52 protein-coding genes and 1 pseudogene (2 of these 53 cut by a window edge) are annotated in these 57671 nt (G+C 70.9%); 25 read left to right on the top strand and 28 right to left on the bottom strand.

Translation table 11 applies throughout. From position 1 onward, the window contains the following. A protein-coding gene (locus SSP08S_RS10830; protein ID WP_026178377.1) for a glutamate synthase subunit beta crosses the window boundary here: on the top strand, positions 1-1099 show its 3' portion. The gene continues 389 nt to the left of window position 1, outside the view; the window shows 1099 of its 1488 coding nt (coding positions 390-1488); the start codon falls outside the window, past its left edge; the stop codon is at positions 1097-1099. A 46-nt stretch (positions 1100-1145) separates the two neighbouring features. Here SSP08S_RS10830 and SSP08S_RS10835 read toward each other — a convergent pair whose 3' ends face one another. Then, entirely contained in the window at positions 1146-1637 is a 492-nt protein-coding gene (locus SSP08S_RS10835; protein WP_019067610.1) for a carboxymuconolactone decarboxylase family protein, read from the bottom strand. 46 nt (positions 1638-1683) lie between these two features. Here SSP08S_RS10835 and pdxR point away from each other — a divergent pair, with 46 nt between their 5' ends. Next, the gene (pdxR, locus tag SSP08S_RS10840) at positions 1684-3162 is read left to right on the top strand and encodes a MocR-like pyridoxine biosynthesis transcription factor PdxR (RefSeq protein WP_019067611.1); all 1479 of its coding nucleotides are present in this window, start codon (positions 1684-1686) and stop codon (positions 3160-3162) included. Positions 3163-3349: 187 nt separating this feature from the next. Here the strand turns inward: pdxR and SSP08S_RS10845 are convergent, their stop codons facing one another. Further along, positions 3350-4129: an NAD(P)H-dependent oxidoreductase gene (locus tag SSP08S_RS10845; RefSeq protein ID WP_019067612.1), complete on the bottom strand. Its 780-nt coding sequence runs from the start codon at positions 4127-4129 to the stop codon at positions 3350-3352. A gap of 146 nt (positions 4130-4275) precedes the next feature. On the opposite strand from SSP08S_RS10845, the gene SSP08S_RS10850 reads away from it, so the two are divergent. Beyond that, entirely contained in the window at positions 4276-5145 is an 870-nt protein-coding gene (locus SSP08S_RS10850) for a helix-turn-helix transcriptional regulator (protein WP_019067613.1), read from the top strand. Between the two features lie 61 nt (positions 5146-5206). Here SSP08S_RS10850 and SSP08S_RS10855 read toward each other — a convergent pair whose 3' ends face one another. Together SSP08S_RS10855 and SSP08S_RS10860 are read right to left on the bottom strand one after the other, a co-directional pair. Beyond that, positions 5207-5461 (bottom strand): DUF397 domain-containing protein, encoded by a 255-nt coding sequence (locus tag SSP08S_RS10855; protein ID WP_019060458.1) that lies wholly within the window; start codon positions 5459-5461, stop codon positions 5207-5209. Continuing rightward, positions 5462-6322 carry a Sco1979 family transcriptional regulator gene (locus SSP08S_RS10860; protein WP_019067614.1) on the bottom strand — a complete coding sequence of 287 codons (861 nt, stop codon included), beginning with the start codon at positions 6320-6322 and terminating at the stop codon, positions 5462-5464. A gap of 366 nt (positions 6323-6688) precedes the next feature. Between SSP08S_RS10860 and SSP08S_RS55150 the strand changes: the two are divergent. The 3 genes and pseudogenes from SSP08S_RS55150 to SSP08S_RS10875 form a co-directional block, all read left to right on the top strand. After that, positions 6689-7174 (top strand): annotated as a pseudogene (locus tag SSP08S_RS55150) (ATP-binding protein); the annotation flags it as partial. 371 nt (positions 7175-7545) lie between these two features. Then, the gene (locus SSP08S_RS10870; protein ID WP_019067617.1) at positions 7546-7989 is read left to right on the top strand and encodes a hypothetical protein; all 444 of its coding nucleotides are present in this window, start codon (positions 7546-7548) and stop codon (positions 7987-7989) included. 214 nt (positions 7990-8203) lie between these two features. Further along, positions 8204-10147 (top strand): ABC transporter ATP-binding protein, encoded by a 1944-nt coding sequence (locus tag SSP08S_RS10875; protein WP_019067618.1) that lies wholly within the window; start codon positions 8204-8206, stop codon positions 10145-10147. A gap of 4 nt (positions 10148-10151) precedes the next feature. Here the strand turns inward: SSP08S_RS10875 and SSP08S_RS10880 are convergent, their stop codons facing one another. From SSP08S_RS10880 to SSP08S_RS10895, 4 genes are all read right to left on the bottom strand, one after another. Continuing rightward, positions 10152-10334 carry a DUF8839 family protein gene (locus SSP08S_RS10880; protein WP_019067619.1) on the bottom strand — a complete coding sequence of 61 codons (183 nt, stop codon included), beginning with the start codon at positions 10332-10334 and terminating at the stop codon, positions 10152-10154. 146 nt (positions 10335-10480) lie between these two features. Continuing rightward, positions 10481-11170, bottom strand: a complete 690-nt coding sequence (locus tag SSP08S_RS10885) for a DUF899 domain-containing protein (protein WP_019067620.1) — start codon at positions 11168-11170, stop codon at positions 10481-10483. A 78-nt stretch (positions 11171-11248) separates the two neighbouring features. Next, positions 11249-12559: a cytochrome P450 family protein gene (locus SSP08S_RS55155; RefSeq protein ID WP_019067621.1), complete on the bottom strand. Its 1311-nt coding sequence runs from the start codon at positions 12557-12559 to the stop codon at positions 11249-11251. A gap of 32 nt (positions 12560-12591) precedes the next feature. Beyond that, positions 12592-13956: an amidohydrolase gene (locus SSP08S_RS10895; protein WP_019067622.1), complete on the bottom strand. Its 1365-nt coding sequence runs from the start codon at positions 13954-13956 to the stop codon at positions 12592-12594. Positions 13957-14082: 126 nt separating this feature from the next. Between SSP08S_RS10895 and SSP08S_RS10900 the strand changes: the two genes are divergently transcribed. Then, complete coding sequence (locus tag SSP08S_RS10900; protein WP_019067623.1) at positions 14083-15033, top strand: endonuclease/exonuclease/phosphatase family protein; 951 nt, start codon at positions 14083-14085, stop codon at positions 15031-15033. A 20-nt stretch (positions 15034-15053) separates the two neighbouring features. Here SSP08S_RS10900 and SSP08S_RS10905 read toward each other — a convergent pair whose 3' ends face one another. From SSP08S_RS10905 to SSP08S_RS10915, 3 genes are all read right to left on the bottom strand, one after another. Then, entirely contained in the window at positions 15054-16913 is a 1860-nt protein-coding gene (locus SSP08S_RS10905) for an FUSC family protein (protein ID WP_019067624.1), read from the bottom strand. A gap of 152 nt (positions 16914-17065) precedes the next feature. Beyond that, complete coding sequence (locus SSP08S_RS10910; protein WP_019067625.1) at positions 17066-17830, bottom strand: nucleotidyltransferase domain-containing protein; 765 nt, start codon at positions 17828-17830, stop codon at positions 17066-17068. 91 nt (positions 17831-17921) lie between these two features. Beyond that, positions 17922-19823 carry a TIR domain-containing protein gene (locus tag SSP08S_RS10915; RefSeq protein WP_019067626.1) on the bottom strand — a complete coding sequence of 634 codons (1902 nt, stop codon included), beginning with the start codon at positions 19821-19823 and terminating at the stop codon, positions 17922-17924. Positions 19824-19861: 38 nt separating this feature from the next. On the opposite strand from SSP08S_RS10915, the gene SSP08S_RS10920 reads away from it, so the two are divergent. The 4 genes from SSP08S_RS10920 to SSP08S_RS10935 all read left to right on the top strand — a co-directional run bounded on the left by SSP08S_RS10920 (position 19862) and on the right by SSP08S_RS10935 (position 22242). After that, complete coding sequence (locus tag SSP08S_RS10920) at positions 19862-20524, top strand: hypothetical protein (protein ID WP_019067627.1); 663 nt, start codon at positions 19862-19864, stop codon at positions 20522-20524. Between the two features lie 79 nt (positions 20525-20603). Continuing rightward, positions 20604-21257, top strand: coding sequence for a hypothetical protein (locus SSP08S_RS10925; protein WP_026178379.1), 654 nt, complete (start codon positions 20604-20606; stop codon positions 21255-21257). Positions 21258-21343: 86 nt separating this feature from the next. After that, on the top strand, positions 21344-21769 hold the full coding sequence (locus tag SSP08S_RS10930) for a RidA family protein (protein ID WP_019067629.1): 426 nt from the start codon (positions 21344-21346) through the stop codon (positions 21767-21769). Then, positions 21766-22242 (top strand): GNAT family N-acetyltransferase, encoded by a 477-nt coding sequence (locus tag SSP08S_RS10935; protein ID WP_019067630.1) that lies wholly within the window; start codon positions 21766-21768, stop codon positions 22240-22242. The genes SSP08S_RS10930 and SSP08S_RS10935 overlap by 4 nt, the downstream gene beginning before the upstream one ends. Position 22243: 1 nt before the next feature. Here the strand turns inward: SSP08S_RS10935 and SSP08S_RS10940 are convergent, their stop codons facing one another. The 3 genes from SSP08S_RS10940 to SSP08S_RS10950 form a co-directional block, all read right to left on the bottom strand. After that, positions 22244-23197: a glycoside hydrolase family 6 protein gene (locus SSP08S_RS10940; RefSeq protein ID WP_019067631.1), complete on the bottom strand. Its 954-nt coding sequence runs from the start codon at positions 23195-23197 to the stop codon at positions 22244-22246. Positions 23198-23311: 114 nt separating this feature from the next. After that, positions 23312-24106, bottom strand: coding sequence for an aspartate/glutamate racemase family protein (locus SSP08S_RS10945; protein ID WP_019067632.1), 795 nt, complete (start codon positions 24104-24106; stop codon positions 23312-23314). Between the two features lie 5 nt (positions 24107-24111). Further along, a complete protein-coding gene (locus SSP08S_RS10950; RefSeq protein ID WP_019067633.1) occupies positions 24112-25572 on the bottom strand; it encodes an NCS1 family nucleobase:cation symporter-1 in 1461 nt (486 codons plus the stop codon). Positions 25573-25757: 185 nt separating this feature from the next. Between SSP08S_RS10950 and SSP08S_RS10955 the strand changes: the two genes are divergently transcribed. Beyond that, positions 25758-26423 (top strand): GntR family transcriptional regulator, encoded by a 666-nt coding sequence (locus tag SSP08S_RS10955; RefSeq protein WP_019067634.1) that lies wholly within the window; start codon positions 25758-25760, stop codon positions 26421-26423. A gap of 30 nt (positions 26424-26453) precedes the next feature. Here SSP08S_RS10955 and pip read toward each other — a convergent pair whose 3' ends face one another. Continuing rightward, a complete protein-coding gene (gene pip, locus SSP08S_RS10960) occupies positions 26454-27416 on the bottom strand; it encodes a prolyl aminopeptidase (protein WP_019067635.1) in 963 nt (320 codons plus the stop codon). Positions 27417-27456: 40 nt separating this feature from the next. Then, positions 27457-28149 carry a uracil-DNA glycosylase gene (locus tag SSP08S_RS10965; RefSeq protein ID WP_019067636.1) on the bottom strand — a complete coding sequence of 231 codons (693 nt, stop codon included), beginning with the start codon at positions 28147-28149 and terminating at the stop codon, positions 27457-27459. Between the two features lie 336 nt (positions 28150-28485). Between SSP08S_RS10965 and SSP08S_RS10970 the strand changes: the two genes are divergently transcribed. Further along, complete coding sequence (locus tag SSP08S_RS10970) at positions 28486-29058, top strand: RNA-binding S4 domain-containing protein (RefSeq protein WP_019067637.1); 573 nt, start codon at positions 28486-28488, stop codon at positions 29056-29058. 22 nt (positions 29059-29080) lie between these two features. On the opposite strand, the gene SSP08S_RS10975 is transcribed toward SSP08S_RS10970, so the two are convergent. Both SSP08S_RS10975 and SSP08S_RS10980 read right to left on the bottom strand, forming a co-directional pair. Further along, a complete protein-coding gene (locus SSP08S_RS10975) occupies positions 29081-29761 on the bottom strand; it encodes a class I SAM-dependent methyltransferase (RefSeq protein ID WP_026178380.1) in 681 nt (226 codons plus the stop codon). Between the two features lie 139 nt (positions 29762-29900). Continuing rightward, positions 29901-30815, bottom strand: a complete 915-nt coding sequence (locus tag SSP08S_RS10980; protein ID WP_019067639.1) for an acyltransferase domain-containing protein — start codon at positions 30813-30815, stop codon at positions 29901-29903. A gap of 102 nt (positions 30816-30917) precedes the next feature. Here SSP08S_RS10980 and SSP08S_RS10985 point away from each other — a divergent pair, with 102 nt between their 5' ends. Then, entirely contained in the window at positions 30918-31184 is a 267-nt protein-coding gene (locus SSP08S_RS10985; protein ID WP_043259387.1) for a DUF6343 family protein, read from the top strand. Between the two features lie 21 nt (positions 31185-31205). Here the strand turns inward: SSP08S_RS10985 and SSP08S_RS10990 are convergent, their stop codons facing one another. From SSP08S_RS10990 to rpsA, 5 genes are all read right to left on the bottom strand, one after another. Then, positions 31206-31586: a tetratricopeptide repeat protein gene (locus tag SSP08S_RS10990; RefSeq protein ID WP_019067641.1), complete on the bottom strand. Its 381-nt coding sequence runs from the start codon at positions 31584-31586 to the stop codon at positions 31206-31208. A gap of 50 nt (positions 31587-31636) precedes the next feature. Then, positions 31637-32257 carry a dephospho-CoA kinase gene (gene coaE / locus SSP08S_RS10995; protein WP_019067642.1) on the bottom strand — a complete coding sequence of 207 codons (621 nt, stop codon included), beginning with the start codon at positions 32255-32257 and terminating at the stop codon, positions 31637-31639. A 63-nt stretch (positions 32258-32320) separates the two neighbouring features. After that, complete coding sequence (locus SSP08S_RS11000; protein WP_026178381.1) at positions 32321-33259, bottom strand: PAC2 family protein; 939 nt, start codon at positions 33257-33259, stop codon at positions 32321-32323. A 135-nt stretch (positions 33260-33394) separates the two neighbouring features. Then, positions 33395-34921 (bottom strand): flavin monoamine oxidase family protein, encoded by a 1527-nt coding sequence (locus SSP08S_RS11005; RefSeq protein ID WP_019067644.1) that lies wholly within the window; start codon positions 34919-34921, stop codon positions 33395-33397. A gap of 236 nt (positions 34922-35157) precedes the next feature. Next, complete coding sequence (gene rpsA, locus SSP08S_RS11015) at positions 35158-36660, bottom strand: 30S ribosomal protein S1 (RefSeq protein WP_019067645.1); 1503 nt, start codon at positions 36658-36660, stop codon at positions 35158-35160. A gap of 393 nt (positions 36661-37053) precedes the next feature. Between rpsA and SSP08S_RS11020 the strand changes: the two genes are divergently transcribed. Both SSP08S_RS11020 and hrpB read left to right on the top strand, forming a co-directional pair. Then, a complete protein-coding gene (locus SSP08S_RS11020) occupies positions 37054-37875 on the top strand; it encodes a class I SAM-dependent methyltransferase (RefSeq protein ID WP_026178382.1) in 822 nt (273 codons plus the stop codon). Between the two features lie 58 nt (positions 37876-37933). Then, positions 37934-40432, top strand: a complete 2499-nt coding sequence (gene hrpB / locus SSP08S_RS11025) for an ATP-dependent helicase HrpB (RefSeq protein ID WP_019067647.1) — start codon at positions 37934-37936, stop codon at positions 40430-40432. On the opposite strand, the gene pgfA is transcribed toward hrpB, so the two are convergent. The 3 genes from pgfA to SSP08S_RS11040 all read right to left on the bottom strand — a co-directional run bounded on the left by pgfA (position 40422) and on the right by SSP08S_RS11040 (position 43498). Beyond that, the gene (gene pgfA / locus SSP08S_RS11030; RefSeq protein ID WP_019067648.1) at positions 40422-41414 is read right to left on the bottom strand and encodes a cell envelope lipid trafficking protein PgfA; all 993 of its coding nucleotides are present in this window, start codon (positions 41412-41414) and stop codon (positions 40422-40424) included. The two genes, hrpB and pgfA, sit on opposite strands and share 11 nt — an antisense overlap. A 41-nt stretch (positions 41415-41455) precedes the next feature. Next, a complete protein-coding gene (locus tag SSP08S_RS55160; RefSeq protein ID WP_106437209.1) occupies positions 41456-41590 on the bottom strand; it encodes an SPW_0924 family protein in 135 nt (44 codons plus the stop codon). Between the two features lie 165 nt (positions 41591-41755). Continuing rightward, a complete protein-coding gene (locus tag SSP08S_RS11040; RefSeq protein ID WP_026178383.1) occupies positions 41756-43498 on the bottom strand; it encodes a lytic transglycosylase domain-containing protein in 1743 nt (580 codons plus the stop codon). A 259-nt stretch (positions 43499-43757) separates the two neighbouring features. On the opposite strand from SSP08S_RS11040, the gene SSP08S_RS11045 reads away from it, so the two are divergent. Beyond that, on the top strand, positions 43758-44612 hold the full coding sequence (locus tag SSP08S_RS11045) for a DUF4184 family protein (RefSeq protein ID WP_019067652.1): 855 nt from the start codon (positions 43758-43760) through the stop codon (positions 44610-44612). Here the strand turns inward: SSP08S_RS11045 and SSP08S_RS11050 are convergent. Both SSP08S_RS11050 and polA read right to left on the bottom strand, forming a co-directional pair. Then, a complete protein-coding gene (locus SSP08S_RS11050) occupies positions 44575-44982 on the bottom strand; it encodes a hypothetical protein (RefSeq protein ID WP_019067653.1) in 408 nt (135 codons plus the stop codon). The two genes, SSP08S_RS11045 and SSP08S_RS11050, sit on opposite strands and share 38 nt — an antisense overlap. Before the next feature lie 228 nt (positions 44983-45210). Continuing rightward, entirely contained in the window at positions 45211-47937 is a 2727-nt protein-coding gene (polA, locus tag SSP08S_RS11055) for a DNA polymerase I (protein WP_019067654.1), read from the bottom strand. 528 nt (positions 47938-48465) lie between these two features. On the opposite strand from polA, the gene SSP08S_RS11060 reads away from it, so the two are divergent. The 8 genes from SSP08S_RS11060 to SSP08S_RS11095 all read left to right on the top strand — a co-directional run. After that, positions 48466-50745, top strand: coding sequence for an FdhF/YdeP family oxidoreductase (locus SSP08S_RS11060; protein WP_019067655.1), 2280 nt, complete (start codon positions 48466-48468; stop codon positions 50743-50745). Between the two features lie 51 nt (positions 50746-50796). After that, positions 50797-51285, top strand: a complete 489-nt coding sequence (locus SSP08S_RS11065; protein ID WP_019067656.1) for a PaaI family thioesterase — start codon at positions 50797-50799, stop codon at positions 51283-51285. A gap of 104 nt (positions 51286-51389) precedes the next feature. Beyond that, the gene (locus SSP08S_RS11070) at positions 51390-52061 is read left to right on the top strand and encodes a hypothetical protein (RefSeq protein ID WP_019067657.1); all 672 of its coding nucleotides are present in this window, start codon (positions 51390-51392) and stop codon (positions 52059-52061) included. A 223-nt stretch (positions 52062-52284) separates the two neighbouring features. Beyond that, positions 52285-53502, top strand: a complete 1218-nt coding sequence (locus SSP08S_RS11075; RefSeq protein WP_026178384.1) for a branched-chain amino acid ABC transporter substrate-binding protein — start codon at positions 52285-52287, stop codon at positions 53500-53502. Positions 53503-53632: 130 nt separating this feature from the next. Continuing rightward, positions 53633-54562 carry a branched-chain amino acid ABC transporter permease gene (locus tag SSP08S_RS11080; protein ID WP_019067659.1) on the top strand — a complete coding sequence of 310 codons (930 nt, stop codon included), beginning with the start codon at positions 53633-53635 and terminating at the stop codon, positions 54560-54562. A 4-nt stretch (positions 54563-54566) separates the two neighbouring features. Next, positions 54567-56366 carry a branched-chain amino acid ABC transporter permease gene (locus tag SSP08S_RS11085; protein WP_019067660.1) on the top strand — a complete coding sequence of 600 codons (1800 nt, stop codon included), beginning with the start codon at positions 54567-54569 and terminating at the stop codon, positions 56364-56366. Between the two features lie 6 nt (positions 56367-56372). Then, a complete protein-coding gene (locus SSP08S_RS11090; RefSeq protein WP_019067661.1) occupies positions 56373-57209 on the top strand; it encodes an ABC transporter ATP-binding protein in 837 nt (278 codons plus the stop codon). Next, a protein-coding gene (locus SSP08S_RS11095) for an ABC transporter ATP-binding protein (RefSeq protein WP_019067662.1) crosses the window boundary here: on the top strand, positions 57206-57671 show its 5' portion. It continues 251 nt past the right edge of the window; 466 of the gene's 717 nt are visible here — the first part of the coding sequence; its start codon is at positions 57206-57208; the stop codon falls past the right edge of the window. The genes SSP08S_RS11090 and SSP08S_RS11095 overlap by 4 nt, the downstream gene beginning before the upstream one ends.

The raw sequence follows: 57671 nt of genomic DNA on the forward strand, positions 1-57671 counted from the left end.
CGACGGTTTCACGCCACCGAGACCGCCGGACCGGTTGTCCGGGCGGACCGTCGCGGTGGTCGGTTCCGGGCCCACCGGCCTCGCCGCGGCACAGCAGTTGACGCGCGCCGGGCACACGGTCGCCGTGTACGAGCGGGACGACCGGCTCGGCGGGCTGATGCGGTACGGCATCCCCGAGTTCAAGATGGAGAAGCGGCATCTGGAGCGGCGGCTGGAGCAGATGCGGGCCGAGGGCACCAAGTTCCGTACGTCGACCATGGTCGGGCGGGATGTCGGAGCGGCCGAACTGCGGGCGCGCTACGACGCGGTGGTGATCGCCACGGGAGCCACCGCGTGGCGTGAACTCGCCGTACCCGGGCGGGAGTTGACCGGCATCCACCAGGCGATGGAGTATCTGCCGCTGGCCAACCGGGTGTGCGAAGGAGACTTGGCGGCCTCCCCTCTGTCCGCCGCCGGGAAGCATGTCGTCATCGTCGGCGGCGGTGACACCGGGGCCGACTGTCTCGGCACGGCGGTGCGTGAAGGGGCCGCGTCCGTCACACAGTTGGACATCTACGCCCAGCCGGACGCCGAGCGCGACGAGGACGCGGAGCCCTGGCCGACGTATCCGAAGATCTACCGGCTGTCGGCCGCGCACGAGGAGGCGCGGGACCTGGAGACGGCACCCGCGGCGGACGCGGACGCCCGGCTGTTCGCGGCCTCGACCCTCCGCTTCGAGGGGGACGCGGACGGGCGGGTGCGGTCGCTGCACCTGGTCGAAGTGGACGCGGAGCGGCGCCCGTTGGACGGTTCCGGGCGCAGTCTGCCCGCCGATCTCGTGCTGCTGGCCCTCGGGTTCTCCGGGCCCGACCGGGCGGACGGGCTCATCGATCAACTGCGGCTGGCGATGGCGCCGCGCGGCACGATCACCCGGGACGCGGACTTCGCGACGAGCGCGCGGGGCGTGTTCGTCGCGGGGGACGCCGCCCGGGGCCAGTCCCTGATCGTGTGGGCGATCGCGGAGGGACGGGCGGTGGCGGCGGCCGTCGACCGCTATCTGACGGGGAGTTCGCAGCTGCCGGCGCCGATCGGGCCGTACGACCGGCCGATGACGGTGTGACGCGGGGAAGCGCGAGGCGTGACGCGTGGCGGTGTGATGTGCCGGCTCAGCGTCGCTGGTCCGTGCCCGCCGTCTTCGCGGTCGACAGGGCCACCCGGTTCCAGGTGTTGATCGTGAGGATCAGGGACAGGACGTGGGCCAGTTCCTCCTCGTCGAACTGGGCCGCGGCCTGCGCATAGACGTCGTCCGGGACACCGCCGTCGGCCACCAGGGTCACCGACTCGGTGAGGGCGAGGGCCGCCTGCTCGCGCTCGGTGAAGAAGTGCCGGGCCTCGCGCCAGACGGCGACCATGTGCAGCCGGTCCTCGCTCTCGCCGGCCTTGCGGGCGTCGTTCGTGTGCATGTGGAGGCAGTACGCGCAGTGGTTGAGGTGCGAGGCGCGGATCTGGATCAGCTCGACCAGGGCCGGGTCCAGGCCCTCGCGGGCGGCGGCGTCGAAGCCGATGAGTGCGCGGAAGACCTTCGGGGCGGTGCGGGCGAGGCCGAGGCGGGGCGTCGTAGTGGTGACCTGGGCGTTTGTGTTCGTGTTCGTCGTCATGTGACAAATCTACGAGCCGGAAAGACCCACTGTAGGGTGCATTTCCATGGCGGAATCATGGGTCAATTCGGCGGAGCGGATCGGGGCCGATCTGCATCTGGAGCTGTCGGGCAGTGGTGGCCGGCGGGCCGCTCTCATCGACGCGCTGCGGGAGGCCGTGCGCGGCGGGCGGCTCGCCCCCGGCACCCGGCTGCCGCCGTACCGCTCGCTCGCCGCGGACCTCGGGGTGGCCCGGAACACGGTGGCGGACGCGTACGCGGAACTCGTCGCGGAGGGCTGGCTGACCGCGCGCCAGGGCTCGGGCACCCGGGTCGCGGACCGAACCCTGCCCCTACGGGCGCAGCCGGCGCGACACGCCGGGAACGGCCCGGTTACGGCACCTCCACGCGCGCGTGCGCCCCGGCACGACCTGCGGCAGGGCACGCCCGACGCGTCCGCGTTCCCGCGTGCCGCCTGGCTGGCGTCCTACCGGCGGGCGCTCCAGCAGGCGCCCGACGAGGTGTTCGGGCCCGGCGACCCGGCCGGCCGCATCGAGCTGCGGGAGACGCTCGCCGAATACCTGGCACGCGCACGTGGCGTACGCACCGCACCCGACCGGATCGTGATCTGCTCCGGCTTCGCGCACGGGCTGCGGCTGCTGTTCGGCCAGGGCGGCGGCGGGGTGCTGCGCGGACCGCTGGCGGTGGAGGCGTACGGACTCGGCTTCCATCGGGAGCTGCTGCGGACGGCCGGCGTACGGACCGTTCCACTGCCGGTCGACGAACACGGCGCGCGCGTCGGGGAGTTGGCGAAGGAGCGGGCCGTACTGCTCACGCCCGCGCACCAGTTCCCCACCGGCGGCCCGCTGCACGCCGAGCGCAGGGCCGCCGTGATCGACTGGGCACGCGCGCGTGGCGGAGTGGTCCTGGAGGACGACTACGACGGCGAGTTCCGCTACGACCGCAAGCCCGTCGGCGCCGTCCAGGGCCTCGACCCGGAGCGGGTGATCCTCCTCGGCTCGGTCAGCAAGAGCCTCTCCCCCGCGCTGCGCCTGGGGTGGATGGTCCTGCCGGAGCGGTACGTCGAGGACGTGCTCGCGGCCAAGGGCGAACGCGAGGCCTGGGCGAGCGTCCTCGACCAGCTGAGCCTCGCCGACTTCATCACGTCGGGGTCCTACGACCGTCATGTGCGGCGGATGCGGCAGCGGTACCGGAGCCGCCGTGACCGCCTGGTGGCGGCGCTCGCCGCGCGGGCCCCGCACATCGAGGTCACCGGGGTCGCCGCGGGCCTGCACGCGGTGCTGCGGCTGCCGCCCGGCACGGAGCGCTCCGCGCTGAAGGCCGCCGCGTGGCAGGGCGTGGCGCTGGACGGGCTGGCCGCGTTTCGACACCCCGAGGCGGCAATCACGGGGCCCGGGGCGGAAGTTCAGGACGGTCTCGTCGTGGGGTACGCGACGCCCTCGGAGGCCAGGTTCGGTGCCGCGCTGGAGGCACTGTGCGAGGTGCTCCCGCCCGGCGGGCCGACGGATTTCCCGGCCACGGGATGAGTCTGCGGGGGCCGCAGGTGCTGCCCATCGCCGTGGACGTACGGCGTGGACATCTCCCGCCCCGGCCGGAGTCGCGTCCCGCCCGCCGCTGCCACTGATCGCGGGCGCCTTCGCCCTGGCCCTGACCGGGCTCGTCCGACGAAGCCGCCCGCCCCCTGCGACCGGTGACGCCCACCCGTGTCCACGGCTAACCGCGCACATGCAGGCCGAACCCCTTGCGGCCGGGCACCTCCAGGCCCTCCTTCAACCGCAGTGACGGGATCTCGTAGTCGCCGAAGTTCTGGCGCCGGAACGCGATCGGCTCGGTCGTCTCCAGTGACAGCAGCCGCTCCCGCCAGGCCTTCGCGGCGTCCTCGAAGTCGCTGCCGGTGATCCTGTCGGTGCCGTAGAGCACGAAGGGCGGCAGCACCTCCACTCCCGGGTAGTACAGGATCCCGTGGTGGATGGGGAACAGCAGGTCCTCGATCGGACCGTTGATCCCGCGATCGGTGTAGTGGGACTCCGGGCCCCCGACGGTCACCGACAGGATCGCCCGGCGCCCCCGCAGCGTCCCCTCACCGAAACGCTCGCCGTAGCGCGTCTCGTCGTGCACGCCGACTCCGTAGGCGAAGTGGAAGGAGAACACCCGGTCCACCCAGCCCTTCAGGATCGCCGGCATGGTGTACCACCACATGGGGAACTGGAAGACGATGGTGTCGGCCCATAGGAGTTTCTGCTGCTCGGCCACCACGTCGGGCGTGAGCGCACCGGCGTCGTACGCCCCGGCCGAACTCGGCACCACCCGCAGCGGGTTCGTGGCGTGCTCGCCGAAGTCCGCCGCGTCCACCACGGCCTTCCAGTTCATCGCGTACAGGTCGCTCACCCGCACCTCGTGCCCGGCGGCTTCGAGAGTGGACACGGCGAGGTCCTTCAGCGCGCCGTTCAGCGAACGCGGCTCGGGGTGGGCGTGGACGACGAGCGTCTTCATGGCTGTTCCCTTCGGCAAGGTGTGTCGCCACAGATGCTCGGCCGCCGGGGCCGCGTCGTGACAGGGGCGCCGCTTCCGTCGGACGGGACTTCCTGGTATCGGCAGGGCCACCTTCAAGTGCCTTGACCGAGGCGATACTTGGGGGCATGGACGATCTTGCGGGCTTTCTGCGGACCCGGCGTGCCCGGGTCGACCCGGCGGCCGTCGGTATCCCCGCCGACAGCCGTCGCCGGGTCGAGGGGCTGCGCCGGGAAGAGGTCGCCCACCTGTCCGGAGTCAGCGTGGACTACTACGTACGCCTGGAGCAGGGCCGTGCGACCCAGCCCTCAGGGCAGATCCTCGACGCGCTCGCCCGCGTGCTCTGCCTCGACGAGACCGAGCGCGGGCACCTCCACCGGCTCGCCCGGCAACGCCGACGGCGCGCGAAGACACCGGGGGGCGGGCGGGTCCGGCCGGAGCTGCTGCGCGTCCTCGACCTGGTCGCCGGCGCACCCGCACTGATCATGGACCACCGCCTGGACGTGCTCGCCGGGAACCGCCTCGCCGGGCTTCTCTTCGGCCGGCCGCTGCCGGGCCTGAACACCGCACGGCACATCTTCCTGGAGGAGGCCGAGCGCGGCCTCTACGCGGAGTGGGAGCAGTGCACCCTGGACGTGGTCGGGCATCTGCGTCTGGCCGCAGGCAAATACCCCGAGGATCCCCGACTGGCCTCGCTCATCGGCGAGTTGGCGATGGGCAGCGAGCGTTTCCGCCGCCTCTGGGCCCGTGCGGACGTGCGCGCCCGCACCCATGGGCGCAAGGCGTACCGGCATCCGATGGTCGGGCTGCTGGAACTGCATCAGGAGAACTTCGCGCTGCCGGGCGAATCAGGCATGGAACTGCTGGTGCTGTCCGCGGCCCCCGGCAGCCCCGCCGAGGACGGGCTGCGCCTGCTCGGGAGCCTGGGCGCGGACAGCGATGGGGCGCATCCCATCACATCGGAATCAACGGATTCGATCAGAACCAATGGTGACTGATAGCAAAATGAGCAGGTTCGTTAAGGAAAAAGCATTCAGCACAGTCGGGTCACAGGCCGGGTCATGAGAGCAGGAAATCCGCCTCGCCCGCTTTCGCCCCCTCGATGAAGGCCGTCATCTCGTCGGTGGTGTAGATCAGTGCCGGCCCGTCCGGGTCGGTGGACTGGCGGACGGCGATCCGGCCGTCGGCGAGCTTCATCGCCTCCAGGCAGTTGCCGCCGTTGCCGCCGCTCCACGGCTTGTGCCAGCCTTCGCTTCCCAAGTCCCGCGCGGGCATACCGTTGTAGACGCTCATACGCGGCTTGATGCGATCCATTCACAGCTCCTTGCGGAGATCCCTGAGGATCTCCTTCGTGCGATGTGCCGTAGCGGCCTGCGCCGCCATGCGGTCCATGACCTCGAGATGGGTCGCCACCTCTTCGCGCGCGTCCAGATAGACGGCGCCGGTCAGGTACTCGCTGTAGACCATGTCCGGCAGTTCCGGCATGGCAAATCGGAACAGCACGAAGGGCCCGTACGTGCCCGGGTGCGGCCCCGAGGAGAACGGGGCGACCTGCAGGGTCACGTTGGGCAGCTTCGTGGCGTCGAGCAGTTTGTCGATCTGGGCACGCATCACCTCCGGGCCGCCGACCGGGCGGCGCAGGGCGGTCTCGTCCATGACGGCCCAGAAACGGGGCGCGTCGGGACGCGTCAGCAGGTCCTGGCGCTGCATGCGCAGCGCGACATGGCGCTCGATCTCGTCGGGCTCGGTCTGGCCGATGGCCCCCGACAGCAGCACACCGCGCGCGTACTCCTCGGTCTGCAGCAGCCCGGGCACGAAGTGCGGCTCGTACGACCGGATGAGCGCTGCGGCGCCCTCCAGGCTGACGTGCATCGAGAACCAGCCCGGCAGGATGTCGTGGAAACGCTGCCACCAGCCCGGCTTGTTGGCCTCCTCGGCCAGCTGGACGAAGGCCACCGCCTCCTCGTCGGAGACGCCGTAGGACTTCAGGAGGAGCTGGAGGTACGGGATCTTGAGGGAGACCTCCGCCATCTCCATACGGCGGACCGTGGCGGGCGCGACGCGCAGGACCCTGGCGGCCTCCTCGCGCTTGAGCCCGGCGCGTTCCCGCAGGTCCAGCAGGCGCCGGCCGAGGACGACCTGGCCGACCGTCGGTGCGGACCGCGGCTCGCTCACGCTCCACCTCCCCCCAATGAGTCCCGTTGAGTCCCGTACGGCGAATGAGCCCGGCGGTTGAATCCTGACAGCCCTGCGGCGCCATTCGAAGACTCATTCGAAGATCGGGAGGGACCTCCGGAGATTCCAACTGGCGCCGCGCGACGTTCTGTTGCGAGCAGTGTGCCACGACCGTGCAGAGCGTCATACGGCACTCTGCATTTTTCATAGTGACACTTGCCAAGTGTTCACGGCGGGGCGATAGTGGCAAGCGTGATTCCGTCCGCGCCCTTAGGAACAGACGCCGCCGCAGGCCGCCTCGGTCTCGGTGCCGCCACGGGAGCCGCCCCAGGTGGGGCCGCTGCCGAGCGCCGGTTCCGGTTCGAGCTGGCCGCCCATCCGGGTTCCCCTGCCCAGGCGAGACGCCTGACGCGGGCCCGGCTGTCCGGCTGGTCCGTGTGCGAGGACACCTGCGACACGGCGGTTCTGGTCGTCTCCGAACTGGTCACCAACGCCATCGTGCACACCGCGAGCAGCCACATAGTCTGCGAGCTGCACGACGGCGACGACCTGGTGCGGATAGCCGTCCGTGACGAGGGCTGCGCTCCGGGTGAGTCGTATCCGTCCCCGCAGCGGCCCGACGAGGAGCACGGGAGGGGATTGCTCCTCATCGACGGGCTGTGCCGGGCCTGGGGCGCTCAGGAACACGGACCCGGCCTGCTCGTCTGGGCCGACCTGCCCCGGCAGGCCGACCCGTCCCACGGCCACCACCCGGCCCCCGGCCACGACGGTTCCGTACCGCGCAACGACCTGGGATGGGGCGCACGACCCAAACCGGTGCCGTCGGGCGGTTCGGGCGACGAGGACGAGGCGACGGCACACTTCGGGGCCTTCGAGAATCTGGGCGTATATCCGGCACGGGGGCATGGGGATGCCCCCCGCGGGCATGGGGGTGCCGGCGAGTTCGGAGGCCTGGATCTCGGCGGCTTCGGGGGCCGGGAACACGGAAACGGGGTGGGTCCCGGCGTCGGGACCGGCTCCGGGCACCGGAGCCGGGAGGTCGCCGGGCACTTCGGGGAGCCGGGCCGGGAGGAAACAGGATCCTCCAGAGGCCGGGGCCACCTGGACGCCGGCGACCTCCCGGACTCCGCGGACACGGCGAACACCGGGGATCCCAGTGGGCTCGTGAATCCGGGTGCGCTGGGCACCTCCAGCGGGTTCGGGGACTTCGGGTCGGGGGTCGAATGGGTCTGAGCGGCGCTTCCGGTCCCGGCCAGGTACTCAGTCTCGACACGCTGGTCCGTCTGGGACGCGCGCTGCACGGACCGGGCACGCCCCGGCGACTGCCCGTCCCCGAGGGCATGACCGCTCCGCTCGGCTGCGACGCGGTGGCGGTGCCCGCGCGTTTCGGACCGCTGGTCCTGCCCCGGCTGCCGCGCGTCGGCTGTGTCTACGCCGACGAGGCGCACTGGTGGTGGATCGTGCCGTCCGACTCCGACTACGCGCTGGACTGGCCTTCGCCGGCGCGGTACACCGCCGGGGCGCTGGTGCCGGACGCGCCTCGCGCGCCCGGGCTCATTCATCGGCCTGACGGGAAGCTGCCGTATACGCCGCCGATTCCGTTGTATCTGGCTGTGTGTCGGGTTACGGGGGCTACGCCTTCCTGGTCACGGCCCATCAGCGCGTAGCGCTCTGCGGGGTGCGTTGTTTTTGTCTGCGGGCCGGTGGGGCTGGTCGCGCCCACGCGGCGGAGCCGCATATCGATACAGCCCCGCGCCCCTGACGGGGCGCACCCATCCCGGCGTACGCCCGCGCGTCCGCACCCCCTTTTCCTCGCGCTCTCCCCCACACCGCCCCGCCCCGCGATAGTGGCCGTTCGTCCGCTATCGGGGGAGGTCGACGGTGGGAAGCAAGGGTGACTCGGGGCAGGCGGGGCCGTCCGCGTCGGAGCAGCTGCTGTTCGGTGGGCCCTTGCGGTACGACATGGGGTGGAACCAGCACACCGACGCGTTCCTGGAGCTGAGCTTCCGGGCCATGGTGACGCGGTTGCCGGCGATGCTGGGGTCGAGTTTCCGGCTGGCCTGGCAGGCCGATCCACGGGCCGCGCGGATCGTGCTGGCCGCCGAGGCCGGCCGGGGTGTCACGCAGGCGGTGAGTCTGCTCGCGGTCAACAGCGTGCTGGGGCGGCTGATCACCGGCGGCGCGATCGCGGACCGACTGCACGGCGCTGTGCCCGCGCTGGTCACGATGGCCGCCGTACTGCTGGTGGGCGCGCTGCTGCGGGCCGCGTCGACGTATGCGACCGGCCGGCTGGAGCCGAAGGTGGAGCGGGTCGCGACCGAGCTGTACCTGGAGCGGGCGGCGGCCGTGGAGCTGGCCGCGATCGAGGACCACGCGTTCCACAAGCTGCTGGACACCGCGCAGTACGGCGCCTCCTCGGCCCGCCGCATGATCTCGCTGGCGACGCGGGTGATGAACGCGGTGATCTCGCTGATCGCTGCGGCGGGTGTGCTGACCGTGCTGCATCCGGCGCTGCTTCCGCTGCTGGTGACGATGACGCTGCCGAGCGCGTGGGGCGCCCTGACGAACGCGCGCCGCCGCTACGAGTCGTTCCACATCTGGGTGCAGCACGCCCGGGCCGGCCATCTCATCAGCGGTCTGCTCACCGAACCGGAGGCGGCGCCGGAGATCCGGGTCCACGGGGTCGGCCCGTTCCTACTGCGCCACTTCCACTCGATGTCGGAGAGCGCGGAGGCGGAGCAGGCCCGGCTGGCCCGGCTCGCGGCCCGTACCGGGCTGATCGCGGCGACCTGGACGGGCCTGGCGACGGCGGCGACGTACGCGACGCTGGGCGGGCTGCTGCTGTCCGGTGCGATGGCGCTGTCGGTGGCGGGTACGGCGGTGATCGCGATCCGCACCGGTTCCGGGAGCCTCGACACGCTGGTGCTCGCGGTGAACCAGCTGCACGAGGAGGCCCTGTTCGTGGGCGATCTGGAGAAGCTGTACAAGGAGGCGGCGGAGCGGGCGATCTCGGTCGGCGGGGCGGCGCTGCCCGAGGAACCGCGGGAGATCCGCTTCGAGAACGTCACGTTCAGTTACCCGGGCGAGTCCACCCACCCCGCGCTCGACGACGTCACGCTCAGGCTGCCGCTCGGCCGGATCATCGCGCTGGTCGGCGAGAACGGCTCCAGCAAGACGACCCTGGTCAAGCTGCTGGCCGGGCTGTACCGGCCGGACCGGGGCCGGATCCTGTGGGACGGCGTCGACGCGGCGACGGCCGACCGGCACCAACTGGCCGACCGGATCGCGATGGTGGCGCAGAACTTCAAGCGCTGGCCGTTCACGGCCCGGGTCAACGTGGCCGTCGGGCGGTCCGCCGCGCCGCTCACCGAGGAGCGATTGGCCGGTGCGCTCGCCGAGGCCGGCGCCGAGGACGTGGTCGCGGATCTGCCGCGCGGCCTGGACACCCTGCTGGCCCGCAACTTCAGCGGCGGGCACGAGCTGTCGGGCGGCCAGTGGCAGCGGCTCGGTATCGCCCGGGCCGCCTACCGCAAGGGCCGCATCCTGATCGTGGACGAGCCGACCGCCGCCCTCGACGCCCGTGCCGAGCTGGAGGTCTTCGAGAAGATCCGCGCGCTGGCCGGCACCGGCCAGACGGTGGTCCTGATCACCCACCGGCTGGCGTCCGTACGCCACGCGGACCTGGTGCACGTCCTGGACCAGGGGCGGCTGGTGGAGTCCGGGACGCCCGACGAACTCCTGCTCAGCGGCGGTGTCTACGCGGAGCTGTACGCGCTCCAGGCGGACCAGTTCACGGCGAAGGTGCCCGCCCCGAAGGCGGGCTGACGGGTCAGGCGGCCACGTCCACGGTGTCGGCACTGCGCACGATCACCAGAAACATGTCGGTCGCGATGTCCATGACGACCTCGGCGGGCAGCCCTTCAAGACGGCGTGCCTGCGCGAACTCCTCCGCCGGCCACGAGCCACGCGGCCCGCCGGCGGGAAAACGCTGAAGCACCGTTCGCCCGTTCACCCTGTACCTCCCTGTCGTGCTGAACTCGGAGAGCTTCGTGAAGCCTCGTAGAGTTAAACGCCGACAGTACGGTGAACGGCTCGCGAAGTGACGGTACTGAGACATAGTCGACACCTGGCCACACATCTTGAACACAGGTTTCCGTATCAGTCCTCGTACTCGTCGTGGTACAGAACACGTGCGCTGCCGGCGGGCGCCCCCAGCACCGACGCGCGCCCCTTCGGCTCCTCCCACTCCTCCTGCCGCCCCAACGCGGTCAGGTCGAGGAACGACGTAGTCGAGCCGAGCCCGTCGAGCCCGCGCTCGTAGGTCGAGTAGGTGTGGAACACCCGGTCGCGGTCCCGCAGGAAGCAGCTGACCCCGGGCCGCTCGACGGGTTCCCCGTCCCCGACGAGCGTCACGTCGAAGTCCCAGTTGAACTCCCCGCCGAAGGACGAGTACCAGGGCACCGTCCACCCCATCCGCGCCTTGAACGGCAGGATCTTCGTGTACGGCGCCCTCGACACGGCGGCGAACGTGGTGCCGCGCGCCTTCAGATGGGCGAGATGCCCGATCTGGTCGAGGAACGCGGAGCAGCTGCGGCAGCCCGCGTCCCACTCGGGCGCGAACATGAAGTGGTAGACGACGAGTTGGCCGCGTCCCTCGAAGAGGTCGAGCAGGCCGGCCTTCCCGTCGCCGCCCTCGAAGAGATATTCCTTGTCGATCTCCACCATGGGCAGCCCGCGCCGCTCGGCGTTGAGCGCGTCCCGCGCGCGCGTGGCCGCCTTCTCCTTGCCGAGCAGTTCCTCGCGCGCCGCGCGCCACTGCGCGCGCGAGACGATCTCCGGAAGCGACATGGGCCCTCCTGTGACAACGGTCCGTTCAGGGGTGGACCGGGGCGCGGACCGGAACTCATCGCTGCCGCGAAAAGAATTTCAGGCCGAGTGCTTCCCGTACGACACCGGGAGCGTGAGCAGCCCCCGCGCGCGCAGCGAGGGCCGCCACCGCACCTCGCCCTCCCCCAACTCCAGCCGGGGGAAGCGCTCCAGCAGGGCGGCGAGGGCGATCTCGGTCTCGGCGCGGGCCAGCGGTGCGCCCAGGCAGTAGTGGATGCCGTGGCCCAGCGAGAGATGCCCGGTGGTGTCGCGGCCGAGGTCGAGCCGGTCCGGGTCGGGGAAGCGGCCGGGGTCGCGGTTGGCGGCGGACGGGGACACCCAGACCGTCTCGCCGGCGGGGATGGTGACCCCGCCGATGGTGACGTCCTCGACGGGGAAGCGCCGGATGGCGAGCAGCGCGGGCCCTTCGTAGCGCAGGAACTCCTCGACGGCTGCGGGGAGTTGGCCTGGGTCCTTGCGCAACGCGGCCAGCTGCTCCGGGTGTTGCAGCAGGGCGAGCACCGCGTTGCCGATGAGCTGGACGGTGTTCTCGTACCCGGCGAAGAGGATGAGGAAGGCCAGCGACATCAGCTCGTCCTCGCTGAGCCGGTCGTCCTCGTCGCGTACGGCGATCAGGTCGGAGAGCAGGTCGTCGCCGGGCTCTTCCCGTTTGTCGGCGAGGAGTCGGGTGAAGAAGCCGAGCATCGCGACGACCGCGTGCTTGCCGGCCTCGGGCGGTGTCCCGGGGGCGGGCGCGACCAGGGTGTCGGTCCACACCCGGAAGTCCCTGCGGTGCCGGTCGGGCACGCCGAGCAGGTCGCAGATGACGGTGATGGGCAGGGGCGCCGCGTAGGAGGCGATGAGATCGGTGTCGCCGTTCTCGCCCAGTGCGTCGAGGAGTTGGTCGGCGGTGCGTCGAATCGGCGTACGGAGCAACTCGGTTCGGCGCACCGCGAGTGAGCCGGAGGGGCGCGCCGGTGTCGAGAGTGCGGGCGCGCGGAGGCCCGAAGGGCTGAGCACGGTCGTGCTCTCGACACCGGCTGGAGCGCCCCGGAGGCGAGCCGCGGAAGAAAGAGGGGTGAAGGCACGGCCGACCAGGCGGCGGATGCGGGTGTGGTCCGGCGGATCCATGTTCAGGAGGTTCGCGTCGAGCGCGGGCGGCAGCGCGAACCCCTTGTAGGTCCCCGCGGTGGCATGCCTCTTGTCCAGCGAGAGCCGAGGGTCGGCCAGCGCCGCCCGGACGTCCTCGTACCGGGTGACGAGCCAGGCGGGGGTGCCGTCGGGGCCGGCGATGCGGTGCACGGGGGCGCTGTCGCGCAGGCGCCGGTACACGTCGTACGGGTGGTCGAGAAGGCCGTCCGCGAGATCCATGGAGGACAGCCTAGAGGCGACCGGGGCGCGGCTCAGGTGTCGTATTCCTGAATGCGCCGCCCGTGGCTCCGGTCGACGAGTGCGGGCAGCCGGTCCTCCAACTCCCGTACGACTGCGGGCACATCGAGGGTCAGCAGCTCGCGGTCGCGCATCAGGACGCGGCCGTCGACGATCGTGGTGTGGACGTCGGCGGAGCGGGCGCTGTGCACGAGGGTGGCGGCGAGGTCGTGGACGGGCTGGGTGTGCGGCCCGGTGAGGTCGACCAGGATGATGTCGGCCCGCCGGCCCGGCGCGATGGACCCGATCGAGTCACCCAGTCCGACCGCCTGCGCACTCTGGAGGGTGGCGTGGTGCAGCGCCTGACGGGATGTCAGCCAGCGGGGGTCGCCCTCGGTCGACTTCTGGACGAGGGACGTGAGGGCCATCGACTCCCATACGTCGAGGGAGTTGTTGGAGGCGGCGCCGTCCGTGGCGAGTCCGACCGGGATGCCGATGGCGCGCAGGGCACGGATCGGAGTGGTGTCGGGCCAGCCGAACTTGAGGTAGCCGCGGGGCGCGGTGGCCACCGCGACACGGCCGCTCGCGCCCTCCAGGACGGGCAGGTCGCGTTCGGTGATGCCGGTGCCGTGGGCGATGAGCAGGTCGGTGGCCAACAGGCCTGCGTGGTCGAGGACTTCGATGGGGGTGACGCCGTGGCGGGCGAGGCTGGTGTCGGTCTGGTCGCGGTTCTCGGCGGCGTGGATGTGGACGGGGAGGCCGTGCTCCAGGGCGAGTTCGGCGGTGGCGGTGAGGTCGGCGTCAGTCACTGTGTAGGGGGCGTGCGGGGCGAGGGCGGTGGTGATGCGACCGCCGGCCGTGCCCCGGTGCCGTAGCGCGAACTCCACTGATTTCTCCCGGCCTTGAGGGCCCTGGGAGGAGAAGTAGGCCTCGCCGAGGTGGGCGCGGATCCCGCACTCGGCGACCACGGCGGCGACCGTGTCCATCGAGAAGTAGTGGTCGGCGAAGCAGGTGACCCCGGCGCGGATCATTTCGGCACAGGCGAGCCGCGCCCCCAACTCGACGTCTTTTTCGGTGAGGTTTGACTCGACGGGCCAGACGACGTCGTTGAACCACTCCTCCGTGGGCAGGTCCTCGGCGAGCCCGCGCAGCGCGACCATCGGCGCGTGGGTGTGGCAGTTGATCAGCCCCGGCAGGGCGACCTGCCCGCGCGCGTCGATGCGTTCGACGGCGGCGAGGCCGACCGCGTCCGCCGCGCTCGTCACCGACGCGACGAGCCCGTCCCGTACGACGATCTCGGCGTCCTCCCGGAACCCGATCCGCTCTTGATCGTCGTGCACGAGGACGGTGCATCGGGTGATGATGAGATCGGCGGCAGCTTCGGTTCGAGAGGGCCTCATCACGCCAACGTACGACGCCGTCCTCGTGCCGCGTGAGCCGAACCGCGCATCCCGGCGTTGTGCTTTCGCGGACCGGTCCGGGCCCACACCCTTGGCTCAGGACAAGGCTTCTGGAAGGAGCCCCGCATGCTCCTCGGCACCTGGAATCTGGAGAACCTGTACCGTCCCGGCGGCCCGTTCGGCCCCAAGGACAAGGCGGCCTACGAGGCGAAGCTCGCCTCCCTCGCCGCGGTGATCACGGAGCTGGACCCGGTGCTGCTGGGCGTCCAGGAGGTCGGGGAGCCCGAGGCGCTCCAGGACCTGGCCGGGATGCTGAGCGGCGAGTGGCACATCGCCCTGTCCGCGCATCCGGACGGCCGCGGCATCCGGGTCGGCTTCCTCAGCCGCACGGCACCACAGGTGATCGCCGACACGAACGCGTTCCCGGCGAAGCTGCGCCCTGTGCAGTCCGACGACTCGGGGGCCGTGGAACCGACCGCGGGCCGGGGCTTCCTGGCTGTGGAGGTCACGACGGACACCGGCACGCTGACGGTGGCGGTCGCCCATCTGAAGTCCAAGCTGCTGACCTACCCGGGTAACCGTTTCTTCCCCCACGACGAGAGCGAACGGGCCCGCTACGGCGCCTACGCGCTCTACCGGCGGGCCGCCGAGGCGGCGACCCTGCGGGCGCTGGCCGACGAACTGCTCGCCGGTGACGGCCGTACCCGGGACGTGGCCGTCCTCGGTGACATGAACGACGAGGTGCAGGCGGCCACCACACAGATCCTGCTCGGCCCGCCCGGCTCCGAGATCGGCACACCCGGCTACGACCGCCCGGACCAGGGCGACGCGGTCCGGCTGTGGGACGTGGCCCCGCTCATCCCCGCCGACCAGCGCTACTCCCGCATCAACTCCGGGCGCCGCGAACTGATCGACCACATTCTGGCCAGCCACCACCTCGTGCACCAGGTGACGGCGGCGGGGACGGGCCTTCCGGGTGCCGGAGCGCCCCGACTGCCGTCCGTGGGGCCGGATCCGGCGGCACGGCGCGAGGCGCCGGGGTCGGACCACGCACCGGTGTGGGTGCGGGTGGAGTAGCCACCGACGTACCGAACCGGCTATACGGCGACGGGGAGTTCGATGGCACGCAGCCCGACCCGCCCGCGCCCCCGCTCGAACTCCTCCAGCAGATCGGTGAGTTGTTCGATGTGCCGGCGGGTGAGCCGTCCCGTGTCGTCGAGGTGGACGGCGCAGGCGGTGGTGGTGTCGACGAGTCGTTCGAGGACGGCGGCGACCTCGTCGGTGCCCTCCGTGTGCCGGGCGAGGGCGGGGAGTTCGGCGGCCGAGACGGCGATGGCGCCGCGGGCCTCGGCGAGCGTGCGGTAGGCCTCGCGGCGCAGGGTCCAGCGCTCGGCGCGGTCGCCGGACTCGCTCAGCACATGCACGAGATAGGCGTGCGCGGCCTCGCCGGCGGCCGCGAGCCGCGCCCGCACTCCCCCGCCGCGCTTCCCCGGCATCGGCAGATGCCCGACGATCAGGACGATCGCGCAGGCCATCAGCGTCTCCCCGATCCGGCCGGCGGAGGCCTGCGGTTCGCCGCCGACCATCACGAGCGAGAGTACGAGGACGGTGACGACGGCGGTCTGCGCGGCGAAGTGCCGGGTGGCGACCGGAATGAGCGCACCGCAGAGCGCCACGAGCGCGACGAGCCCCTCCGGTCGGGGCAGCACGGCGGCGAACCCGGCGAAGAGGAGCGCCCCCAGCACGGTCCCCGCCGCCCGGCTCAGCGCCCGGGAGGCGAGCGGTCCGAGGTCGGGCTTGACGAGGAAGACGGCGGTGGCGGGCAGCCAGTACCAGTGCTCGTGCAGCCCGTACCAGCGGGCCTGGTGCAGGGCCTGCGCGACAGCGACACTGGCCCCGAAGCAGAGGGCGACCCGGAAGCCGTACTCACGCCCTCCGGCACCAAAGGCCGTACGGAACAGATCAGTTGTGGTCCTCCGGCGGGTGTGCAGATCACTCCCCTCCGCCTGGTCGAAGGCGTCGGCGGCGTGCAGCAGGGCGTCGTCGAGGGCGCGCAGCGCGGGCGCGGAACGGTTGGGCGCGGGCAACGGCCCGGTGTGCGCGTTGTCGCGCACGGCGGCGGCGAGCCGACGCGGCCCTTCACCCACGCGGGCCGACACCGCCTCCCCCGCCCAGGCGAGCGCGGTCGCGGCCTCGGCGAGCGGCAGCGCGGCGGCGTACTGCCCGTGCAGCCGCCGCTCGGCCGCGGAACTGGCGTACCGCCGCAGCCGGGGCCCGGCGAGGGCGTCCTGCGCGTGATCGAGAGCGGCGGTGAGCGCGGCGCGCCGGGCCGTCGCGTCCGGACCGCCGGTGGCGTCGAGCAGCGCGGCGATCGCGTCGTAGACGGCGGCCACGGCGTCCCGCTCGCCGTCGAAGCGGTAGTCGCCGGCGATGGCCCCGGGCGTGGGCAGCGCCAGCCGCAGCCCGACCAGCCAGGCGGCCCCGGCGAGAAACGCGAGGGCCCGCTGCCAGCCCGGTTCGGGCAGGGGCATCCCGGCACCGATGGCGGAGGCGACGAGCAGTTGCGTACCGGCACCGGACGCGACCGGCCCGACGGCGCTGAACCCGCCGGCGACCAGCCCGATCCCGGTGAGGAGCAGAGTCAGCACGACGGCTCCGACGTGTTCCCCCGCATACGTCCCGACGAGCAGCCCCGAGGCGCCCGCGAGGGCGGGCCCGCCGAGCCGCTTGACGGAGGCCCGCCGGCTGCCGGGCCGGTCGTTGATCCCGGCGAGCATGGCGCCGAGCGCGGCCAGCACGCCGAGAGACGTCCGGTCGACGAGTACGGCGACGAGGAGGAGCGGCCCGGCGGACAGCGCCCCCCGCGTGACCGCGCTCCAGGGAACCGGCCCGCGCTGGGCGCGCAGGGCGTGGGCGAGCCAGGGCGGAAGGGACAGTGCGACGGTGCGTCGGGACACGGAGCTCCTGTCGTGGCGAGGGCGGGGTGTGCCTTCGGGCGACGGTGGCCGGGGCGGAACTGAGGCTGTGTGTCCACGGTAGTTCGGGGACTTGTGCGGAACGGGCCGGTGGTATTTCGGGGGTGTGAAGGTTGGCCGTAGCGGTGCCTTCTTTATGAACGCAACGCCCGGAAGAGGGCTTCCGCGTCGGAAACCGCGTGCGTGAGCGCCTCCGGTTCCGGGCGCAGCCCCGCCACGATGTCGTCGACGCGCCGCAGCCCGGCCCGCTCCAGCAGCCGCTTCTCGTTCGTCACCCACTCCCCCCGCCCCGCCAGCACCCCGTGCCCGGCCTGTACGGCGGCCACGGCGAGCGCGCCGGCGACCTCGGTGAGGCGGCCCTTCGGGGCGTGGTGGTCCCGCGCGTACGCGAGGGTGGCGCGGGCGGTGCCGTGCCAGCGTTCGGCGGCGGAGCGCCGCAGCTGCTCGGGATAGGTGTCGGGGCGAGGCAGTTCACCCCGCAGCACACGGTTGATCGCGAGTTCGGCGACCACCAGGTAGCTGGGGATTCCGGCGAGATGGAACAGCAACGGCTCCACCCGGAACCGCCCTTCCTCAGCCTCCGCCAACTCCCGCTCCACCACGGCCAGATCGCGATAGTGCACGTCGACCCGCCGCCCGTCGATCGTGAGCCAGGCACCCCCGTTGAAGACTCCGCCACCCCACCCGCCGACCTCGGAGACCTCGCCCTCCCAGCCGAGGGCGCGGAGATCGGCCGGGTCGAAGGAGCCGCGGTAGTAGACCGCCAAGTCCCAGTCGCTGTCGGGGCGGTGGGTGCCCTGGGCGCGGGAGCCGCCGAGGGCGACGGCACGGACGGTGGGGAGGGCGGCGAGACGGTCGGCGGTGGTGTCGAGGAACTGGGCGTCGTCGAGCGTGGGCACGACTGCGGCTCCAACCGGTCGGTCGGGGAAGGGAATCGCCGGAAGCGTACGCACGCGGTGCGCCCGGCGCCACGCGATATCGCCGAGCCCCTCAGCCCGTCGCCGTCACCCCGAAGTCCGCCCCCGAGATGTCCCCGAGCGCCTCCGTGATCCGCAGCAACGGCTCGCGCAGTACGGTCAGTTCGGTGCGCATCGTCTCGGCCTGGGGCCAGGCGGCCTCGTGGTCGAGGGGGGCGGTGTCGGCGGGGCAGCGGGCCTCGTAGGCGGCGAGGCGGGGATGCCAGGTGCTGGTGAAGGGGCGGATGGTGTCGTTGACGAGGGCGTAGGCGAGGCTCTGGACGGTCGGTGCGCCGGAGCCGCGTTCCAGGCCCACGCTGTACGTGTGCAGCGTCCCGCGCGTGAAGTCGATCAGCGACTTCAGGGACGCCAGCGCCTCGCGCAGACTGCCCGTGCCGGGTGCCAGTTCCTGCACCCCGATCCGGGTGACCAGCTCGACCTGGATGTCGAAGGCGGCCATCCGCTCCGACTCGCTGGGTGCCGCCATGGGTGCCTCCCTCCGGCCTCCGGGGAAGGCCAGCGTAGCCGGGCCACGGCGACCGCACAGGCTGCGCAGCGCGGCGTGCCGCAGGGACTCGGTGCGGGCGGGGGCCGGGTCGTGGTGGTGCCAGGCGTGCAGGGTGACGGGGTGGAGCCGCCAGCCGCCGTCGTCCGCCGGTGCGAGCAGGCTGCGTACGCGCAGCTCGGCGACGCCGTTCGCGGCCCGCCGCGCGGCGACGGCCCTGGGCACCCGGTCGGCGGCGGCGAGCACCCGCTCCGCGTCCTCCGCGGTCAACGGCAGTGGATGCAGTACGGCGGCGCAGCGCAGCACGTCGGCGGCGTCCGCCGTGTCGACGTCCCGGACGAGAGCACCGGTCACGTCCCCCTCGGCGAGGGCGTCGAGAAGTGACGTCCCGCGCGCGTGCAGCCTGCCGTACAGCTCGCGCGGCTGATGACCGGCCCGGATCGCGCGGGCCAGCAGGCCGAGGGCGAGCGGATGTCCGTCCAGCGCCTCGGCCAGTGCCTCGTCCCCGCCGACGAGCACGCGCGCGTGCGGGGCGTCGAGCGGCCCGAGGTCCACGGGGGTGCCGATCCCGTCGTAGGCGCGGCTGCGCAGGGTGAAGACGGTGTGGCCGAGCGGGTGGGGCGCGGCCATCGCGGCGATGTCGCGGGCGGTGAGCCGGTCGTCGGGGACGGAGTCGACGATCCACAGGAACGGTTCGGCGGTACCGAAGGAGGTGACGCCGGAGTCGGAGAGCGCGCGCACGGCGTCGTCGTACGCCTGCCCGCTCACCCAGAAGACACCGCCGGGGTAGGCCGCCTCGAAGCGGAGGGCGTACTCCTGGGCGAGGGCGGACTTGCCGATGCCGGCCATTCCGCGGATCTGTACGGCGCGTGCGGCGGCGCGGCCGGTGACCAGGGGCGCGGAGTGGGCGTGCAGGGCGGAGTGCACCTGCCAGAGTTCGGAGAGGCGGCCCAGGAACTCGGGGCGCGGTTCCGGGGAGCCCAACAGCCATCGTCGTACGGCGCGTTCCTGGATCGCCATCGGGCCGTCGAGGCGGGCGACGTGCTCGCGTACGTCGGCCACCAGGGCGCTGAGGTCGTGCGCCGGGGCGTGCCGGGCGTCACGGAGTTCGACGGGGTGGATGTGGTCCGTGGTCGCCTCGGGATTGACGACCATGACGCGACCGCGCGGATCACCTTCCCGCAGGCCGGCCAGGTAGGCCGTCGTCAACTCCCATTGGCAGGCCTCGCGTTCGGGGTAGCCGGCGGAGTAGTAGGCGAGCAGCGCCTTGGAGCGGGCCAGTTCGCGCCGGATGGTGTCGCTGATGCCGGCGAAGGACGCGACCCCGGTCTCGTCCGTGAACACGTCGAGCCCGCCGTCGCGCAGCAGCCGCGCGAGCGGTCGCACCCGCTCCACGTCACCGCGGCTGTAGCTGAGAAAGACGTCCCACACGGCGACTTACCCTACTGTGGGTACCGGGGAGGGCGATCATGAGACACAGGCAGCGCAGGCGGCGGGGTCCGGGCGGTCCGTCGCAGATCACGGCCAGGCTGACGATCCCGTTCGTCGGCGAGATCTCGGGCACCTGGGAACCGGCCGACGCGGAACGCAGCGCGGCCTGGGAGCTGTACCTGGAACTGGTCACCCGCGTCTCGGTCGAGGAACTCTCCCCCGACGAGGGCTTCCTGCGCGAGGCCCTGTCCTCCCTCTACACCTTCTTCGGCACCACCCGGGACATACTCCGCCGCTACGGCCCGGACATCGCCCCGCCCCTGGCCCCCGGCCACGTCAGCTTCGCCGTCCTCGCGGTCACCGTCCTCAACCGCGTCCTGCGCCCCCTGCTCGCGTCCTGGCATCCCCGCCTCGCGGCCTACGAGTCGCAGCGGCCCGAGGGCCGGGACCCGGTGGCGTGGGAGCGGGAGTGGGAACACGAGGACGCGCTGCGCCGGGCGATCTCCGAGGTGCGGAGTTCGCTGATGTCACTGGCCCGGACCTTGCAGGAGGTGGCGGGAGTCAGCGACCTCATCGACCTGCCCGCACCGCGCGGCCCCGAGAACACGCCGACGGCGGCGAATCGGGGCACCCCCCCCCGGAGGCTCAGCGGGGTCCTGACACCTCCGACACGACCGGCTGAAGTCGCTCTCGCGGCCTGAGACCGGGCCCTCGGACCGATTGTCAGTGGTGCGCGCTTCAATGGAGTGGTCACTGAGAGTCACCACGGGGGAGCGGTCGATGACAGCGCACGGGATGTATGAGAGCGGGCCGGGGCAAGCTGCGGGTGGCGGCGACCCGCAGGCCGCACGGACGCATCTCTCGGCGGCCGGGTTGCGCGCGCGGGGATGGACCGCCGGCATGGTGCGTCAACTGCTCGGCGAACCCGATCTGTTGCGGGCCAACCCGCATGTCAGGTCGTCCCCGCCGACCCGCCTGTACCGCGTCGAACGGGTCGAGACCGCCGAGCGCAGCGACGCGTTCCGGGCCGTCGCGGCGACTGCCGCGCGACGGTCCGCCGCGGCCAGGAGCGCCGCTCGCCGCAGGCGGCGGGAGGTCCTGACGCGCATCACGGCCGAGCCGATCGACGTACCGCGCCTGACCCCGCAGCGGCTGACGGCACTGGCGGTCGAGCACCGCAACCGGCAGGACGAGGAGCGCACGTACACAGCCACAGTCGAAGGTGCCGATCCCTCCGAGCTCGACCGGTGGAAGGTCGACTATCTGCGCCATCGCCTGACTCGCTACGACGAACTCCTGAGCGGGCTGCACGGCACCACCGGCCGCGCCGCGGCGGAGGAACTGCTCCGGCGCCGGCTCTACGCGGCCATCACCGAGGCGTACCCGCTCCTTGCACAGGAGTGCGAACGCCGGCTGGCGGCAGTCCGCCGGTAATTCGGATGCGGGTGCCGTCGTCCACGTGATCCGCTGACGTCCCGCAGGGCGAAGCCCGCCGCCGACCCCCACCCCTGGGAGACCCCGTGCTCGAACGCGTCACCGTCCCCGGTCTCTTTCCACCGCCCACGTACTCCCACGCCACCGTCGTCGAGGCCGGGACGAAGCTCGCCCTCCTCGCCGGTGCCGTTCCGCTCGACGCCGACGGCAACGTGGTCGGTGAGGGGGACGCGGTGCGGCAGGCCGAGCAGGTGCTCGTGAATCTGGGTGAGCAACTGCGGGCGGTCGGCAGCGACTTGGAGCATGTCGTGGCGACGGACGTGTACGTCGTGAGCAGTGAGCCCTCGGTGCTGTCCGCCGTGTGGGAGGTGGTCGAGGCATCCGGGCTCGGTGCGGGGCCGCATTCGTCGACGCTCGTCGGCGTGGCCTGCCTCGGGTACCGCGGGCAGCTCGTGGAGATCACTGCGACAGCCGTCGTACCGCCCGCACCGGAAGAGGTGGCGCAGCCGTGAATTCCGACCCCGGGACCGCCGTCACCCTCCGCCGGGCGACCGCCCCCGACGCTCGCCCCGTCGCCGACGTGTGGCTGCGGTCCTTCGCCGCCGCGCTGCCGACCGTTGTCAGCCCGCGGTCCGCCGATGACGTGCGCGAATACTTCCGGGATGTCGTCGTGCCGTTGCGCGAGGTGTGGGTGGCCGATGCGGGAGACGGCGGCGGAGTTGTGGGGCTGATGGTGCTCAACGGCGGTCTGCTGTCGCAGCTCTACCTCGATCCGGACTGGCGCGGGCGCGGTCTCGGGGACCGGTTCGTGGAGCTGGCCAAGGAGCGGAGTCCGGAGGGCCTGGAGCTGTGGACCTTTCAGGTCAACAAGCCCGCGCACCGGTTCTACGAGCGGCACGGCTTCGTCGCCGTCGAGTTCACGGACGGCAGCGGCAACGAGGAGCGCGAGCCCGATGTGCGGTACGTGTGGGAGCCCAAGTCCTAGGTCAGGGGCCTGCGTTGGCTGCGTTGCGGGCCAGTTCCAAGGCGTACGACGGCCACCACTCGCCCGCCGCCGGGCCGCCCCGGCAGGTGCCGTCGGACTCGCCGGGGCGTTTGATCCACAGGTAGGCGTCGAGAAGGGGGTTGTCCGTGCGGGTCGTCGGCGGGGTGCCCAGTGCGCGGCCGGGCGGATTGCACCACGCGTCGGTGCCGGCGTAGGGGCCGTTGCCGTTGCGGCTGGTGTCGATGACGTAGTGCTTGCCGGCGAGGTCCTTGGAGAGCTCGTCGCCGTACGCCGAACTCACCTTGTTCGTCTGGAAGTTGGAGACGTTCAGAGCGACCCCGTCGGCACGGGCGACCCCGGACGCCTTCAGCGCGTCGACCAGTCGCCAGGCCTCGGGGATCCAGCCGGAGTTGCCGGCGTCGAGGTAGACGTGGGTGCGTGGTTGACGTTTGAGGCGGTCGACGGCATACGCGAGCAGGGCGTAGCGGTCGGTCGCCACGACCCGGGTGCAGCCGGCGACCACCTGGGCGACGGCGTCCGGTTCGACGACGACGTAGGCGCCCCGGTCGCCCAGGGCGGTCGCGAACTCGTCGATCCAGGTGCGGTAGGCGGCCGCGGTGGGGGCGCCGCCGAGTGAGTACTGGCCGCAGTCGCGGTTCGGGATGTAGTACGCCACGAGGACCGCGGTCTGTCCGGCGCGGGCGGCGGCGGTGGTGCGGGCGCGGACGACCGGGCCGGGGTCGGGGCCGTTGAGCCACTCGGCCTCGGGTCTGGTGGCGATGCGGTCCATGAGCGTGGCGTCGGCTGTTCGGCCGTCCTCGCGCCAGATGGCCGCCTGTAGCGCGGCTCGGGAGTCGGGGGTGGTCCAGAAGGGTTCCGGTACGTCGCGGGTTGCCCCGGCACAGAGTCCTGCGAGGAGCGTGGCGAGGAGGGCTCGCTGTACCGGCGTGGGCAAGGGAGGCTCCGTTCTTGCCGGTGGGGTCTTGTCCTTCCGGGAGTTTGCGGGGCACACCTCGACGAGTCGCCGTAGCTTCGGTCAGGTCGTTGCGAGATCACCCCTATGGATGCGCTATCGAGAGTGCCGCGATGTGTTGTTTGGCGGCTGCGGCGGCGTCGTGGCTGGTCGCGCAGTTCCCCGCGCCCCTGAAGGGGCGCTGCCCCACGCCCTCCTTTTAGGCACCGGCCGCGCATAGCTCCCCGCCCTGCTCGTCCTCAGTCCCAGTCCCACCAGCGACTCCGCCAGCTTCACCGCCGCGCCGACCCCGTCGACCACCGGCAGCCCCAGCTTCTCCCCCACCGCCCGCTGCAGTCCCGTCATCCCGGCGCAGCCCAGCACCAGTACCTCGGCGCCGGCCGCGCGCGCCCGTTCCGCCGCCGTGAGGAACGCGGCCTCCGTGCGGGCCTCGTCACCGCCCAGGTCCAGGACACTGAGCCCCGTCCCCACCACCGCCGCGCAGTTGCGGCCCACCCCCGCCAGCTCCAGGCTGTCCTCGATCTGGCCGCAGGAGCGTTCCAGCGTGGTGACGACACCGTAGCGGCGGCCCAGCAGGCAGGCCAGGTGGGCGGCCGCCTCGGTGATGTCGACGACCGGTACGTCCACCAACTCCCGGACGCCTTCCCGTCCGTGCTCGCCGAAACCCGCCATGACGACCGCGTCGTAGGACGGGCCGTCGTATGTCCGCAGCAGGTCCATGACGGCCGCCGCCGAGAGGTAGCTGTCGAGCCAGCCCTCCGCCGACTCCGGTCCCCATGCGGGGGTCAGTCCGGTCACGGTGGTGCCCGGGCCTGCGGCGGCCCGGGCACCTCGTACGATCTCCTCGGTCATCTCCTGCGTGGTGTTGCAGTTGGTGACGACGATGCGCACGCTCGTCAGACCTCCAGAGGCTGGGCGGCGGTTCGCTCGGAGCGGCAGATCAGCAGGTACAGGCCGGCGCCGAGTGCCGTGCCGATGAACCAGGAGTACGGGGCGACGTCGCTGAACGTCTTCACCAGTGCGAGTACGGCCGCGACGCCCGCCGAGGGCAGGAACGCCCACAGGGCCTTGGGGTTGACGCCCTTGCGGTAGTAGTAGCGGGAGCCGGGGGTCGCGTCGAAGAGTTCGTCCACGTCGATACGGCCGCGCTTCACCCAGTAGTAGTCGACCATGATCACGCCGAACAGCGGGCCCAGGAAGGCGCCGAGGCCGCCGAGGAAGTAGTTGACGACCGTGGGGTTCGAGAAGAGGTTCCACGGGGTGACGACGAGTGCGGCGACCGTGCTGATCATGCCGCCGATCTTGAAGGTGATCTTCTGCGGCCAGACGTTGGCCAGGTCGTACGCCGGTGAGACGAAGTTGGCGACGATGTTGACGCCCATGGTGGCGACGGCGAACGTGAACGCGCCCAGCACCATCACCCAGGTGTTGCCGACCTTGGCGACCAACTCGGCCGGGTCGGTGATGGCCTGTCCCCAGACCTCGAGCGAGCCGGCTGTGACGATGACCGAAACGACCACGAACGCCGTGGAGTTGATGGGCAGGCCCCAGAAGTTGCCGCGGCGGACGGTCTTGTAGTCGGGCGCGAAGCGGGAGAAGTCGCAGAAGTTGAGCATCAGGGTGCCGTAGGTGGCGAGGATCAGGCCGATCGCGCCGAACCACTGGCGCCACTGCTCGCCGAACGAGACCGGGTGCGGGGTGGAGGTCAGCGAGATCGACCAACCGGCCTTCGCCAGCACCCAGATGGCCAGCGCGATCATCACGAGCCAGATCGCGGGGCCGCAGAAGTCCTGGAACTTCCGTACGGATTCCATGCCTTGGCTGATGATCACCGCCTGGATCAGCCACAGGGACACGAAGGAGACCCAGCCGAGGGCGTCAAGTCCCAGGAAGGAGTGGTGAGTCCAGGATTCCAGGCCCGGCCAGGCGGCCAGCAGCATCACGTTGACGGCTACGGACGCCAGGTAGGTCTGGATGCCGTACCACATGATGGCGATCACAGCCCGGATGAGGGCCGGGATGTTGGCGCCCCAGACGCCGAAGCTGATACGGCTGACGACCGGGAACGGGACGCCGTGCGCCTGTCCGATCTTCCCCATCCAGTTCATGCCGACGTAGATGAGCACGAAGCCGACGAGGAGAGAGGTGAAGACCTGCCAGACGTTCATGCCGAGGACCAGCAGGCCCGCGGCGAACGTGTAGTTGCCGAGGTTGTGGACGTCCGACATCCACATGGCGAAGAGGTCGAAGACCTTCCAGTTGCGCTTGTCGGCGGGGGCGAGGTCTTCGTTGGTGAGCCGGGGGTCGGGGACGAACGCTGGGGTGCCGGTGGCTTCGGCACGGTCGGCGAGGGACACGGGGCCTCCAGGGCAAGGGGACGGAGGTGCGAGGAGGGGTGGGGGGTGGGAGAAGTGAGCGGGACGGCCGTCGATGTCGTTTGGTATACCAAACTGCCGTCATAGTCCTCCCGTCAACCGTTCCGGCCGATGTCCCCACTGTTAACGCTCCGTAAAAGACCCCCGGAGTCGGCGAAGATGGCCCCATGAGCTCCATGACAGCGAAGATCGAACCCCTCGGGGCGGTGCGCGAACGCGTCCTGGCGACCCTGCGGCAGGACATCATCGCCGGTCGTCTCCGTCCCGGAGACCGGCTGGTGGAACGCGAGCTGGCCGAGCGCTTCGGGGTCTCGCGGGTGCCGGTCCGGGAGGCGATCCGGGCCCTGGTCGCGGAGGGCTTCGTCCTGTTCGAGTCGGCGCGCCGTACGGTCGTACGGCGGCTTACCCCGACCGACGTCAAGGAGCTGTTCGAGCTGCGCGAGGCGCTGGAGGTGTACGCGGCCGGGCTCGCCGCGTCCCGCGCCACCCCTCAAGCACTCGCCGAACTAAGGGAGTTGCTGGACAGCGCGGCGGAAGCCACCAGGTCCGACGACGCCGAGGCGATCACCGACGTCAACACCCGCTTCCACGACCGGATTCTGTCCCTGGCCGGCAACAGCCTGCTGATCTCGGTCATGGAACCGGTCGACGGCCGGCTGCGCTGGCTCACCCGGCAGAACGAGGAGTGGCCCCAGCTCCTCACCGAGCACGAGGAGTTGTACGAGGCGATCGCCTCCGGCGACCCGGACCGGGCCCGCGCCCACGCCCTCAGCCACGTCCAGGCGAACTACCGCTCCACGGTGCGCCACCTCTTCGGCGACGAACCGGACTAGCCGATCAACTGGGCTGGACTACCAACTGGGCTAGCGGCGGGCGTACTTGTCCGTCGCCGCCACCAGGGCCTCCACGACACCCGGCGTGCTCAGGTCGTGCCCGGCCTCGTCCACGATCACCAACTCACTGTCGGGCCAGGCCTGTTGAAGCCGCCAGACGACACCGACAAGGTTGCCGAGGTCGAGGCTGCCCTGGACCAGGGTGCCGGGGATGCCCTTGAGCAGGTGCGCGTCCCGGAGCACGACACCCTCGTCGTTGCCCTCGCCGAGGAAGTGGTCGTTGCCGAAGTAGTGCGTAACGGTGCGGGCGAAGCACATCCGGAACTCCGGGTCCTCGTAGCGCTCTTCGGAGCGCGGCGGCGCCGGAATGATCGCCGTCTCCCAGTCGGTCCACGCACGCGCCGCCCGCTCCCGCACCGCCCGGTCGGGAGACTCGATGAGCCGGTTGTAAGCGGCGGCGAGGTTCCCGTCGCGTTCCCCCACGGGCAGTTCACCGACGAACCGCTCGAACGCCTCCGGGAAGAGCTTCCCAAGTCCCCTGGTCAGCAAGGTCACTTCGGCGTTGGAACCGCTCGCGACACAGGTCAGCACCAGCTCCGACACCGCCTCGGGATGCGTCTGCGCGTACCGCAGTCCGAGCACCGACCCCCATGACGCGCCCCGCACCAGCCACCGCTCGATCCCCAAGTGCCGTCGCAGCAGCTCCAGATCGGCGATCAGGTGAGCCGTGGTGTTCACGCTCATGTCGGTGTCGTAGACGCTCGCGTGCGGTGTGGAACGTCCGCACCCGCGCTGGTCGAGCAGCACGATCCGGTAGGCGGTGGGGTCGAAGAAGCGCCGCGAGTAAGGGGAACAGCCCGATCCCGGGCCGCCGTGCAGCACTACCGCGGGCTTGCCCTGCGGGTTTCCGCAGGTCTCCCAGTAGACGAGGTTGCCGTCCCCGACGTCGAGCATGCCGTGGTCGTACGGTTCGATCTCCGGATACAGGCCCATCCGGCGACCGTAACGCCCGCCGCGAGCCGCCCGCCACCGGTTATCGCGCGACGGGCAGCCCCGCCGCCCCGGCCGCCGTGCGCAGCACGTCCCGCAGCATCTCGGGGGTGAGCTTTCCGGTGAAGGTGTTGCGCTGGCTGACGTGGAAGCAGCCGAAGAGGTCGAGGCCGTCGAGCGGCACCCGCACCCCGTGCCCGAACACCGGCCGCGGCCTCGGCACGGCCCACCCCGCCGCCGCGAACGCCGGCAACGCGGCCTGCCAGCCGAAGCCGCCGAGCACGATCGCGGCCTTCAACGTCGGCCGCAGCAGCGTCAGTTCGTCGACGAGCCAGGAGCGGCAGGTGTTCCGCTCCTCGGGGGTCGGCTTGTTGTCGGGCGGTGCGCAGCGCACCGGCGAGGTGATGCGCACGCCGTACAGCTCCAGGCCGTCGTCGGCACTCACGGCCGTCGGCTGCGAGGCGAGACCCACGTCGTACAGGGCCTCGTACAGCACGTCCCCGGAGCGATCGCCCGTGAACATGCGGCCGGTCCGGTTCGCGCCGTGTGCGGCCGGGGCGAGGCCGATGATCAGCAGAGGCGCGTCGGCGGGACCGAAGCCGGGAACCGGGCGGCCCCAGTACGTCCAGTCGGCGAAGGCCGCGCGTTTGGTGCGGGCGACCTCCTCGCGCCAGGCGACCAACCGGGGGCAGGCCCGGCAGCCGGTGATCCCGCGATCGAGGTCGGACAGGTTCATCCCCTCACCGTACGGGCCAGGGGATCACCGCAGGGGCCCGGACGAGGACCGTGCCGGTTCCGGTGAGGACCGTGCTGGCTCCGGCGAGGCCGCGCGGGCTCGGGTGAGGACCGCGCGCGTTCCGCCGAGGACCACGCCGACTCCGGCAAGGACCGTGCGGGCTCCGGCGAGGACCGCGCGGGCTCCGCCGAGGACCGCGCCGACTCCGGCAAGGACCGTGCGCGTTCCGGCAAGGACCTCGCCGAGCACCGGGCAGCCTCGGATCAGCCGATCACCCCGACCAGCAGCGTCGGCAACCGCCCCTGCCCGCTCTCCCCCGGGGACTAAAATCACGGCATGGCTTCCGAGGGCGTGCACGAGAGCGACGACGTGAGCGACGAGACCGACGACCGTCGCCCCGCGCCCGAACCGCAGGGCGATGCCGTGGCCGCCGCCGTCGCCGCCGGTCCCTCGAACGGCGAGAGTGTCCGCGTCGACAGCTGGATCTGGTCCGTCCGGCTGGTCAAGACCCGCTCCATGGGCGCCGCCGCCTGCAAGGGCGGCCACGTCCGCGTCAACGGCGAGCGGGTGAAGCCCGCCCACTCCGTCCGCGTCGGCGACGAGGTACGCCTGCGCCACGAGGGCCGGGAGCGGATCGTCGTCGTGAAGCGCGTCATCCGCAAACGGGTCGGCGCTCCCGTCGCCGCCGAGTGCTATGTGAACAACTCCCCGCCGCCCCCGCCCCGCGAGACCGTCGCCCCCGCCGGTATCCGCGACCGCGGCACCGGCCGCCCCACCAAGCGCGACCGCCGCGAGCTGGAACGGCTGCGCGATCTGCCCACCCCCAACTCCCCCGGCGAAACGCCCGATCCGCATCGCGGAGCGCACGGCACCGCCCGCCACAACACCCGCCGGGGCAACCAACGATGAGATCCGGCGCGGCTGTCGGCTGTCAGTCCATCGGCACCGCCCGCACCCACACCCGGTCCGGTGTCAGATAGCTGTCCACCTTCAGTCCCGCCTCCGCGAGCGCCTCCTCGAACTGGTCCTTCGTCAACGGCCGGGCCAGGAACGTCTGGGTCCAGACCGCGTCCGGGAAGACGTACTCCGCGCGCACCGAGTTGACCCCGTCCCCGACCGGATCCGCCGACACGATCCGCACAGTGAAGCCGCTGGGGTCGGCCCGCTCGCGCGGCAGGTTCGAGTGGTAGTCCTCGCCCTCCCGCTGGATCAGCACACAGCCGCCCGCCGCGACGTGCCGTACACAGGTCCGCAGCAGTGCGCGCCGCTCCTCCTCGTCCCCGGCGTGCACCAGGAACGACGCGAGCATCACCACGTCGAAGGTCTCGCCCAGATCGAGGTTCTCGATCGGACTGCATATCGTGCGCGCTCCTCCGACCCGCTCCAGCATCTCGGCGGACTCGTCGACCGCCGTGACCGTGAATCCGCGCTCCAGGAGGGGGTGGGTCATCCGCCCCACCCCGCTGCCCAGCTCCAGGATGCGCGCGCCCGCCGGCACGGCCGCCGTGATGATGTCCGGCTCCGCTCCCACGGGGAGCCGCGAGTACAGCTCCACCGCGCAGCCGTCCGGGGTGATCGCCCCGGGTCCTGTCCCCTCATGCCCCTCACGCATTTCGATTCGCATGCCCGTCCAACGGCCCGCGTCCGCACGCCCGTTCCCGACTCGCACTGGTTCACCCGTACGAGTCAATTCCCTTTGGAGAGGCAACCGTTGGAGCGGAAGCTGCCGGACCCGGACGGCGGGCCCGGGCTCAGAGCGGGAACCACCCGTGCCCGAGATACCAGTGCCCGCCCGCCCGCAGATGGTCCCCGACGACCCGCTCCACCGACGTGCGCCGAGGCAGGGTCGCCACCGGCAGTCCGGAGTTGCCGAACACGAACTGGACCGGATCGGCGTCGGCCGGCTCCTTGTCGTCGTAGGCCACCCGGAACCGTTCCTGGAAGTGGACGATGTTCGAGTCGGCGGGGAGGTGTTGCTTCAACTGCCGGTCCAGCAGCCAGGAGTGGCAGACCGCGACCGCGTGGCGTTCCTCGGGGAAGTGCCGGGCGAAGAACGGGCGGGCCAGGTCGAGCGAGCGGTCGCAGGCGGCCGGCGAGAGCGGTCCCTGGAAGTCGGGGATGTGCAGGTTCAGGCAGGGTGTCCCCGGCTCGACGTCGAGTCCGGCCGCCGCGAGCCCCCGCGCGGTGCGCTCCCCGAGCCGCGCGCGTTCGTACTGCAGTCGCCCCAGTTGGTACAGCTCGCCGCGGAAGTGCGGGACGAGCCACTGCGGGACGGGTACGCCTCCCGCGCCGTACCGCTTGTGGTTGACCGCGATGTTGCGGCCCAGGTCGGCGAGGGTGTGCTGGGAGACGTCGGCGGGGATGCCGCGTTCGCGGTGGTACGCGCGCGTGGCGGGCAGCGCGGCGGCGAACACGTACACGGAGAAGTAGGTGCCGATCTCCGGCGGGGCCTCGGGCAGCCGGGCCAGGAGCAGCTCGGTGAGCCGGGTCCAGTGGCCGTGCTCCCCGATGTCCTTCACCAGCGCCTCGACGCACTCTTCCAGGAGCCGCATCGCGTCGGTGTCGCGCGCCAGCACCCGGCGCAGTCGGACCAGTTCGTTGATGTCCTCGTGGGGTACGGCGAGGTCGAGCAGGATCTCGGGCAGTTCCTCGGCGTCCGGCAGCACAGTGCGTTTCCCCTCCCTGTGGAGTCCCCTACCTGTGGCGTCTCCTACCTGTGGAGAACGTCCGACCCGAAGAGTACGTTTCAAGGAGGAGTAGTGATCCTGATGCGTACGGGCAGTGAGCCGACGACCGCGCGCAGTCCGCTGCGGGCGCGGTTCTGGCTGAGCGTGTGGGGGCTGGTCTGGACGATCTTCGGCACGGCGGCGTTCGCGCTCGCCGGGCGCCCCGGCTGGGCGGCGGCCTGCGGGGTGCTGTGGCTGGTCGTCACGATCGACATGACCATGATCCTCAGACATATGCGCCAGGGCCCGCACTACCAGCCGGGCCCCGACATTCCGCCGTACCGGCCGCCGGAGCACCGCCACCCCTGACCGGCTCGCGCGCACGGGAGCCTACCCGTCGAAGCGGGCAGCCTTCAGGTACTGCGGCTGGGGATCGAGTGCGGCGGCCAGCCGGAAGTGGCGTTTGGCCTGGTCGGCGCGTCCCTGCCGCTCGTAGGTGCGGGCGAGCGCGAAGTGCGCGAACGCGTTGTCCGGCTCGCGCTCCAGGACGATGGTGAACTCCAGCTCGGCGGGGCGCAGTTGTGCGGCGGCGAAGAAGGCACGCGCGCGCAGCAGGCGGGCGGCGGTGTTCTCGGGGTGCGCGTCGATGACGTTGTCGAGCAGCTTCACCGCGCCCCGCGGGTCCCGCGCGGCGAGCAGCTGCTCGGCGGCACGGAAGTCGATGACATGCGTCTCCGGAGTACGTCCGGTCGTTCCGCTGTTCTCGGGCACGGCGAATTCCTTCCCTCGCTCGCACGTTTCAACGCCCGATGAAAGGCCCGCTATTCCTGGGGTGGCTGCTGGGGCGCGTGTGCCCTGCGCACGAGTTCGGCCCATACGTCCCGTACGCGCCGCTCGAGCGCCTCCAGGGGTACGTCGTTGTCGATGACGATGTCCGCGATGGCGAGCCGCTTCTCGCGCGTCGCCTGGGCGGCCATGCGCGCGCGTGCGTCCTCCTCGGTCATGCCGCGCAGCCGCACCAGCCGGTCGAGCTGTGTCTCGGGGCTCGCGTCGACGACGATCACGAGGTCGTACAGCGCGGCGAGGGCGTTCTCGGCGAGGAGGGGGACGTCGTGGATCACCACGGCGTCGTCGGCCGCGGCGGTTTCGAGTTCGCGGGAGCGTCTGCCGACCAGGGGGTGGACGATCGAGTTGAGGACGGCCAGCTTCTCGGGGTCGGCGAAGACGATGGAGCCCAGCTTCGGCCGGTCGAGGCCGCCGTCCGCGCCGAGCACGCCTTCGCCGAAGGCCTCGACGACGGCCGCGAGCCCGGGAGTTCCGGGCGCGACGACCTCGCGTGCGATGCGGTCGGCGTCGATCAGGACGGCGCCGTATCCGACCAACAGCCGCGACACTTCACTCTTACCGGCACCGATGCCCCCGGTGAGGCCGACCTTCAGCATGGACAGAAGCCTACGGCCTGTCACTGACAGGCCACCCGGCGACCGGCGACCGCCGACTGCCGGTCAGCTGTCGCCCTCGCGCTCCGCCAGGAAGCGCTCGAACTCCTGCCCGATCTCGTCCGCGGACGGGATCTCGACCGGCTCGGCGAGCATGTTGCCGCGGCTCTCGGCGCCCGCGGCGGCGTCGTACTGGTGCTCGAGGCCCTGGACGAGCGCCACGAGTTCCTCGTCGCCCTCCTGGATCTGGCGGTCGATCTCGGTCTGCGTGCGGTGGGCCTCGGTGCGCAGGGAGTGCGCGATGCCCGGCAGGACCAGTCCGGTGCCCGCCGTGATGCCCTCCAGGACGGTCAGAGCCGCGTCCGGGTACGGGGAGCGGGCGATGTAGTGCGGGACGTGCGCGGCGACGCCCAGGACGTCGTGGCCGGCCTCCATGAGGCGGTACTCGACGAGCGCCTCGGCGCTGCCGGGGACCTGTGCCTCGTCGAAGGGGCTGCGGTGGCCCGGGACGAGGTCGGTGCGGTTGCCGTGCGGGGTCAGGCCCACCGGGCGGGTGTGCGGGACGCCCATGGGGATGCCGTGGAAGTTCACCGACAGGCGGACGCCGAGGCGCTCCACGATCTGCTGGACGGCCAGGGCGAAGCGCTCCCACTCCACGTCCGGCTCGGGGCCGGAGAGCAGCAGGAAGGGCGCTCCGGTGGCGTCCTGGACCAGCCGTACGTCGAGGGTGGGCTCCTCGTAGTCGGTCCACCGGTCGCGCTTGAAGGTGAGCAGCGGACGGCGGGCGCGGTAGTCCACGAGCCGGTCGTGGTCGAATCTGGCCACGACCTGGTGGGGCAGCGAGTCGAGCAGTCGTTCGACGATTTGGTCGCCCGTCTCGCCCGCGTCGATGTATCCGTCGAAGTGGTAGAGCATGACAAGACCGGCCGACTCCTGTGCGAGCGCCATGTCGACGACGGCCAGGCCCTTCGGCTCCCATGCGTACAAACCCTGCGGATCAAGCACTGTGACCGCTCCTCCTCGTGTTCGTACTGCACAACGCCCTGCAGGGCATGGGCATTCCCACCCATGCCCCTGATCAGGCACCTCTTACGGGCTTTTCATGCGCCGCTCCCCCGTGTCACCAGGAGGACGCCCACGTCACGAGGACAGCACGCGCGCGTGGAGCGCGGTCACGGCCTTGCGGGCGGAGGAGAACGCGCCGTGCTGCCAGGCGTCGGTGTAGCTGAGCCAGTCGCCGGCGAAGTAGACGCGTCCCGTGGGTTCGTTGAGCGGCTTGTAGCGGGCGTCGTCGGGGCCGCCGGGGGTGTCGTGCCACGCGGCCTCCAGGTGGGGTGTCTGACGCCAGTGGTGGGAGAAGGACGATGCCAGTTCGCTGCGGTACTTCTCCCCGTAGATCTTCACGCCCGCGGCCACCGCCCGCTCCTCACGCCCCTTCGGGGTGAGCTTCGCGTACGAGTCCGCGTTGTCGTCGTAGTTGTAGTACCCGATGAGGACGCCCCGCTCACCGTGGAAGCCGTACGAAGGGTGCCAGATGTGGGTGACGTCCTGGTCGGTCTCGGTGATGCCGCCGTAGATGCGGTGATCGAGTTCCCACCAACGGGACTTGTACTCCAGGCCGATCTTCGCGGCGGACGACGGGGTGATCGCCTCAAGGGCGGTCTGGACGCCGGTGCCGAGGTTGTGCGGGATCTTGGCGAGGATGTTGGGCGGCAGGGCGCCGACGCAGTAGTCGGCCTCGACGACCCTCGTACGGCCTCCCTGGGTGTAGGTGACCGAAACACCGCTCCCCTTGTCGGTGATTTTCGAGACGACCGCTCCGGTACGGATGCGATGGGCGCCGATCGCCCGGGTCAGCGCCTTCGGGATCTGGTCCATGCCGCCGACGGGCTGGAACATCAACATGGCCTGGTCGAAGCCGAATTCGAAGGAGAAGTAGCGGCCGACACCGCTGGCGAGGACATCGGAGGCGGTGGGTACGTCACCCAGAAGCACTCCAGGGGTGCCCGCGGCGGCCGGTACGGTCGTGTACCCGCGCCGCTCACCGCCCGTGTACTTCAGCGTGTCGCCCAGCTCGCCCCAGTCCTTGAGGAACTCGACCAGCCGCTCCTGGTCGCTGGTGGTCAACTCCTTGTCCAGGGCGCCCTTGTCGGTGGCCTTGGCGAGCAACTCCGAGACATAGCCGTAGACATCGGCCTTGGCGGTGCGGTAGCGCTCGGGCTTGGTCATGCCGGCGGACTCGTTGTAGATGTACGCGTCCGCGTTGACGTTGGTGAACACCTGGATGGGGACGCCGAGTTCACGGCAGTAGTCGAGGGTGACCATCCACTGCGGGATCCGCGCGGGGCCGCAGTTCATGTAGTGCCCGTCGGCGAAGCGGGCGGTCTGCCGGTTGCCGTAGAGGTCGGTCGTCGTGTCGCCGCCGCGCACGGTGAAGTTGCGGCCTCCGGTACGGTCCCTGGCCTCCAGGATCGTACAGTCGTAGCCGGCCTTGCCCAGTTCGTACGCCGTGGCCAGTCCGGCGATGCCACCGCCGACGATGACGACCTTGGCCGCGCCGCGTCCGGTGAGCGTGAAGTCGCTCGCGCTCAGGGCACGGAAGGGCTGCTCGCGCTGGGCGGCCTGCGCGGTGGGGGCGAGCCCGAGGGCCCCCATGGTGGCGAACATCGTGCCCGCGCCGCCTGTGAGGCCGACGTTCCGCAGAAAAGCACGTCGGCTCTGGTTGCTTGCCATGGTCCGGCTCCCCTCTCCGATCATGAATGACCGGGGAAGCGTGCCAACGGCCGGTTACGGCACGGCAGTTACTGATGTATCCCGCAAGTTTCTGCAAGCCCGGGGAAACGGCTGAGGGACCGCACCCCGAAAGGTACGGTCCCTCAGTTCAAGAGCTACTGCTCAGGTGATCAGCTCTGGCCGCCGGCCAGCTTCTCACGCAGGGCAGCGAGCGCCTCGTCCGACGCCAGCGCACCGGAGGTGTCCGCACCCTCGGAGGAGTACGAACCGCCGCCACCGGCAGCGGCCGGAGCCGCACCCGGGGTGTCGACGCCCTCGGCCGCCGCCTGGGCGTCGGCCTCGCGGGACTTGATGACCTGCGCCTGGTGCTGCTCGAAGCGCTGCTGCGCCTCGGCGTACTGGTGCTCCCACGCCTCCCGCTGGGTCTCGTAGCCCTCGAGCCAGTCGTTGGTCTCGGGGTCGAAGCCCTCGGGGTAGATGTAGTTGCCCTGGTCGTCGTACGACGCGGCCATGCCGTAGAGCGTCGGGTCGAACTCGACCGAGGCCGGGTCGGCACCGAAGGACTCGTTGGCCTGCTTCAGGGACAGCGAGATCCGGCGACGCTCGAGGTCGATGTCGATGACCTTGACGAAGATCTCGTCGTTGACCTGGACGACCTGCTCCGGGATCTCCACGTGGCGCTCGGCCAGCTCGGAGATGTGCACCAGACCCTCGATGCCCTCGTCCACGCGGACGAACGCACCGAACGGAACCAGCTTCGTGACCTTGCCGGGCACGACCTGGCCGATCTGGTGGGTGCGGGCGAACTGCTGCCACGGGTCTTCCTGGGTCGCCTTCAGCGACAGGGAGACGCGCTCGCGGTCCATGTCGACGTCGAGGACCTCGACGGTGACTTCCTGGCCGACCTCGACAACCTCGGAGGGGTGGTCGATGTGCTTCCAGGACAGCTCGGAGACGTGGACCAGACCGTCGACGCCACCCAGGTCCACGAAGGCACCGAAGTTGACGATCGAGGAGACCACGCCGGAGCGGACCTGACCCTTCTGGAGGGTCGTGAGGAAGGTCTGGCGGACCTCGGACTGGGTCTGCTCCAGCCAGGCACGGCGGGACAGGACCACGTTGTTGCGGTTCTTGTCCAGCTCGATGATCTTGGCCTCGAGCTCCTTGCCCACGTAGGGCTGGAGGTCGCGGACACGGCGCATCTCGACGAGAGAAGCCGGCAGGAAGCCACGGAGGCCGATGTCGAGGATGAGACCACCCTTGACGACCTCGATGACGGTACCGGTGACGATGCCGTCCTCTTCCTTGATCTTCTCGATGGTGCCCCAGGCGCGCTCGTACTGGGCGCGCTTCTTCGAGAGGATCAGGCGGCCTTCCTTGTCCTCCTTCTGGAGAACAAGGGCTTCGATCTCGTCGCCGACCTTGACGACCTCGTTCGGGTCGACGTCGTGCTTGATCGAGAGCTCGCGGCTCGGGATGACACCTTCGGTCTTGTAACCGATGTCGAGCAGGACCTCGTCCCGGTCGACCTTCACGATGACGCCGTCGACGATGTCGCCGTCGTTGAAGTACTTGATCGTCTCGTCGATCGCGGCGAGGAAGGCTTCCTCGTTACCGATGTCGTTGACCGCTACCTGCGGGGTGGTGGCGGTGGTCTCGGTGCTGCTCGTCATGTGGGAAAGGGCTCCGGTACGGACATTGAAGTCGTAGGTACTGCTCACGCCGAGAGCCTTTTTCGCTTCGCTCTGCAGAAGGCCGGACAGCCAAGGAAGCGCCGATCCGGAACACCAGGTGTCCGGTGGCGCCTCGAAAACCGAGGGGACATACATACAGATGCGAGCGCAACCTGCTACGTCTGAGGTGCGCAGGCCCGCAGCGCAACTTGTAGCATACGGGGGCAGCCAGGCAGGGTCAATGCGCGAAGGCGCACACCCGGGGCGGATCGCCGCATACCCGGCACAAAACGTGTCCCGCGAGGCCACGCAGGCCTGACACACCCCTTCAGTGACGCCACCGGGGCAGCCGCACCGTAGAGGTGACGGAAGAGTACGACGAGGGAGCCGATCATCCAAGAGCCCGATACGTTCGAACCGGAAGCCACCCGACGTGACGCCGACGTCACCGAGAGTTCCCGCGCCAACCGCGGCTGGTGGGACCGGAACGCGGACGACTACCAGGTCGAGCACGGCACGTTCCTCGGCGACGACCGGTTCGTGTGGGGCCCCGAGGGCCTCGACGAGGTGGAGGCGGAACTCCTCGGCCCGCCCGAGGAGCTGAAGGGCAAGGACGTCCTGGAGATCGGCGCCGGCGCGGCCCAGTGCTCGCGCTGGCTGGCCGCCCAGGGCGCCCGTCCGGTGGCCCTGGACCTCTCGCACCGCCAGCTCCAGCACGCGCTGCGGATCGGCGGATCGTTCCCTCTGGTGTGCGCCGACGCCGGCGCGCTGCCCTTCGCGGACGCGTCGTTCGACCTCGCGTGCTCGGCGTACGGGGCGCTGCCGTTCGTCGCCGACCCCGCCCTGGTGCTGCGCGAGGTGCACCGGGTGCTGCGGCCCGGCGGCCGGTTCGTCTTCTCGGCCACGCACCCGATCCGCTGGGCGTTCCCCGACGAGCCGGGCCCCGAGGGACTCACGGTCTCCGCCTCCTACTTCGACCGCACTCCGTACGTCGAGCAGGACGACGACGGCCGCGCGGTCTACGTCGAGCACCACCGCACCCTCGGCGACCGCATCCGCGACATCGTGGCGTCGGGCCTGCGCCTGGTGGACCTGGTCGAGCCGGAGTGGCCGTCCTGGAACACCGCCGAGTGGGGCGGCTGGTCGCCCCTGCGCGGCAACCTGATCCCGGGAACGGCCATCTACGTCTGCGAACGCGACCGCGGGCGGGACTGAACAGAACGCGGGCACGCGCGCGTACAGGTCGTTCCGGAAGCCGTACGACACTGGGGGCGTGATCCGCTACGACGCCCTCGACGCGCTGCCCGTCCGCAGTGCCCTGCCCGGACTCGACGCCGCCCTGGAGGCGGGCGGGGCCGCGGTCCTCGTGGCGCCACCCGGCACCGGCAAGACGACGCTGGTGCCGCTCGCGCTGGCCGGGCTGCTGGGCAAGGGGAACGAGAGGCCCGCGCGGCGGGTGGTCGTCGCCGAGCCGCGGCGGATCGCGGCGCGGGCGGCGGCCCGGCGGATGGCGTGGCTGCTGGGTGAGAAGGTCGGGGAGAGCGTCGGCTACACCGTGCGCGGCGAGCGGGTCGTGGGACGGCACGCGCGCGTGGAGGTCGTCACGACCGGAGTGCTGCTCCAACGCCTGCAGCGGGACCAGGAGTTGACGGGCGTCGACGCCGTGGTCCTGGACGAGTGCCACGAACGGCACCTGGACGCCGACACCGTGGCCGCCTTCCTGGTCGACGTACGGGAGGCGCTGCGGCCCGAGTTGCGTCTCCTCGCGGCGTCCGCGACCACCGATGCGCAGGGCTGGGCCCGGCTGTTGGGCGGGGCACCCGTTGTAGAGGCGGAGGGTGTCGCGTACCCGGTGGAGGTCGTGTGGACGCCTCCGGTACGGCCGGTACGGCCGCCGCACGGGATGCGCGTGGACCCGGCCCTGCTCACGCACGTGGCGTCGGTGGTGCGGCGGGCGCTGGCCGAGCGGGACGGGGATGTGCTGTGTTTCCTGCCCGGGGTCGGCGAGATCGCCCGTGTCGCCGGGCAGTTGGGGAACCTCGGTGACGTCGAGGTGCTCCAGGTGCACGGGCGGGCGCCGGCCGCCGTACAGGACGCGGTGCTTTCTCCCGGAGCGCGGCGGCGGGTGGTGCTGGCCACGTCCGTGGCGGAGTCCTCGCTGACGGTTCCCGGTGTGCGGGTGGTCGTGGACTCCGGGCTGGCGCGCGAGCCGCGGGTCGATCACGCGCGCGGGCTGAGCGCGCTCGCGACGGTACGGGCCTCGCAGGCGGCCGGGCGGCAGCGGGCGGGGCGGGCCGGGCGCGAGGCACCGGGGGCGGTGTACCGGTGCTGGGCGGAGGCCGAGGACGCGCGTCTGCCGCGTTTTCCGGCGCCGGAGATCAAGGTGGCCGACCTGACCGCGTTCGCGCTCCAGGCGGCCTGCTGGGGCGATCCTGGGGCGTCCGGGCTGGCGTTGCTCGACGCGCCGCCTGCCGGGGCGATGGCGGCGGCGCGGGATGTGCTGACCGCCGTGGGTGCGGTCGACTCGGGTGGGCGTGCCACGTCTCGAGGTGGGCAGTTGGCTCGGCTGGGGTTGCATCCCCGGTTGGGGCGGGCGCTGTTGGACACGGGCGCGGCTGGAGCCGAGGTTGTCGCGCTGCTCAGTGAGGAGGCTCCGCGGGAGTACGGCGATGATCTTGCCGGGGCCTTGCGGCTTGCTCGGCGTGGGGGTGACGCCTACTCCGGGCGGTGGCGTACGGAGGTTCGGCGGCTGCGGGCCGTGGGGGCGGAGATTTCCCGACCGGCCACCCGTCACGACAGCGACGACGCCCTGGTAGGCCTCGTCGCCGCCCTCGCCTACCCCGAACGTGTCGCCAAGGCCGACAGCGGTTCCTATCTCCTCGTCTCCGGCACCCGCGCCGAACTCCGCGACAGCAGCCCCCTTCGCGGCGCCCCCTGGATCGCCATCGCCGCGGCCGACCGCCCCATTGGCAAAGGGCACGCGCGCGTGCAGCTCGGGGCCGTCGTCGACGAGGACGTCGCCCGGTTCGCGGCCGGGGCGCTGCTCAGCGAGGTGGACGAGGTGCACTGGGCCGGCGGCGACGTCGTGGCCCGGCGCGTCGAGCGGCTGGGGGCGGTCGAGCTGGCGGTACGGCCGCTCAAGGACCCCGACCCCGTTGCCGTACGCGATGCGCTGGTCGAAGGGCTGCGGCAGGAGGGGTTCGGGCTGTTGCGGTGGTCGGCGGATGCCCAAGTGCTGCGGCAGCGGCTGGCGTTCCTGCGGCTGAACGTCGGGGCGCTGTGGCCGGACGTGTCCGACGAGGCGCTGCACGCGCGCGTGGACGATTGGTTGGAGCCCGAGTTGGGGCGGGCGCGGCGGCGGAGTGATCTGGGGCGGATCGAGGCCGGCCAGGCGCTCCAGAGGTTGCTGCCGTGGGCCTCGGGGGATGCCGGGCGGCTCGACGAGCTGGCTCCGGAGCGGTTTGCCGTGCCGAGTGGATCCAGAATCCGGATCGACTACGGGAACCCCGAACAGCCCGTCCTCGCCGTGAAGTTGCAGGAGATGTTCGGGCTCCACGAGTCGCCGAAGGTCGCCGGGGTGCCGGTGCTCGTGCATCTGTTGTCCCCGGCCGGGCGGCCCGCCGCCGTGACCGCCGATCTGGCCTCCTTCTGGAAGGACGGCTACAAGGGCGTGCGGGCCGAGTTGCGCGGGCGGTACCCGAAGCATCCGTGGCCCGAGGACCCGGCGACCGCCGAGGCCACGCGGTTCACCAACGCGCGGCTCAGGCGGTGACGGGTTCCGGTTCCTGGACCTCGGTGGGGGCGGGGTCGCCGGGGCGCCTGCTGCGGGCCTCCAGGTAGAGCGAGAGGGCCAGCAGGAGGAGGCCGAGGCTCAGGAAGCCCCAGGGGAGGTAGGAGACCATCAGCAGGACGAGGGTGCGGTTGGACTTCACCAGGGCGACGGTGTGCTTGATGTAGTCCTCGCGCATCTTCACGTCACCGGCGAACGCCGTCACCTTCGCGCGACCGCCCAGGAGGGTGCCGCCGCGCAGTTCCTCCTTGTGGATCTCCTCGCCGTAGACCGGTGCCCCGGTGACGGGTTCGACCCAGAATTTGCGGATCGTGGTGTACCAGCGGGTGGTGCCGGTCTTGGCGACGGACTCCGGGGTGATGCCCTTGACCGGCATCGTCTTCGGGAAGGGGACCTTGGTCCAGGGGATGGTCTGCTCGAAGTAGTAGACCTTGACGCCGCGGAAGTTCTGGGTGCCCTTGTAGTGGATGGGGTTGGTGGTGCGGGTCTGCGCGTCGAAGTACTCGTAGTCCCGTTTCTGGGTCAGGAACGGCCACTTGAACTCGATGCCGTCCCGCTTCACCGGGTCGCCGTCGACCATCTCGCCGGTGGCGTGGACGGGGTCCTGGGTGTGCGCGTCGAAGATGTAGCGCTCGGGGATCGAGGAGACCATCTTGCCGTCGGGGCCCTGGACGTAGGACAGGCCGTCCCAGACGACGACGTCCCGGCCGGCGGTCCTGTCGATCTTCTTGGCGGCCTCGACGTTGCCCTTGAGGGTCTGCACGATGGTGACCTTGGGGACCGTCTTGGCCTGCATGGTGCCGTAGTCGAGGAGGGTGGCGTTCTTCGCTTCCAGGACCATGTCCTGGTACTGGTTCGCCGGGATCTTGGCCAGGCGCGGGAAGGCGTACCAGCGCAGCAGCGGGGACAGCGCCGTGAAGAACACGGCGAGGGCGAGCAGGATCAGGCTGGCCTTGCGGCGCAACTCGGCCTCCCTACCAAGGAGTTAAACGCTTGCGCAATCGTTTACGGGTGCGCGGGCACCGTCGTCAGCAGCGGTTTCGGGGAGGTCTTCCCCATCGGTGAGCCCATCGCGGTGATGGTCAGGACCAGCGCGAAGGCGAGCACGAGTCCGGTCGCGGCGGCGATCAGGGCACGCATGACGGGCCTCCCGACGGACAGGAACTGATAGGTCGTCAGGTCGGGCACCGTAGCAACGCGCGGGCGAGATGAGAACACGTTGCACAGACACGAAGGCCGGACACGGCGAGGGCGCCCGCCCGCCGGAGCGGAGGGGCGCCCTTGTCGTACGGTCGCGCGGCCGGGCTACGCGCTCGGCGAGGCCGACGGGCTCGGGTCGGCCGAGGCGCTCGGGCTGGGCGAGGAGGTGTCGGTCGCCGCGGCCACGGTCAGTTCGACCGTGAGGGTCGCGCCGCCCGTGGTGGTGATGCGGAGCAGGAAGGTGCCGGTGGTGTCGTCCGCGTACAGCTTCGGCAGCTTCAGGAGGCCGTCGGCGTCCGTGGCCAGGCCGGTGAGGGTACGGACGGTCTTGCCGTCGGCGTCCTTGAAGTAGGGGCCCTTGTCGTTCTCGGTGGCGTCGTCGGCCGCCTTGATGAGGGTCGCGGTGGCCGCGACCTTGTCGGCGACGGCGCCGCCGTAGGTGGCCTTCACCTCGACCTGGTCGGCGAACTCGCCGCCGGGGGTGCAGGTCAGCGCGGTGGTGCTGGTGCGGGCGAGGGTGTCGGCGACGCGGGGCGTGACGCTCGCCGTGTAGTCGAGAGCGGTGATCGTACGGCCCAGCAGTGTGGCGCGGACGGTGAAGTCACCGGTGGTCTCGCCGGCCTGCAGGGCCGGGGCGACGGCCACACCGGAGGCGTTGGTGACGGCCTGGGCGACCTTCTCGCCGCCCGCGAACGTGGCGTCCGTGGTGCCGACGATGGTGAACCGGATCCTGACCTTGGCGACGCCCTTGCCGGCCGAGTCCTGGGCGCGGGTGCTGATCTTCTTGGTGAACGCGTCGCCCGCCGTAGCGGTGAGCTTCGCCGTGCCCGCGTCCGCCAGCTTGGCCACCGTGTCGGTGGGGGTCGGCGTCGGCGTGGGCGTCGGGGTCGCCGGCGTGGAAGGACTGGGGCTGGTGGTGTCGCCGGGCTTGCTCGGACTCGGGCTCGGCGTCGAGGTGGCCGGAGTCGAGGTCGAGGGCGAGGGGTTGGCTCCGGAGCCGTCGTCGCTGCGGCCGGAGGGCAGGGTGCCCGTGCCGTCCGGGACCGAGTGGGTGCCCTTGCGGTAGTACTCCAGCCACGACAGGACCGTGTTCAGGTAGTCCGTCGAGTTGTTGTAGCTGAGGATCGCGCTGCGCAGGCCCGCGTCGGTCGACAGGTTCCAGTTGTTGCGGCACAGGTAGTGGCCGGCGGCGAGCGCGGCGTCGTAGACGTTGTTGGGGTCCTTGACCCCGTCGCCGTTGCCGTCACGGCCCGCCCACGCCCAGGTGGACGGGATGAACTGCATGGGCCCGACGGCCTGGTCGTACTCGCTGTTGCCGTCGTACTTGCCGTTGTCGGTGTCCCTGATGAGCGCGAAGCCGTTGCCGTCGAGCGCGGGGCCGAGGATCTTGGAGGTCGTGGTGCCGTTCGCGTCGACCTGGCCGCCGCGCGCCTGGCCCGACTCCACCTTGCCGATGGCGGCGAGGAGTTGCCAGGGCAGATTGCAGCCCGGCTTGGAGGTGGCGAGTTCGGCCTCGGCCTTCTTGTAGGCGTCGAGGACGGTCGCGGGGATGCCCGCCTCGGCCTCGCCCACCGAGACCGGGGTCCCTATGGACGGCGACTGGCTGGCGCTCGTGCTGGGGTTCGGGCTGCTCAGCGGCGGGAGGTCCGTGTAGTACGGCGAGTCTCCGGTGGCGCTGCTACCAGTGGTTCCGTCACTCCCGTCGAGCGCGGACCGGCCGGCGGGGAGCGTTCTGTGGCCGCCGGTCGCCGCCGGAGCCTGGGAAGCGGACAGTGCCGCGACCGCTGCCGCGGCCACCGCTGTCGTCGCCGCACCCTTGCGCAACCGCCTGCCGAAATGCGCCGTCATGGAGTGAACCCCTCCCAGGGACGCCCGAGCGCCCGTCCTTGTCTGTTGCCTCTGCGCCTGTTGTGACGGTCGAGCCGCCCCGCAGGTTGCCCTCGTGGTGGTTATCGGATGGTGTGTACTTGTTCTCCGTCTCCGCCCGCCCGTGGGCCCCGCGTGGGGGCCCAGGCGACCCTACGACAACTTGCTTTGCACGGGCACCCGTTGGTGACCGTTATTCACCACCTGGCCATATGCCGATGACTCCTACGGGGAGCCCCTGTTGCCGTTCACTTTGAGTCATGCCGCCGCCGTACTGCCCGCCGTGCGCGGCGACGGCAGGGGCCGCGGCCGGCTGGTACCGGCGGTGCTGGTGGCGGGCTCCTTCGCCCCCGACATGACCTACTACGCGGCGAGCGCGGTCCCCGGGGCGATGGAGTTCGGGAACGTCACGCACTCCTTCCCGGGCGTCTTCACGGTCGACGTCCTCATCACCTGGACCGCGGTCGCCCTCTGGCTCCTGCTGCGCGAACCCCTGGTGGCCCTGCTGCCGCGCGCCCGACAACCGCGAACGGCGACCCTCCTGCGCTGCGGCACGCCACGCGCGCGTGCCACCCCGTCACCGGCCGCGTGGTGGTACGTCTCCGCGGTCGTCGGCGGCCTGACCCATGTCGTGTGGGACGCGTTCACGCACCACGACCGGTGGGGCGTCCGGCTGTTCCCCGTCCTCGACCGCACGGTGGGCGGCCGACCGCTGTTCTCGGCTCTCCAGTACGGCAGTTCGGCCGTCGGCGCGCTGCTGATCGCCGCGTTCCTGGTGCGTGCGCTACGACGGGTTCCGGCCACCGCGCCGGTCGGGGTGCCCGTACTGTCGGTACGGGACCGGTGGGCGGCCGGGGCGGTGATCGGTGGCTGCGCACTGATGGCGGCGGTGGAACGGGCCTCGCACTGGTGGGCGTACTGGGGGTCGACGGCGAGCGCCTGGGACCTGATCCCGACCCTGTGCTTCGGGGCGGGGGCCGGGCTGGTCCTGGGCGTGCTGCTGTACGCCGTGGGCGTCCGTGTGTGGCGCCCGGCGACCTCCGGGGTACCCGACGGGGTCAGCGCGGAGCGGAGCCGTCCGGCGGGGTCGCGATGAACACCGTCATGGTGTGCACGGAGCGTGACCTCGGGAGCAGGGTGAGCACGAGGTCCAGGTAGCCGCGGCCCAGCTCGGCCCAGAGCCGCCACACGGGGGTGCCGGTGGGGGTGGTGGCCGGCCCCTGCGGGTGTCTGGCCTGCTCTCGGGGGTCCACGGCCGTGTCGTCCCGGGACGTGAGGCGGTGCCGGAGTCCTGCGGCCGTGTGCCGGACGGCCATGGCGAGGTCGGCGGGGATGCGGGCGGTGCTTGCGCCGGCGGCGAGGGCCGGGACCGGCGGGCGGGGCGTGACCTGGGCGGCAGCGGCGCCCGCTGCCTGTATCCGGGTCCGCGCCCGGCCCGACCGGCGATGGAGCATGCGTATACCCATGCCCGCATCCTTACGGTCACCGGGCGCGGGGGGCGCCTCCGCGGGGGCCACGCGGGTGACGGGCCCTCCGGGGGTTGGGCGGGGGTCGTGCGGGGAGTTTCTGTTGCCGGGGAGGGGTGAGGTGGGTTCGGCACCGCCGAGATGCACCGTGGTGGGTGCGCTCCGTTGCGGCGGAGAGTCGAGGCAACCTCGGTCGAAAGGCTCGCCCCTCCGCCGCACCACCGCCGGCTAGTGCGCCGCCGACTCCCAGTCCGGGCCCACACCCACCGAGACGTCGAGCGGCGCCCGGAGATGCACCGCGCCCGCCATCTCGTGGCGGACCAGTTCCTCCGTGGCCGCTCGTTCGCCGGGGGCGATCTCCAGGACGATTTCGTCGTGGACCTGGAGGAGCATGCGGGACTTGAGGCCGGCCTCGCGCAGGGCGGTGTCGACCTTGAGCATGGCCATCTTGACGATGTCCGCCGCGGTGCCCTGGATCGGCGCGTTGAGCGCCATGCGCTCGGCGGCCTCGCGGCGTTGACGGTTGTCGCTGTTGAGGTCGGGGAGGTAGCGGCGGCGCCCGAAGAGGGTTGCCGTGTAGCCCGTGGCGCGTGCCTCGTCGACCGCGCGGCGCAGATAGTCCCGTACGCCGCCGAAGCGCTCGAAGTAGGTGTCCATCAGGACCCGTGCCTCGCCCGCGTCGATGTTCAGCTGCTGGGAGAGGCCGAAGGCGGAGAGCCCGTAGGCGAGGCCGTACGACATCGCCTTGATCTTGCGGCGCATCTCCGCGTCGACCTTGGAGCCCTCGACGGAGAACACCTGGGAGGCGACCGTGGTGTGCAGGTCCTCGCCTGAGGTGAACGCCTCCAACAGGCCCTCGTCCTCGGAGAGATGGGCCATCACACGGAGTTCGATCTGACTGTAGTCCGCGGTCATGAGGGACTCGAAGCCCTCACCGACCACGAAGCCCCTGCGGATCGCCCTGCCCTCGTCCGTGCGGACCGGGATGTTCTGCAGGTTCGGGTCCGTCGACGACAGACGTCCCGTCGCGGCGACGGTCTGGTTGAACGTGGTGTGGATACGGCCGTCCGTCGCGATCGTCTTGATCAGGCCCTCGACGGTGACGCGCAGCTTCGCCTGTTCGCGGTGGCGGAGCATGATGACCGGCAGTTCGTTCTCGGTCTGGTTGGCGAGCCAGGCCAGGGCGTCGGCGTCGGTGGTGTAGCCGGTCTTCGTCTTCTTGGTCTTGGGCAGGCCGAGTTCGCCGAAGAGGACTTCCTGGAGCTGCTTGGGCGAGCCGAGGTTGAACTCGTGTCCGGCCGCCGCGTGCGCCTCCTTCACCGCCTGCTGGACGGCACCGGCGAACATCTGCTCCATGGCTTCGAGGTGGGCCTTGTCGGCCGCGATGCCGTACCGCTCCAGGCGGGCCAGCAGGATCGAGGTGGGCAGCTCCATGTCCCGCAGGAGGTCCGCCGCGCCGACCTCCTGGAGGCGCTCCCCGAAGGCGTCTCCCAGGTCGAGGATCGCGCGGGCCTGCACCATCAGGGCGTCCGCCTCGGCGCCGTCGTCCGCGCCGAAGGCCAGCTGGCCGTCGGCCGTGGCGGCGGGGGCCAGCTCGCGGCCGAGGTACTCCAGGGACAGCGCGTCCAGGTCGAAGGAGCGGCGGCCGGGCTTGACGAGGTAGGCGGCGAGCGCGGTGTCCATGGTGATGCCGTTGATGGTCCAGCCGTGCTCGGCGAAGACCCGCATCGCGCCCTTGGCGTTGTGGAACACCTTGGGGCGGTCTGCGTCGGCCAGCCAGGCCGCGAACGCGTTCTCGTCGCTCTCGTCCAGCTCGGCCGGGTCGAACCAGGCGGCCGCTCCGCCCGCGGTGGCGAGCGCGACCTCGGTCACCGAACCCGAGCCGAGCGCCCAGGTGTCGACGGTGGCGACGCCGAGGGGCTCGGTGCCGTAGTCGGCGAGCCAGCCGGGCAGTTCGCCGGTGGCGAGGACCGAGCCGTCGACCGCGACACCGCTCTCGGCGGGCGGGGTCGCGTCGGCCTCCTCTGCGCCCGGGTCGACGGCCAGCAGGCGCTCGCGCAGCGAGGGGTTGCGGATCTCCAGGGTGTCGAGAACCATCGCGACGGCCGTGCGGTCGTACGGAGCGCGCTCCAGATCGACGACCGTCTTGGGCAGCTCGACGTCCTTGACCATCTCGGTCAGGCGGCGGTTGAGCTTGACCGCGTCCAGGTGGTCGCGGAGGTTCTGCCCGGCCTTGCCCTTGACCTCGTCGACGCGCTCGACCAGGTCGGCGAACGAACCGAACTGGTTGATCCACTTCGCGGCGGTCTTCTCGCCGACACCGGGGATGCCGGGGAGGTTGTCGGACGGGTCGCCGCGCAGGGCCGCGAAGTCGGGGTACTGGGCGGGCGTCAACCCGTACTTCTCGACGACCTTCTCCGGAGTGAACCGGGTCAGCTCGGAGACGCCCTTCGTCGGGTACAGCACCGTGGTGTGGTCGGACACCAGCTGGAAGGAGTCCCGGTCTCCGGTGACGATCAGCACGTCGAAGCCCTCGGCCTCGGCCTGGGTGGCGAGCGTGGCGATGACGTCGTCGGCCTCGAAGCCGTCGACCGCGAACCGGGAGACGTGCATCGCGTCGAGCAGCTCGCCGATCAGCTCGACCTGGCCCTTGAACTCGTCCGGGGTCTTGGAGCGGTTCGCCTTGTACTCGGTGAACTCCTCGGAGCGCCAGGTCTTGCGGGACACGTCGAAGGCCACCGCGAAGTGCGTGGGCGCCTCGTCGCGCAGGGTGTTGGCCAGCATCGACGCGAAGCCGTAGATCGCGTTCGTCGGCTGGCCCGTCGCGGTCGTGAAGTTCTCCGCGGGCAGCGCGAAGAACGCGCGGTAGGCCAGCGAGTGCCCGTCCATCAGCATCAGCCGTGGACGGTCTCCGCCGGAGGTCTTGTCGGTCTTCTTCGATGCTGTCTCTGCCACGACCCCGATCCTGCCACGCCCCACTGACAGTCGGGGTCACGGTCGCCGCGTCGGAGGCCGTGGCCGAGATGAACCAAGGTCGGGCGAGGGGCATGGGAGAGACGGCGGGAGTCGCCGCCGCGGCAGCGCAAGCGGCGGACGATCCGGCGCCGCCCGCGGGCGGAGACCGCGGTGACGGAGAAAGCCCGCGCAGGGCGCGGGCAGTGTGGCCCGTCGCATCGCGGCGACGGTGCACGGGAATCGGTCCCCGTGGCCGCGCGGAAGGCCACGCACGCGTGCGAGGTCACCATCGCCGCGGGAGACCCGGACGAACGCTCCCCAGCCCACCACCTGGCGGATCGGACCGACCGCCGCCACCCGCCGCAGCGAGGAAGCCGCAGCGAGGAACCGGACAAGCCCACCCCGCCCCACACCTCGCCCCGCACACAGGCCGAAACCATTGAGCCCACGAACCGACCTCGGCGTTGTCACTGCCGCGTGCGAGGATCGGAGATGTAGTGCACACGTGCCAGCGAAGGAGGGCCCGCGATGGCCACGAAGCCGCCCAAGGGCGATCCGGTCCAGGACGCGCCGCAGGTCACCGAGCCGAAGCATGCCGCGGCCGGACTTCCGGCGATCGGGCACACGCTGCGCATCGCCCAGCAGCAGATGGGCGTGAAGCGCACCGCGCTGACGCTGCTGCGGGTGAATCAGAAGAACGGCTTCGACTGCCCGGGCTGCGCCTGGCCGGAGCCGGACCACCGGCACGCGGCGGAGTTCTGCGAGAACGGCGCGAAGGCGGTCGCGGAGGAGGCCACCCTGCGCCGGGTGACGCCCGAGTTCTTCGCCGCCCATCCGGTGGCCGATCTCGCGACCCGCAGCGGCTACTGGCTGGGCCAGCAGGGCCGTCTCACGCACCCCATGTATCTCCCCGAAGGGGCCGACCGCTACGAACCGGTCACCTGGGAGCGGGCGTTCGACATCGTCGCGGAGGAGATCGCCGCCCTCGGCTCGCCCGACGAGGCGCTGTTCTACACCTCGGGCCGCACCAGCAACGAGGCCGCGTTCCTGTACCAGTTGTTCGCGCGGGAGCTCGGCACCAACAACCTGCCGGACTGCTCGAACATGTGCCACGAGTCGTCGGGTTCCGCGCTGAACGAGACGATCGGCATCGGCAAGGGCAGCGTCCTGCTGGAGGACCTCTACCAGGCCGACCTGATCGTCGTCGCCGGCCAGAACCCGGGCACCAACCACCCGCGCATGCTCTCCGCCCTGGAGAAGGCCAAGGCCAACGGCGCGAAGATCATCAGCGTCAACCCGCTGCCCGAGGCGGGCCTGGAGAAGTTCAAGAACCCGCAGACCCCGCAGGGCATGCTCAAGGGCGCCGCCCTCACCGACCTGTTCCTCCAGATCCGCATCGGCGGCGACCAGGCCCTCTTCCGCCTCCTGAACAAGCTGATCCTCGAGACCGAGGGCGCCGTCGACCAGGCCTTCGTCGACGAACACACGCACGGCTACGAGGAGTTCGCCGCCGCCGCGCGGGACGCCGACTGGGACGAGACGCTGCTCGCGACCGGGCTGACCCGCCCGGAGATCGAGAAGGCCCTGGCCATGGTGCTCGCCTCCGAACGCACCATCGTGTGCTGGGCGATGGGCCTCACCCAGCACAAGCACGCCGTGCCGACCATCCGCGAGGTCGTCAACTTCCTTCTGCTGCGCGGCAACATCGGCCGCCCGGGCGCCGGCGTGTGCCCGGTGCGCGGCCACAGCAATGTGCAGGGCGACCGCACCATGGGCATCTTCGAGCGCCCCGCGCCCGCCTTCCTGGACGCCCTGGAGAAGGAGTTCGGCTTCGCCCCGCCGCGCGAGCACGGCTACGACGTGGTCGCCGCGATCCGCGCCCTGCGCGACGGCGACGCGAAGGTGTTCTTCGCGATGGGCGGCAACTTCGTGTCCGCCTCCCCCGACACCGAGGTCACCGAGGCGGCCATGCGGCGCGCCAGCCTCACCGTGCACGTGTCGACGAAGCTGAACCGCTCGCACGCCGTCACGGGCGCGCGTGCCCTGATCCTGCCCTGCCTGGGCCGTACCGAGCGCGATCTCCAGGGCGGCGGCGAGCAGTTCGTGACCGTCGAGGACTCGATGGGCATGGTGCACGCCTCGCGCGGCCGGCTGGAGCCCGCCGGCGCCCATCTGCTGTCCGAGCCGGCCATCGTGTGCCGCCTCGCCCGCCGCGTCCTCGGCGCCGAGTCCCGCACCCCGTGGGAGGAGTTCGAGAAGGACTACGGGACGATCCGCGACCGCATCGCGCGCGTGATCCCCGGCTTCCAGGACTTCAACGAGCGGGTCGCCCACCCCGGCGGCTTCGCCCTCCCGCACGCCCCGCGCGACGAACGCCGCTTCCCGACGGCCACCGGCAAGGCCAACTTCACCGCCGCGCCCGTCGAATACCCCGAACTCCCCGAAGGGCGCCTGCTGTTGCAGACGCTGCGCTCGCACGACCAGTACAACACCACGATCTACGGCCTCGACGACCGCTACCGGGGCATCAAGAACGGCCGCCGGGTCGTCATGGTCCACCCCGACGACGCGGCCCGGCTCGGCATCGCCGACGGGTCGTACGTCGATCTGGTCGGCGAGTGGAAGGACGGCGTGGAGCGGCGGGCGCCCGGCTTCCGGGTGGTGCACTACCCGACCGCGCGGGGCTGCGCAGCCGCCTACTACCCCGAGACCAACGTCCTGGTCCCGCTGGACGCCACCGCCGACACCAGCAACACCCCGGCCAGCAAGTCCGTCGTCGTACGTCTGGAACAATCGGCGACCGACTGAGCGTTTGCTCAGTAGCCGTAACAGTGATCACGACGAACGGAGTCGGGCCCCATGGGCGAGCAGCAGCAGGTGCAGTTCCCGCAAGAGGTCGTCGACGAGTACGCCGCGCTCGGCGTCGACCTGCCCGCACTCTTCTCCGCCGGATACCTGGGCTCGCGCATGGGGCTGGAGATCCTGGAGGCGTCCGCCGAGCGTGTCGTCGGGACGCTGCCGGTCGAAGGGAACACCCAGCCGTACGGGCTGCTGCACGGCGGCGCGTCCGCCGTGCTCGCCGAGACCCTCGGCTCCATCGGCTCGATGCTGCACGGCGGCAGCTCGAAGATAGCCGTCGGCGTCGACCTGAACTGCACCCACCACCGCGGCGCCCGCTCCGGCCTGGTCACCGGCGTGGCCACCCCCCTGCACCGGGGCCGCTCGACGGCGACGTACGAGATCGTGATCAGTGACGAGGAGGGGCGACGGGTGTGCAGCGCGCGGCTGACCTGTCTGCTGCGGGACCTGAACCCGGGCGACGCGATCCCCGAGCGCGCCGCGATCTGACCACCCGCGGTCCATCGGTCCGGCGGCCGATCCGGACGGTGGGCCGAACCCCGTCTTCCGCACCCCCGTCCACTCCCCTACCGTTTTCCCATGAGGCTGCCGGCATGAGCGGTATCGGGCCCGTCGAATCCGTCGACTCGCCGGAGGCGAACGGGAGTTACGAAGTCATCGGCGGCGATCCGCCCCATCTGACGGACCGTTGGCACACCCTGTCGCCGCGCACCCGCAGAGCCGCGCTCGCAGCGGGCGCGGTCGCCGCCCTGGGCGTCGGAGCCGTCCTCCTGCCGCCCGTCCACACCTCCCGGCAGAGCGACCCGCAACCACCCACTCCATGGCCCGCGAACATCACCGAGTGGCGCTATGTCGGACTCGCCCAGACCACCGACTCCCCCACCACGACCGGTTTCTTCCGCTTCGCGGTCACCGTGGACAGCGGACCCCCCGTCACCCTGCGCGTCACCGGCGCCGCCTTCGACGGACTCACCGCCGAGGCCGTCCCGGAACCGTCCTTCACCGTGCACACCGGAGCGACCCGCCGCGTCACCGTGGAGATTTCGGTTTCCGACTGTTCGGGACTGCCCCTGAATGCGGACCTCGCCTTTCTGGACGTAACGCTGCGTAACACGCGCGCAATACAACGCCACAGTTTCATCTTCGGCGCCTCCTACTCCAAGGACCTTTCCCAGCTCCTCCACAGGGCCTGCAGTACGACAAACGCCAGGCCAGGCCCACGGCCAAGCGGAAGTGCAGGTTCTCAAAATGTGGACCTCGGCTGAATTCCGCCAAACCGGCTGAGACCCACCTTCCGCGAAGCCCTCCAACCGGCACGTCATAACAAGAAAGTCACAAGCCAGCGCACGACGATGCCCATGCCTACAGACCGGGCTTAGAGTCACGGCCAGTCACCGCTCCATCGGGAGTTCGGTACCAGCGCAGCACCCTCCGCCCCCACCCGGGCGACTGTGCCTGCGGAAAGGACAGATTGTGCGACAGCGTTCTCTGGTGATTCTTACCTCCGTACTCACCACCGGAGCTCTGACCCTCACCGCCTGCGGCTCCCGGGACAGCGGCAGCAAGAGTGACAGTGGGTCCACCACCCTGACCATCGGCGTCGACGCTCCCCTGTCCGGTGAGAACTCCACCACCGGCCTCGGCATCCAGTACGGCGTCCAGATCGCCATCGACGACGCCAACAAGAACAACTGGGTCCCGGGCGTCAAGTTCAAGATCAAGGCCCTGGACGACAAGGCGCAGCCCGCCACCGGCCAGTCCAACGCCACCGCCTTCACCGGCGACAGCAACGTCGTCGGCGCGGTCGGCCCGCTGAACTCCGGCGTCGCCCAGTCGATGCAGCAGGTGTTCGCCTCGGCCAACATGGTCGAGATCTCCCCGTCGAACACCAACCCGGCCCTGACCCAGGGCAAGGACTGGGCCACCACCAAGACGCGGCCGTACAAGACGTACTTCCGCACCGCCACCACCGACGCCCTCCAGGGTGCGTTCGCCGCCGACTACGCGTACAACGGCCTCAAGAAGAAGAAGGCCTTCGTCGTCGACGACAAGCAGACCTACGGCGCCGGCCTGGCCGGGATCTTCAACAGCGCCTTCAAGAAGCTCGGCGGCTCCATCGCGGGCACCGACCACGTCAACACCGGCGACACCGACTTCAGCTCGCTCGTCACCAAGATCAAGAACTCCGGCGCCGACCTGCTCTACTACGGCGGCCAGTACGACGAGTCGGAGAAGATCACCAAGCAGCTCAAGGGCGCCGGCGTCAAGATCCCGCTGTTCGGCGGTGACGGCATGTTCGCCACCACCTACATCCAGACCGCCGGCAAGGCCGCCGAGGGCGACCTCGCCACCTCCGTCGGCGTCCCCGCCGACACCCTGCCCGCCGCCAAGCAGTTCATCGCGACCTACAAGGCCAAGGGCTACAAGGGTGACTACGGCGCCTACGGTGCCTACGCCTACGACGCCGCCACCGCCATCATCAAGGCAGTGAAGGCCGTCAAGGACGCCAACGGCGACAAGCTCCCCGCCAGCAGCGACCTCCGCTCCAAGGTCGTCGACGCCGTCCAGAAGTCCGACTTCGAGGGCATCTCCGGCAAGGTCGCCTTCGACCAGTACGGCGACACCACCAACAAGCAGCTCACCGTCTACCAGGTCACCAACGGCGCCTGGAAGGCCGTGAAGACCGGCACCTTCAACGGCAGCTGACCTCAGCTCCAGCACCACCGCACCACGGGCCGCGCGGAAGGAGGATCCCGACCGCGCGGCCCGTTGTCACACCCCCACCCCCAGGCACGCGATCTGTGCACACGACCCCAGCGACAATGGAGGCCACGCGGTGAACACCCTGCCGCAGCAGCTGGCCAACGGGCTGCTCCTAGGCTCGATGTACGGGCTGATCGCCATCGGCTACACGATGGTGTACGGCATCGTCCAGCTCATCAACTTCGCGCACGGCGAGATCTTCATGACCGGGGCCTTCGGCGCCCTCACGGTCTACGCCTACATCCTGCCCGACGGCACCTCGATGGTGGTGGCCGTACCGCTCATGCTGATCGGCGGCGGAATCGTCTCCGTCCTCGTCGCGGTAGGGGCCGAACGATTCGCCTATCGCCCCCTGCGGCAAGCACCACGACTGGCACCCCTCATCACCGCCATCGGCCTCTCACTCGCCCTCCAGGAAGTCGTCCGGAACTTCTACCCGGGCGCCGACAAGGACCGCTCCTTCCCCAGCCTCGACGGCACCCACGACCTCGGCTCCATCACCATCACCGACGCCGACATCTTCCTGGTCATCGCCGCCATCGTCTGCATGTCCGGCCTCGCCTGGTTCGTCCGCAAGAGCCGCACCGGCCGCGCCATGCAGGCCACCGCCCAGGACCCGGACACCTCCCAGCTCATGGGCATCGACACCAACCGGATCATCGTCATCGCGTTCGCCATCGGCGGCTTCTTCGCCGCCGTAGCAGCCGTCTCCTACGGCCTGAAGTACGGCAACATCGGCTACCGCATGGGCTTCCTGATGGGCCTCAAGGCCTTCACCGCGGCCGTCATGGGCGGCATCGGCAACATCTACGGCGCCATGCTCGGCGGAGTCGTCCTCGGCGTCGCCGAAACCCTCGCCTCCGCCTACATCAACCACATCCCCGGCATGCAGCAGCTCGGCGGATCCGGCTGGGCCAACGTCTGGGCCTTCTGTCTCCTCATCCTCGTACTGCTGTTCAGGCCACAGGGCCTGCTCGGCGAACGCGTCGCGGACAGGGCGTGATCACATGACCGAGACGACCGAGACCCCCAAGACGCCGGCCGCCGCCCCCGCGGAACAGCGCGGCCTCATCCCGCTGCCCCTCGCAGCCGCCCGCGCCCTCCTCCTGGTCGGCGGCATCGCCACCACCGCCTCCACCTTCCTGCCCTGGACCTGGACCTCCGACTTCCCCGGCGACCTCACCGTCAACGGCTACCCCGGCGGCCTCCAGATCCTCACCCTCGTCGCGGGCCTCATCACCGTGCTGTTCGCCCTCGCCTCCTACGGCGTCCGAGGACTCGGCTGGCTCCTGCCCGCCCGCAACAACGCACCCCTCGTCCTCACCGCCCTCAGCGGCTTCGCCGTCACCTGGTACACGGTCCTCACGATCGCCGGCGAACTCGGCGGCATCGTCAACTGGGAACCCGGCACCTACATCGCCGCCGTCGCCTCCCTGCTCCCCGTCATCGGCGCCCTCGCCCTCCCGCAGGACGCCACCGACACCACCAAGGAAGCGCTCAAGGCGTACATCGCCAAACCCGACCGCATCCCGGCCCCCCAGGCCACCGCCCCCTGGATCCAGCGACTCGCCATCACGATCATCGCCGCCCTCGCCCTCACCGTCTTCGCCTACGGCATCGACGCGGAGGACGAACTCTTCATCGGCTTCCTGATCGTCGTCGTCTTCACCTCCTGGGCACTGCACAGCGCCGGCCTCTTCGACCGGTTCAGCCACCTCACGGCCACCAACCGCAGCTTCGCCCTCGCCATGGGCTTCGTCGCGGCCATCGCCTTCCCCTTCACCCAGACGAACGACCACTACGCCAACCTCGGCGTCAACATCCTGATCTTCGGCACCGTCGCGCTCGGCCTCAACATCGTCGTCGGCCTCGCCGGACTCCTCGACCTCGGCTACGTCGCCTTCCTCGGCGTCGGCGCCTACACCGCCGCCCTGGTCTCCGGCTCCGAGTTCTCCAAGTTCTCCGGCGTCCAGTTCCCCTTCTGGGCCGCCGCCCTCACCGGCGCCGCCGCCAGCCTGGTCTTCGGCGTCCTCATCGGCGCCCCCACCCTGCGCCTGCGCGGCGACTACCTCGCCATCGTGACCCTCGGCTTCGGAGAGATCTTCCGCATCGCCGTCAACAACATGGACGGCGTCTCCGGCCCCGACATCACCAACGGCCCCAACGGCATCCCGTCCATCCCCGACCTGTCGTTCTTCGGCTTCAACTTCGGTGACAGCCACGACATCGCCGGATTCACCATCGGCCGGTTCGCCAACTACTACCTGCTCATGGTCCTGATCATGGCGCTCGTCATCACGATCTACCGCCGCGCCTCCGACTCCCGCATCGGCCGGTCCTGGATCGCCATCCGCGAGGACGAGACCGCCGCCACCGCCATGGGCATCAACGGCTTCCGCGTCAAGCTCATCGCCTTCGCCCTCGGCGCCACCCTCGCCGGCCTCGCCGGCACGGTCAGCGCCCACGTGACGTACAGCGTGGTGCCCAATCCGTACCAGTTCGCCGGAGCGGCCCCGCCCAACTCCGCGTTCCTCCTCGCCGCCGTAGTCCTCGGCGGCATGGGCACCGTCTCCGGACCCTTCCTCGGCGCGGCCCTGCTCTACCTGCTCCCGGAGAAGCTCGTCGCCCTCCAGGACAAGTCGCTCCTCGCCTTCGGCATCGCGCTCATCCTCCTGATGCGCTTCCGCCCCGAAGGCATCATCCCCAACCGCCGACGCCAGCTGGAATTCCACGAGACCGGCCAGCTCGACGTACCGGAGACCACGACCCTGACCGACGAACCGGCCATCACCAAGGCAGGGGCGTAGAGAGCCATGACGACACCAGTACTCGAAGCCCGTGACGTCACCATGCGCTTCGGCGGCCTCACCGCCGTCCGCTCCGTCGACTTCACCGTCAACTCCGGCGAGATCGTAGGCCTCATCGGCCCCAACGGCGCCGGCAAGACCACCTTCTTCAACTGCCTCACCGGCCTCTACGTCCCCACCGAGGGCACGGTCTCCTACAAGGGCACGGTGCTCCCCCCGAAGCCCCACCTCGTCACCAAGGCCGGCATCGCCCGCACCTTCCAGAACATCCGCCTGTTCGCCAACATGACGGTCCTGGAAAACGTCCTCGTCGGCCGCCACACCCGCACCAAGGAAGGCCTCTGGTCGGCCCTCCTGCGCGGCCCCGGCTTCAAGAAGGCCGAAAAGGCGAGCGAAGAACGCGCCATGGAACTCCTGGAGTTCATCGGCCTCGCCCACAAGCGAGACCACCTGGCACGCAATCTTCCCTACGGCGAGCAGCGCAAGCTGGAGATCGCGCGGGCGTTGGCCAGCGAACCGGGTCTGCTCCTGCTGGACGAGCCGACCGCCGGCATGAACCCCCAAGAGACGCGCGCCACCGAAGAGTTGGTCTTCGCCATCCGCGACAAGGGCATCGCCGTCCTCGTCATCGAGCACGACATGCGCTTCATCTTCAACCTCTGCGACCGCGTCGCCGTCCTCGTCCAGGGCGAGAAACTCGTCGAAGGCACCTCCGACGTCGTCCAGGCCGACGAACGCGTCGTCGCCGCCTACCTCGGCGAACCGTTCGAAGCCACACCCGAGGACACCCAGCCCGCGACGGAAGCGGAGAGCACCACCAGCACCAAGGGAGAAGCCCAGTGACCGCACTGCTAGAGGTCGAGGACCTCAGGGTCTCCTACGGCAAGATCGAAGCCGTCAAGGGCATCTCCTTCAGCGTCGAGGCCGGCCAGGTCGTCACCCTCATCGGCACCAACGGCGCCGGCAAGACGACGACCCTGCGCACCCTCTCGGGCCTGCTCCAGCCCTCCGGCGGCAAGATCACCTTCGACGGCAAGCCGCTCAACAGCGTCCCCGCCCACAAGATCGTCGCCCTCGGCCTGGCCCACTCCCCCGAAGGCCGGCACATCTTCCCCCGCCTCACCATCGCGGAGAACCTCCAGCTCGGCGCCTTCCTCCGCAAGGACAAGGAAGGCATCGAAAAGGACATCCAGCGCGCCTACGACCTCTTCCCCATCCTCGGAGAACGTCAGAAGCAGGCCGCGGGAACCCTCTCCGGCGGCGAGCAGCAGATGCTGGCCATGGGCCGCGCGCTCATGTCCCAGC

The organism is Streptomyces hokutonensis (genome assembly GCF_000376565.1).
In the GTDB taxonomy this organism is placed as follows: domain Bacteria; phylum Actinomycetota; class Actinomycetes; order Streptomycetales; family Streptomycetaceae; genus Streptomyces; species Streptomyces hokutonensis.

Coding starts and splice junctions, on each gene's coding strand:
- SSP08S_RS10835 (WP_019067610.1), bottom strand. CDS start 1,637: ATGACGACGAACACGAACACAAACGCCCAGGTCACCACTACGACGCCC.
- pdxR (WP_019067611.1), top strand. CDS start 1,684: ATGGCGGAATCATGGGTCAATTCGGCGGAGCGGATCGGGGCCGATCTG.
- SSP08S_RS10845 (WP_019067612.1), bottom strand. CDS start 4,129: ATGAAGACGCTCGTCGTCCACGCCCACCCCGAGCCGCGTTCGCTGAAC.
- SSP08S_RS10850 (WP_019067613.1), top strand. CDS start 4,276: ATGGACGATCTTGCGGGCTTTCTGCGGACCCGGCGTGCCCGGGTCGAC.
- SSP08S_RS10855 (WP_019060458.1), bottom strand. CDS start 5,461: ATGGATCGCATCAAGCCGCGTATGAGCGTCTACAACGGTATGCCCGCG.
- SSP08S_RS10870 (WP_019067617.1), top strand. CDS start 7,546: ATGGGTCTGAGCGGCGCTTCCGGTCCCGGCCAGGTACTCAGTCTCGAC.
- SSP08S_RS10885 (WP_019067620.1), bottom strand. CDS start 11,170: ATGTCGCTTCCGGAGATCGTCTCGCGCGCGCAGTGGCGCGCGGCGCGC.
- SSP08S_RS55155 (WP_019067621.1), bottom strand. CDS start 12,559: ATGGATCTCGCGGACGGCCTTCTCGACCACCCGTACGACGTGTACCGG.
- SSP08S_RS10895 (WP_019067622.1), bottom strand. CDS start 13,956: ATGAGGCCCTCTCGAACCGAAGCTGCCGCCGATCTCATCATCACCCGA.
- SSP08S_RS10900 (WP_019067623.1), top strand. CDS start 14,083: ATGCTCCTCGGCACCTGGAATCTGGAGAACCTGTACCGTCCCGGCGGC.
- SSP08S_RS10920 (WP_019067627.1), top strand. CDS start 19,862: ATGAGACACAGGCAGCGCAGGCGGCGGGGTCCGGGCGGTCCGTCGCAG.
- SSP08S_RS10925 (WP_026178379.1), top strand. CDS start 20,604: ATGACAGCGCACGGGATGTATGAGAGCGGGCCGGGGCAAGCTGCGGGT.
- SSP08S_RS10955 (WP_019067634.1), top strand. CDS start 25,758: ATGAGCTCCATGACAGCGAAGATCGAACCCCTCGGGGCGGTGCGCGAA.
- pip (WP_019067635.1), bottom strand. CDS start 27,416: ATGGGCCTGTATCCGGAGATCGAACCGTACGACCACGGCATGCTCGAC.
- SSP08S_RS10965 (WP_019067636.1), bottom strand. CDS start 28,149: ATGAACCTGTCCGACCTCGATCGCGGGATCACCGGCTGCCGGGCCTGC.
- SSP08S_RS10970 (WP_019067637.1), top strand. CDS start 28,486: ATGGCTTCCGAGGGCGTGCACGAGAGCGACGACGTGAGCGACGAGACC.
- SSP08S_RS10975 (WP_026178380.1), bottom strand. CDS start 29,761: ATGCGTGAGGGGCATGAGGGGACAGGACCCGGGGCGATCACCCCGGAC.
- SSP08S_RS10985 (WP_043259387.1), top strand. CDS start 30,918: ATGCGTACGGGCAGTGAGCCGACGACCGCGCGCAGTCCGCTGCGGGCG.
- coaE (WP_019067642.1), bottom strand. CDS start 32,257: ATGCTGAAGGTCGGCCTCACCGGGGGCATCGGTGCCGGTAAGAGTGAA.
- SSP08S_RS11005 (WP_019067644.1), bottom strand. CDS start 34,921: ATGTTCGCCACCATGGGGGCCCTCGGGCTCGCCCCCACCGCGCAGGCC.
- rpsA (WP_019067645.1), bottom strand. CDS start 36,660: ATGACGAGCAGCACCGAGACCACCGCCACCACCCCGCAGGTAGCGGTC.
- SSP08S_RS55160 (WP_106437209.1), bottom strand. CDS start 41,590: ATGCGTGCCCTGATCGCCGCCGCGACCGGACTCGTGCTCGCCTTCGCG.
- SSP08S_RS11040 (WP_026178383.1), bottom strand. CDS start 43,498: ATGACGGCGCATTTCGGCAGGCGGTTGCGCAAGGGTGCGGCGACGACA.
- SSP08S_RS11050 (WP_019067653.1), bottom strand. CDS start 44,982: ATGGGTATACGCATGCTCCATCGCCGGTCGGGCCGGGCGCGGACCCGG.
- SSP08S_RS11060 (WP_019067655.1), top strand. CDS start 48,466: ATGGCCACGAAGCCGCCCAAGGGCGATCCGGTCCAGGACGCGCCGCAG.
- SSP08S_RS11065 (WP_019067656.1), top strand. CDS start 50,797: ATGGGCGAGCAGCAGCAGGTGCAGTTCCCGCAAGAGGTCGTCGACGAG.
- SSP08S_RS11070 (WP_019067657.1), top strand. CDS start 51,390: ATGAGCGGTATCGGGCCCGTCGAATCCGTCGACTCGCCGGAGGCGAAC.
- SSP08S_RS11085 (WP_019067660.1), top strand. CDS start 54,567: ATGACCGAGACGACCGAGACCCCCAAGACGCCGGCCGCCGCCCCCGCG.
- SSP08S_RS11090 (WP_019067661.1), top strand. CDS start 56,373: ATGACGACACCAGTACTCGAAGCCCGTGACGTCACCATGCGCTTCGGC.